Source organism: Streptomyces sp. WAC05374, from assembly GCF_004353505.1.
GTDB lineage: Bacteria > Actinomycetota > Actinomycetes > Streptomycetales > Streptomycetaceae > Streptomyces.
This window is the reverse complement of the sequence record NZ_SMNQ01000001.1, coordinates 114,494-170,183: the sequence shown is the minus strand read 5'-3', so window position 1 is coordinate 170,183 and position 55,690 is coordinate 114,494. Positions and strand designations below refer to the sequence as shown.

At 69.9% G+C, this 55,690-nt stretch carries 55 protein-coding genes and 5 pseudogenes (2 of these 60 cut by a window edge); 27 read left to right on the top strand and 33 right to left on the bottom strand.

Translation table 11 applies throughout. The features are described 5' to 3' along the window. A protein-coding gene (locus tag E2B92_RS00825) for an NAD-dependent protein deacetylase (RefSeq protein WP_126882800.1) crosses the window boundary here: on the top strand, positions 1-488 show its 3' portion. It extends 424 nt beyond the left edge of the window; only the last 488 of its 912 coding nucleotides appear in the window; its start codon lies beyond the left edge, outside the window; it ends in the stop codon at positions 486-488. 200 nt (positions 489-688) lie between these two features. Here the strand turns inward: E2B92_RS00825 and E2B92_RS00820 are convergent, their stop codons facing one another. The 6 genes and pseudogenes from E2B92_RS00820 to E2B92_RS00790 form a co-directional block, all read right to left on the bottom strand. Continuing rightward, positions 689-1,033: a hypothetical protein gene (locus E2B92_RS00820; protein WP_126882801.1), complete on the bottom strand. Its 345-nt coding sequence runs from the start codon at positions 1,031-1,033 to the stop codon at positions 689-691. A gap of 184 nt (positions 1,034-1,217) precedes the next feature. Then, entirely contained in the window at positions 1,218-1,424 is a 207-nt protein-coding gene (locus E2B92_RS00815; RefSeq protein WP_235023622.1) for a hypothetical protein, read from the bottom strand. Between the two features lie 143 nt (positions 1,425-1,567). Then, on the bottom strand, positions 1,568-2,047 hold the full coding sequence (locus tag E2B92_RS00810; protein WP_126882803.1) for a hypothetical protein: 480 nt from the start codon (positions 2,045-2,047) through the stop codon (positions 1,568-1,570). Then, on the bottom strand, positions 2,044-3,903 hold the full coding sequence (locus E2B92_RS00805; RefSeq protein ID WP_126882804.1) for a glycoside hydrolase family 15 protein: 1,860 nt from the start codon (positions 3,901-3,903) through the stop codon (positions 2,044-2,046). The genes E2B92_RS00810 and E2B92_RS00805 overlap by 4 nt, the downstream gene beginning before the upstream one ends. A gap of 140 nt (positions 3,904-4,043) precedes the next feature. Then, positions 4,044-5,276 (bottom strand): NAD(P)/FAD-dependent oxidoreductase, encoded by a 1,233-nt coding sequence (locus tag E2B92_RS00800; protein WP_126882805.1) that lies wholly within the window; start codon positions 5,274-5,276, stop codon positions 4,044-4,046. Between the two features lie 491 nt (positions 5,277-5,767). Further along, positions 5,768-6,206: pseudogene (locus tag E2B92_RS00790) on the bottom strand (hypothetical protein). An 86-nt stretch (positions 6,207-6,292) separates the two neighbouring features. On the opposite strand from E2B92_RS00790, the gene E2B92_RS00785 reads away from it, so the two are divergent. Then, positions 6,293-6,985, top strand: a complete 693-nt coding sequence (locus tag E2B92_RS00785; protein WP_126882806.1) for a helix-turn-helix transcriptional regulator — start codon at positions 6,293-6,295, stop codon at positions 6,983-6,985. A gap of 37 nt (positions 6,986-7,022) precedes the next feature. After that, a complete protein-coding gene (folE, locus tag E2B92_RS00780) occupies positions 7,023-7,703 on the top strand; it encodes a GTP cyclohydrolase I FolE (RefSeq protein WP_185923451.1) in 681 nt (226 codons plus the stop codon). Positions 7,704-8,177: 474 nt separating this feature from the next. Here folE and atpB read toward each other — a convergent pair whose 3' ends face one another. Together atpB and E2B92_RS00770 are read right to left on the bottom strand one after the other, a co-directional pair. Then, a complete protein-coding gene (gene atpB / locus E2B92_RS00775) occupies positions 8,178-8,990 on the bottom strand; it encodes a F0F1 ATP synthase subunit A (RefSeq protein WP_126882807.1) in 813 nt (270 codons plus the stop codon). 707 nt (positions 8,991-9,697) lie between these two features. Further along, the gene (locus E2B92_RS00770; RefSeq protein WP_126882808.1) at positions 9,698-10,327 is read right to left on the bottom strand and encodes a TetR/AcrR family transcriptional regulator; all 630 of its coding nucleotides are present in this window, start codon (positions 10,325-10,327) and stop codon (positions 9,698-9,700) included. Positions 10,328-10,449: 122 nt separating this feature from the next. Here E2B92_RS00770 and E2B92_RS00765 point away from each other — a divergent pair, with 122 nt between their 5' ends. The 3 genes from E2B92_RS00765 to E2B92_RS00755 all read left to right on the top strand — a co-directional run bounded on the left by E2B92_RS00765 (position 10,450) and on the right by E2B92_RS00755 (position 14,331). Next, the gene (locus tag E2B92_RS00765) at positions 10,450-11,043 is read left to right on the top strand and encodes an NADPH-dependent FMN reductase (RefSeq protein WP_126882809.1); all 594 of its coding nucleotides are present in this window, start codon (positions 10,450-10,452) and stop codon (positions 11,041-11,043) included. Positions 11,044-11,869: 826 nt separating this feature from the next. Then, positions 11,870-12,814: a hypothetical protein gene (locus E2B92_RS00760; protein ID WP_126882810.1), complete on the top strand. Its 945-nt coding sequence runs from the start codon at positions 11,870-11,872 to the stop codon at positions 12,812-12,814. Between the two features lie 350 nt (positions 12,815-13,164). Then, a complete protein-coding gene (locus E2B92_RS00755) occupies positions 13,165-14,331 on the top strand; it encodes an esterase-like activity of phytase family protein (RefSeq protein ID WP_235023621.1) in 1,167 nt (388 codons plus the stop codon). Between the two features lie 471 nt (positions 14,332-14,802). On the opposite strand, the gene E2B92_RS33925 is transcribed toward E2B92_RS00755, so the two are convergent. After that, a complete protein-coding gene (locus tag E2B92_RS33925) occupies positions 14,803-15,132 on the bottom strand; it encodes an SbtR family transcriptional regulator (RefSeq protein ID WP_399430658.1) in 330 nt (109 codons plus the stop codon). After that, positions 15,036-15,263, bottom strand: a complete 228-nt coding sequence (locus E2B92_RS34050) for a TetR/AcrR family transcriptional regulator (protein WP_200836899.1) — start codon at positions 15,261-15,263, stop codon at positions 15,036-15,038. Before E2B92_RS34050 ends, E2B92_RS33925 begins: the two co-directional genes overlap by 97 nt. 35 nt (positions 15,264-15,298) lie before the next feature. On the opposite strand from E2B92_RS34050, the gene E2B92_RS00745 reads away from it, so the two are divergent. The 3 genes from E2B92_RS00745 to E2B92_RS34045 all read left to right on the top strand — a co-directional run bounded on the left by E2B92_RS00745 (position 15,299) and on the right by E2B92_RS34045 (position 17,831). Further along, the gene (locus E2B92_RS00745; protein ID WP_160159721.1) at positions 15,299-15,757 is read left to right on the top strand and encodes an NmrA family NAD(P)-binding protein; all 459 of its coding nucleotides are present in this window, start codon (positions 15,299-15,301) and stop codon (positions 15,755-15,757) included. Between the two features lie 312 nt (positions 15,758-16,069). Then, entirely contained in the window at positions 16,070-17,296 is a 1,227-nt protein-coding gene (locus tag E2B92_RS00740) for an alpha/beta hydrolase family protein (RefSeq protein ID WP_126882812.1), read from the top strand. Next, entirely contained in the window at positions 17,286-17,831 is a 546-nt protein-coding gene (locus E2B92_RS34045) for a DUF6207 family protein (protein WP_443070214.1), read from the top strand. The genes E2B92_RS00740 and E2B92_RS34045 overlap by 11 nt, the downstream gene beginning before the upstream one ends. A gap of 273 nt (positions 17,832-18,104) precedes the next feature. On the opposite strand, the gene E2B92_RS00735 is transcribed toward E2B92_RS34045, so the two are convergent. Continuing rightward, on the bottom strand, positions 18,105-18,563 hold the full coding sequence (locus E2B92_RS00735; RefSeq protein ID WP_126882813.1) for a contact-dependent growth inhibition system immunity protein: 459 nt from the start codon (positions 18,561-18,563) through the stop codon (positions 18,105-18,107). 414 nt (positions 18,564-18,977) lie between these two features. Between E2B92_RS00735 and E2B92_RS00730 the strand changes: the two genes are divergently transcribed. Continuing rightward, positions 18,978-20,651 (top strand): hypothetical protein, encoded by a 1,674-nt coding sequence (locus E2B92_RS00730; RefSeq protein WP_126882814.1) that lies wholly within the window; start codon positions 18,978-18,980, stop codon positions 20,649-20,651. A gap of 353 nt (positions 20,652-21,004) precedes the next feature. Here the strand turns inward: E2B92_RS00730 and E2B92_RS33180 are convergent. The 3 genes and pseudogenes from E2B92_RS33180 to E2B92_RS32575 all read right to left on the bottom strand — a co-directional run. Further along, positions 21,005-21,109: pseudogene (locus E2B92_RS33180) on the bottom strand (MerR family transcriptional regulator); the annotation flags it as partial. Positions 21,110-21,197: 88 nt separating this feature from the next. Continuing rightward, positions 21,198-21,743, bottom strand: coding sequence for a hypothetical protein (locus E2B92_RS00720; RefSeq protein ID WP_235023620.1), 546 nt, complete (start codon positions 21,741-21,743; stop codon positions 21,198-21,200). Beyond that, complete coding sequence (locus E2B92_RS32575; protein ID WP_160159720.1) at positions 21,740-21,895, bottom strand: hypothetical protein; 156 nt, start codon at positions 21,893-21,895, stop codon at positions 21,740-21,742. Before E2B92_RS32575 ends, E2B92_RS00720 begins: the two co-directional genes overlap by 4 nt. A gap of 95 nt (positions 21,896-21,990) precedes the next feature. Between E2B92_RS32575 and E2B92_RS00715 the strand changes: the two genes are divergently transcribed. After that, on the top strand, positions 21,991-22,560 hold the full coding sequence (locus tag E2B92_RS00715) for a TetR/AcrR family transcriptional regulator (protein WP_126882815.1): 570 nt from the start codon (positions 21,991-21,993) through the stop codon (positions 22,558-22,560). 743 nt (positions 22,561-23,303) lie between these two features. On the opposite strand, the gene E2B92_RS00710 is transcribed toward E2B92_RS00715, so the two are convergent. After that, a complete protein-coding gene (locus E2B92_RS00710; protein ID WP_126882816.1) occupies positions 23,304-24,809 on the bottom strand; it encodes a hypothetical protein in 1,506 nt (501 codons plus the stop codon). Between the two features lie 262 nt (positions 24,810-25,071). On the opposite strand from E2B92_RS00710, the gene E2B92_RS00705 reads away from it, so the two are divergent. After that, positions 25,072-25,692 (top strand): hypothetical protein, encoded by a 621-nt coding sequence (locus E2B92_RS00705; protein WP_126882923.1) that lies wholly within the window; start codon positions 25,072-25,074, stop codon positions 25,690-25,692. Between the two features lie 272 nt (positions 25,693-25,964). On the opposite strand, the gene E2B92_RS00700 is transcribed toward E2B92_RS00705, so the two are convergent. Further along, positions 25,965-26,363, bottom strand: a complete 399-nt coding sequence (locus tag E2B92_RS00700; RefSeq protein WP_126882817.1) for a nuclear transport factor 2 family protein — start codon at positions 26,361-26,363, stop codon at positions 25,965-25,967. 279 nt (positions 26,364-26,642) lie between these two features. Here E2B92_RS00700 and E2B92_RS00695 point away from each other — a divergent pair. The 6 genes and pseudogenes from E2B92_RS00695 to E2B92_RS00665 form a co-directional block, all read left to right on the top strand. Continuing rightward, positions 26,643-26,981 (top strand): annotated as a pseudogene (locus E2B92_RS00695) (IS5 family transposase); the annotation flags it as partial. A gap of 386 nt (positions 26,982-27,367) precedes the next feature. After that, positions 27,368-28,615, top strand: coding sequence for a TIR-like protein FxsC (locus tag E2B92_RS00685; protein WP_133115758.1), 1,248 nt, complete (start codon positions 27,368-27,370; stop codon positions 28,613-28,615). Positions 28,616-28,619: 4 nt separating this feature from the next. Further along, positions 28,620-31,757, top strand: a complete 3,138-nt coding sequence (locus E2B92_RS00680; protein WP_260604286.1) for a KGGVGR-motif variant AAA ATPase — start codon at positions 28,620-28,622, stop codon at positions 31,755-31,757. A 65-nt stretch (positions 31,758-31,822) separates the two neighbouring features. Continuing rightward, positions 31,823-32,314: a RipA family octameric membrane protein gene (locus tag E2B92_RS00675; RefSeq protein ID WP_200836898.1), complete on the top strand. Its 492-nt coding sequence runs from the start codon at positions 31,823-31,825 to the stop codon at positions 32,312-32,314. Positions 32,315-33,121: 807 nt separating this feature from the next. After that, positions 33,122-33,331, top strand: a complete 210-nt coding sequence (locus E2B92_RS00670; protein WP_126882820.1) for a hypothetical protein — start codon at positions 33,122-33,124, stop codon at positions 33,329-33,331. Continuing rightward, positions 33,328-34,059 (top strand): restriction endonuclease, encoded by a 732-nt coding sequence (locus E2B92_RS00665; RefSeq protein WP_126882821.1) that lies wholly within the window; start codon positions 33,328-33,330, stop codon positions 34,057-34,059. Before E2B92_RS00670 ends, E2B92_RS00665 begins: the two co-directional genes overlap by 4 nt. A 672-nt stretch (positions 34,060-34,731) precedes the next feature. Here the strand turns inward: E2B92_RS00665 and E2B92_RS00660 are convergent. Next, the gene (locus E2B92_RS00660) at positions 34,732-35,100 is read right to left on the bottom strand and encodes a DoxX family protein (protein ID WP_235023619.1); all 369 of its coding nucleotides are present in this window, start codon (positions 35,098-35,100) and stop codon (positions 34,732-34,734) included. A 103-nt stretch (positions 35,101-35,203) separates the two neighbouring features. On the opposite strand from E2B92_RS00660, the gene E2B92_RS00655 reads away from it, so the two are divergent. After that, the gene (locus tag E2B92_RS00655) at positions 35,204-36,115 is read left to right on the top strand and encodes a LysR family transcriptional regulator (protein WP_126882822.1); all 912 of its coding nucleotides are present in this window, start codon (positions 35,204-35,206) and stop codon (positions 36,113-36,115) included. A gap of 71 nt (positions 36,116-36,186) precedes the next feature. Then, positions 36,187-36,723, top strand: coding sequence for a hypothetical protein (locus E2B92_RS00650; RefSeq protein WP_126882926.1), 537 nt, complete (start codon positions 36,187-36,189; stop codon positions 36,721-36,723). Between the two features lie 235 nt (positions 36,724-36,958). On the opposite strand, the gene E2B92_RS34040 is transcribed toward E2B92_RS00650, so the two are convergent. Next, positions 36,959-37,711, bottom strand: coding sequence for a DUF6355 family natural product biosynthesis protein (locus E2B92_RS34040; protein WP_443070213.1), 753 nt, complete (start codon positions 37,709-37,711; stop codon positions 36,959-36,961). 26 nt (positions 37,712-37,737) lie between these two features. Beyond that, positions 37,738-37,947, bottom strand: coding sequence for a hypothetical protein (locus tag E2B92_RS00645; RefSeq protein ID WP_126882823.1), 210 nt, complete (start codon positions 37,945-37,947; stop codon positions 37,738-37,740). 1,106 nt (positions 37,948-39,053) lie between these two features. Here E2B92_RS00645 and E2B92_RS33165 point away from each other — a divergent pair. Then, positions 39,054-39,431, top strand: coding sequence for a hypothetical protein (locus E2B92_RS33165; protein ID WP_235023618.1), 378 nt, complete (start codon positions 39,054-39,056; stop codon positions 39,429-39,431). Positions 39,432-40,364: 933 nt separating this feature from the next. Here E2B92_RS33165 and E2B92_RS00635 read toward each other — a convergent pair. The 6 genes and pseudogenes from E2B92_RS00635 to E2B92_RS00610 form a co-directional block, all read right to left on the bottom strand. Beyond that, positions 40,365-41,134: pseudogene (locus E2B92_RS00635) on the bottom strand (transposase). 162 nt (positions 41,135-41,296) lie between these two features. Beyond that, entirely contained in the window at positions 41,297-41,674 is a 378-nt protein-coding gene (locus tag E2B92_RS00630) for a phage holin family protein (RefSeq protein ID WP_126882824.1), read from the bottom strand. Positions 41,675-42,082: 408 nt separating this feature from the next. Beyond that, on the bottom strand, positions 42,083-42,769 hold the full coding sequence (locus tag E2B92_RS00625) for a hypothetical protein (protein WP_126882825.1): 687 nt from the start codon (positions 42,767-42,769) through the stop codon (positions 42,083-42,085). Positions 42,770-42,863: 94 nt separating this feature from the next. Beyond that, on the bottom strand, positions 42,864-43,343 hold the full coding sequence (locus tag E2B92_RS00620) for a hypothetical protein (protein WP_126882826.1): 480 nt from the start codon (positions 43,341-43,343) through the stop codon (positions 42,864-42,866). Positions 43,344-43,454: 111 nt separating this feature from the next. Then, entirely contained in the window at positions 43,455-44,909 is a 1,455-nt protein-coding gene (locus tag E2B92_RS00615; protein ID WP_200836897.1) for an MFS transporter, read from the bottom strand. Positions 44,910-45,240: 331 nt separating this feature from the next. Then, positions 45,241-46,686 (bottom strand): MFS transporter, encoded by a 1,446-nt coding sequence (locus E2B92_RS00610; protein ID WP_200836896.1) that lies wholly within the window; start codon positions 46,684-46,686, stop codon positions 45,241-45,243. 998 nt (positions 46,687-47,684) lie between these two features. Between E2B92_RS00610 and E2B92_RS32570 the strand changes: the two genes are divergently transcribed. Next, the gene (locus E2B92_RS32570; RefSeq protein WP_160159719.1) at positions 47,685-48,035 is read left to right on the top strand and encodes a hypothetical protein; all 351 of its coding nucleotides are present in this window, start codon (positions 47,685-47,687) and stop codon (positions 48,033-48,035) included. Here E2B92_RS32570 and E2B92_RS33160 read toward each other — a convergent pair. From E2B92_RS33160 to E2B92_RS00585, 6 genes and pseudogenes are all read right to left on the bottom strand, one after another. Beyond that, positions 47,927-48,322 (bottom strand): annotated as a pseudogene (locus tag E2B92_RS33160) (site-specific integrase); the annotation flags it as partial. The gene E2B92_RS32570 and the pseudogene E2B92_RS33160 overlap by 109 nt on opposite strands. A 114-nt stretch (positions 48,323-48,436) precedes the next feature. Continuing rightward, a complete protein-coding gene (locus E2B92_RS00600; RefSeq protein WP_126882827.1) occupies positions 48,437-48,730 on the bottom strand; it encodes a hypothetical protein in 294 nt (97 codons plus the stop codon). Positions 48,731-49,289: 559 nt separating this feature from the next. After that, a complete protein-coding gene (locus E2B92_RS00595; RefSeq protein WP_126882828.1) occupies positions 49,290-50,192 on the bottom strand; it encodes a hypothetical protein in 903 nt (300 codons plus the stop codon). Between the two features lie 139 nt (positions 50,193-50,331). Then, on the bottom strand, positions 50,332-50,454 hold the full coding sequence (locus E2B92_RS33730) for a hypothetical protein (RefSeq protein WP_260604287.1): 123 nt from the start codon (positions 50,452-50,454) through the stop codon (positions 50,332-50,334). 2 nt (positions 50,455-50,456) lie between these two features. Next, complete coding sequence (locus E2B92_RS00590; protein ID WP_235023617.1) at positions 50,457-51,215, bottom strand: recombinase family protein; 759 nt, start codon at positions 51,213-51,215, stop codon at positions 50,457-50,459. Further along, positions 51,119-51,766: a hypothetical protein gene (locus E2B92_RS00585; RefSeq protein WP_126882829.1), complete on the bottom strand. Its 648-nt coding sequence runs from the start codon at positions 51,764-51,766 to the stop codon at positions 51,119-51,121. The genes E2B92_RS00590 and E2B92_RS00585 overlap by 97 nt, the downstream gene beginning before the upstream one ends. Before the next feature lie 345 nt (positions 51,767-52,111). Here E2B92_RS00585 and E2B92_RS00580 point away from each other — a divergent pair, with 345 nt between their 5' ends. From E2B92_RS00580 to E2B92_RS34035, 3 genes are all read left to right on the top strand, one after another. Beyond that, entirely contained in the window at positions 52,112-52,414 is a 303-nt protein-coding gene (locus tag E2B92_RS00580) for a hypothetical protein (protein WP_126882830.1), read from the top strand. 112 nt (positions 52,415-52,526) lie between these two features. Beyond that, the gene (locus E2B92_RS00575; protein ID WP_126882831.1) at positions 52,527-52,919 is read left to right on the top strand and encodes a hypothetical protein; all 393 of its coding nucleotides are present in this window, start codon (positions 52,527-52,529) and stop codon (positions 52,917-52,919) included. Positions 52,920-53,434: 515 nt separating this feature from the next. Continuing rightward, a complete protein-coding gene (locus tag E2B92_RS34035; RefSeq protein ID WP_126882929.1) occupies positions 53,435-53,710 on the top strand; it encodes an AbfB domain-containing protein in 276 nt (91 codons plus the stop codon). A 112-nt stretch (positions 53,711-53,822) separates the two neighbouring features. On the opposite strand, the gene E2B92_RS34030 is transcribed toward E2B92_RS34035, so the two are convergent. After that, positions 53,823-54,086: a hypothetical protein gene (locus E2B92_RS34030; protein ID WP_160159718.1), complete on the bottom strand. Its 264-nt coding sequence runs from the start codon at positions 54,084-54,086 to the stop codon at positions 53,823-53,825. Positions 54,087-54,137: 51 nt separating this feature from the next. After that, positions 54,138-55,088, bottom strand: coding sequence for a helix-turn-helix transcriptional regulator (locus tag E2B92_RS00560; protein ID WP_126882832.1), 951 nt, complete (start codon positions 55,086-55,088; stop codon positions 54,138-54,140). 65 nt (positions 55,089-55,153) lie between these two features. Between E2B92_RS00560 and E2B92_RS00555 the strand changes: the two genes are divergently transcribed. Together E2B92_RS00555 and E2B92_RS00550 are read left to right on the top strand one after the other, a co-directional pair. Continuing rightward, positions 55,154-55,528, top strand: a complete 375-nt coding sequence (locus E2B92_RS00555; protein ID WP_126882833.1) for a VOC family protein — start codon at positions 55,154-55,156, stop codon at positions 55,526-55,528. Positions 55,529-55,606: 78 nt separating this feature from the next. Continuing rightward, positions 55,607-55,690 carry the 5' portion of a hypothetical protein gene (locus E2B92_RS00550; protein ID WP_126882834.1) on the top strand. 102 nt of this gene lie beyond the right edge of the window, so only the first 84 of its 186 coding nucleotides appear in the window; its start codon is at positions 55,607-55,609; its stop codon lies beyond the right edge, outside the window.

Below are 55,690 nucleotides of genomic sequence, written 5' to 3'. Positions count from 1 at the left end.
TCTGCCTCTCCTGCGGCGCCGTGAGCACGCGCGCCGACCTGGCCCGGCGGCTGGAGGAGGCCAACGCGGGCTTCGAACCGGTGGCCGCGGGCGTCAACCCGGACGGGGACGCCGACCTCACGGACGAGCAGGTGGGGGACTTCCGGGTGGTGCCCTGCGCGCTCTGCGGCGGCATCCTCAAGCCGGACGTGGTGTTCTTCGGCGAAGCGGTGCCTCCGCGGCGGATCGAGCACTGCCGCGAGCTGGTCCGCGGGGCGACCTCGCTGCTGGTTCTGGGGTCCTCGCTGACGGTGATGTCCGGCCTCCGGTTCGTACGCCTGGCGGCCGAGGAGGGGAAGCCGGTACTGATCGTCAACCGGGACCCCACCCGGGGCGACCCGCACGCCCTCACCCGCGTCGCGCTCCCGCTGGGCCCGACCCTCTCGGCGGTGGCCGCCCGGCTCGGCATCCCCGCCGACGACAGCACGGCAGCCGGCCAGGAGTCGTGATCACGGTACGTTTCCGGGGCTCGCCTCGAGCCACGCGGGGCGCCCGGGCCGACGCACCGCCGGACGAGTAGGTCGTGTCGGCCAGCACGACCGCAGGCCGGGCCCCTGGACGCCCTGTGCCGATCCACTCGGATCGCTGCCATGGCCCGGGCAGCGGCAGACGGCTCCGTACCGGTGGAAGGGGCGTCGGGCGCGGCCGTTCACCGCGGGGCGGCCGTGTCCCGGTACCGGGGGCCGTGCACGAACAGCTCCTCGACGGGGACGCGCGGCGGCGCCCAGTGCTCCTGGAAGTCCGGGTGCCCGCTCCAGCGCACCGCGGCCTGACGCAGCGCCAGGCCGACGCCGTCGATGAACCCGGCGTCGCGAACGTCGAGCGCTCCGTGGTCGCGGTACCGCAACAGTGCGGCGTAGAGCCCGAGCTGTGCGTTCAGCCCGGTGACGAGCGGCTCGACCGGGGCGGTCGGCACCTCGGCGATCCGGTCGGCGAGAAAGTCGATCAGCGCGCGGCCGTCGGCGGTGGTGAGTCCGTGCGGGCCCAGGGCCATGGAAACAGTCCTTCGTGCAGGGCTCGGGCAGAGGACGCGGGAGGCGCTTCGGGAGCTCCTCCACGGGCCCGCCGCCGAGATTCGCGTCCCGTACGCGGGTGACGCAGCGGTGCGCGCGCCCGCGCCGGTTGCTCGGGGTCGAACAGAGCGTACGGGGCGCCGGGCTGGTGAGTTCACCGGGTGCTCAGTGCTGATGCCCGTTCTCGCGCCGCCGCAGGAGGGCCTGAGCCTCGGCGGCCTGGGCCTCACCGCGGTGCTGCCGGAGCCGCAGGCTCGCATCCCGCTCGATGAGTTGGCCGTCGAGGTTCTCCGTACGCGGCCTGCGGTCCCGCCGGACGAGTATCACGACCAGTACCGCCACGACGACACCGACACCGACCAACAGCTCCACAGCCACCGCCCCCTCGATCGCTCGTGCCCCGCACGTTACACGTGGTGCGCCACGCGGGGTCGAGCAGTACGCGGGGCCATGACCACGCCCGCCCTGTCCGTACCGTCCCGTGCCCGCGGACAAGGCGCGTGACGGGAGCGGGCTCAGGGCGTCACGGTGAAGCCGCCGACGATCGCTCCGTAACCGATGTGGGCGAGGACGGTGACCACGGGGGTGCCGGGCCCGTAGTTGCGCATCAGGAAACCGGGCGGCTCCAGCAGCGCCGTCTGTGGGGCGCTGGTCACCGGGCTGCCCATGCGCGGGTGGACGAGCGGCAGCAGGATGTTGACCAGCGCGGTGCCGGCGAACAGGCCGTGCGCGAGACCGAACAGGGCGCCCAGCCACCAGCCGGCCTGGTCGATGGCGGCGAAGACGGCGAGATAGACGAACGCGAAGATCTGCCCGTTGAGGAAGTGCATCAGGTAGCCGAGGGCCTTGGCGCGGGTGCGGTCGACGGTCACCGCCGTCCCGAGGAGGAACGGCAGGTCCATGCGGGTCAGCCTCAGCTCACTGGCGGCACGCAGTGCGGTGGTCAGGGCGAGCGTGCCGACGAACGCCCCGGCGGCGGTTCCCCACGCGTTCACCGGGCCGTGTCCTTGCCGGCGGCCGTGATGGCGCAGGCGGCGCTGATCAGCGCCAGGTGGCTCAGGCCCTGGGGCAGGTTTCCCAGGAAGTCCCCGGTCGCGGGGTCGGTCTCCTCGCTGTAGAGGCCGACGTCGTTGGCCAGGCCGGTCAGCTCGTCCATCAGCGCGATCGCCCGCGGCAGGTCGCCGGTGCGGGCGAGTGATTCGGCGAGCCAGAAGGAGCAGGCGAGGAAGGCTCCTTCGCCGCCGGCGAGGCCGTCTTCCCCGGAATACCGGTCGACGTGGGGTCCGTGCCGCAGATGGCGGTCCAGGGTGCTGATCGTGGCCCGCATGCGGTGACCGTCACCGCCGTATCCGTAGAGGTGGCCCAGCAGGACGGCGGCGTCCAGGTCGTCACCGTCGGCGGCGCGAACGTAGCTGTCGCGCCTGGGTGAGAAGCAGCGGCCCTCGACGAACCCGGTGATCTCGTCGCGCGCGGCGTGCCAGCGCCCGAGGTGCCGGCTGGGGATCATGCCGCGTTCGGCGAGGTCGGCGGCGCGGTCGAGGGCCACCCAGCACATCATCTTCGACTGGGTGAAGTGCCGGGGCGGGCTGCGGACCTCCCAGATGCCCGCGTCCGGCTCCTTCCAGACCGTGCACACGAGGTCGGCCAGCTCCGCCAGACGGTGGGCGACATCCCCGTCCAGCCCGCCCATGGCATGGGCGTACTGCCAGGCCGTCTGCATCAGCTCGCCGTAGGTGTCGAGCTGCACCTGCCGGGCCGCGGCGTTGCCCGTACGGACCGGCCCCGAACCCCGATAGCCCTCCCACGGCAGGGTCTTCTCCGGGGTGCGATGCCCGCCGTCCAGCCGGTACAGCACGTTCAGACGGGGGTGGGTCTGCTGAGAGGCGTGCATCAGCCACCAGAAGTACGCGTGTGCCTCCGCCGGGCAGCCCAGCCGCAGGAAGGCGGCCAGGGTGAAGGCGGAGTCGCGCACCCAGGAGAAGCGGTAGTCCCAGTTGCGCTCGCCGCCGATCTCTTCGGGCAGTGAGGCCGTCACCGCCGCCGCGACCGCACCGGAGGGGGCGTACACCAGCAGCTTCAGCGCCAGCAGGCTGCGCATCACGGCCTGTTGCCACCGCCCGGTGTACAGCCGGTCGTGCGCCCAGTTCCGCCAGGCCGCGCACGTGGCGTCCAGGCGCGCCTCGCAGTCGGAGCGGGTGGGCAGGACGAGGGGCTCCTGATGGGCGAACGGCATCGCGAGCAGTGCGCACCGGCCCGCGGCGAGTGCGAAGTCCCCGCTGACGGCATCCCCCGTACACGTGGGTTCGCCGGCGTCCCAGGCGCAGACCGCGAGCGCATCGCGTCCGGCTGTCGCCACCGGAACCATGGCACGCCGGGCGATGCGCGTGTGGTGGGTGCCGTAGCCGAACCGGGGCTGCACGCTCCAGTGCAGGGGCACGGACCCGGAGAGTCCTTCCACCCGTCGCAGCAGTTCCCGCATCGGTGCGAGCGTCGTTTCGTCGTGGAGTGTGAGGGCGTCCGTGACCCGCACCGTGCCCGTGCTGGTGCGGAAGGTGGTCTCCAGGACGTTGGTGCCGGGCAGGTAGCGGCGCTCGCTCTGGTACGGGACCGACGGCGCGAGCGTGAACCGGCCACCGCGGGCGGCGTCCAGCACGGCACCGAACACCGCGGGCGAGTCCAGGTCGGGCAGGCCCAGCCAGTCCACCGACCCGTCCCTGGCGACCAGAGCGGCGGTACGACCGTCACCGATCACCGCGTAGTCCCGCAGCGGAGCGTAGCCGCCGAGGCGCGACCCCCCGGTCGCCGGGCCCGGGACGGCTCCTGTGGCATCCCGACCGCTGATGGTTCCCATGACACCACCATCCCCTGCGGGCTGCCCGCCTGCCCGGTCCGCACCCATGGCGCGGGGCCGGAGCCCCGTCACACCGGCAGTCGTACTCATCCGCCCTGAACGGGCCTGCGCGCCGAGCACCGAGCAACGGCAACAGCCCGTTACCCGGCGACCGCGTCCAGGGACACAGGCGGGTCGCTGAGCCTCTGCTCGTCGACCTGGGCCCCGGTGCGGACGAGCCGCTGAATCGCCTGGGTGACGTCCCAGACGTTGACGTTCATGCCGGCCAGTACCCGGCCCTCGGCGAGCCAGAAGGCGATGAACTCGCGGCTGCCGGTCCGGCCTCGGAAGACGACCCGGTCGTAGCCGCCGGGTCCGACGTGGCCGGTGTACTCCATGCCCAGGTCGTATTGGTCGGTGAAGAAGTACGGCAGGCGTTCGTACGGGGCGTCCTGTCCCAGCATGGCCTTGGCCGCGGCTTGGGACTGGTTGACGGCGTTGGCCCAGTGCTCGACGCGGATGTGCGTGCCGAGCAGCGGGTGGAAGGCGCTTGCGACGTCTCCGGAGGCGTAGATGTCCGGGTGGGAGGTGCGCAGGTGTGCGTCGACGCGGATGCCGTCGTCGACGTCGAGGCCGGCGGCTGTGGCGAGCCGGGTGTTGGGGGTGATGCCGACGCCGACGACGACCGCGTCGGCGCCGATGCGGCTTCCGTCCGCCAGCCGTACCCCGTTCGCGCGCCCGCCGGTTCCGGTGATCTCGGCGATCTTCACACCGCAGCGGAGATCGACCCCGTGATCGGTGTGCAGGTCGGCGAAGATCTGGGACACCTCGCGGCCCAGCACGCGCAGCAAGGGCAGTTCCGCGCTCTCCAGTACGGTGACCTCGACGCCGGCCGTGCGGGCGGCGGCCGCGGTCTCCAGACCGATCCAGCCGGCGCCGATCACGGCGATGCGGGAGGCGGAGGTGAGGAGCCGCTTGATGCGGTCGCTGTCCGAGAGCCGGCGCAGGTAGTGGACGCCGTCGAGGTCGGTGCCGGGAACCGGCAGGCGGCGCGGCGAGGAGCCGGTGGTGAGCAGCAGCTTCGCGTAGCCGAGTCGGCTGCCGTCCGCGAGCGTCACCTCGTGTCCGGCCGGGTCGATCGCGGTGACGTCGGTGCCCAGGCGCAGGTCGACGTCGTGGTCGGTGTACCAGTGGGAGGGGTGGACGTAGACCGTCTCTCGCTCGTCCTTGCCCTGTAGGTAGCCCTTGGACAGCGGTGGCCGTTCGTAGGGGCGTTCGCTCTCCTCCCCGACCAGCACGAGGGGCCCGTGGAAGCCCTCTTCCCGAAGGGTCTGGGCTGCCTTCGCTCCAGCCAGTCCGGCTCCGACGATCACGAAGGCCGGGTTCGCGGTCATGTCCTCTCCTCTGCCTCGTGTGCGGTTTCTCCTGTGGTCCGCGGATCCCCCGGTCGTGGAAGGCCGCTCCGCGGAAATCGGCAGTTCGGCGGCGGGCTGCGTCAAGCCGTCGCCCGTCTGGTGTTCGGTTCGACATCCCGTTGCCGGAACAGCTCCGTGCCGGAGGCCGTGAACGGGGCTGTGCCCTCGTCCTCCAGCACGCGCACCACGTCGCAGTAGGACGCTCCGACGGCTTCCAGATCACCGAGTCGGCGGATTTCCGCACCAACAGGTGAGGCCGGTCCACCAGCCACCACAGGGCGCGGACCTCGGCGACGGTGGCCGCCTTGTCATGGGCGACGCGCGGCTCCGGCTCGAGCGACACGCCCGTCCACCCCCTCACCGGCCTCGTACGCCAGACGTCAGTAGACGGCCTGCGGCCGCCCGGCAGGCGGGTGGGCCGATGGAGGGGTCCGCCCGCCTTGTCGGCTTCTGCGGCCGCTGCCCGCCCGTCAGTGGGACGGCCGCTTGCCGTGATAGCGCCGGGCGAGCCTGGCGAGTGCGACCGCGCCGAGCAGGAGCCCGAAGTCACGCAGGGCGACGTCGTAGTGCCCGGGGATGGTCAGCAGGTTGACGATGATGCCGGCGAGCCATCCGGCGACCAGCCAGCCCCCGAAGCGGGGGGGCGAGGGCGACGGCGATGCCCGCGACGATCTCGATGACGCCGACGGCGTACATGGCTGCCTGCGCGCTTCCCGGAGCGATGTTGTCGATCCACGGCGCGAGGTAGGTGGGCCAGTCCACGAGGAGGTTGGTGAACTTGTCCAGCCCGAACAGGATCGGCGCCACGGTGAACCCCGTGCGCAGGATGACGAATGCCTGGTGGCCGGGGTCGGCGAGCGCGGCCCGCCGGGAGGTGGCGGACGTACTGGTGGTGGTTGCGGACGACATGACACCCTCCTTCTATCGACAACTCTCACTGGCTATAGAAGCGCGCGCATCTTCTAAAGTCAATGGATTTGGGTTTTACTGGGGTCATGAACCACCGGAAGGAAGCACCCCGCCCGGACGTCTCCGCCGTCGCCGCCCTGGACGAACCGACGCGCAGGAGGCTGTACGACCACGTCGTGCGCCAGCCGGGGCCGGTCAGTCGCGATGAGGCCGCCGAGACCCTCGGCCTGGCCCGGAAGACCGCGGCCTTCCACCTGGACCGCTTGGCGGACGAATCACTGCTCGATGTCGTCTACGAGCGCCGCAGCGGCCGCACGGGTCCCGGAGCGGGCCGGCCCGCCAAGCTGTACAAGCGCTCCCGCACCGAGGTGGCCGTCAGCCTGCCCGAGCGGCACTACGAACTGGCCGGACGGCTTCTCGCGCAGGCCCTGGAGGAATCCGAGGCCACCGGTGAACCGGTGCGGGCGGTCCTGCACCGCAAGGCCCACGAGCTGGGCGCACAGCTCGCCGCCCAGAAGGGGACGGACGTCTTCGCCCTGCTGGAGGGCAACGGGTTCGAACCCCGCTACGACGGGGACGCCATCGTCCTGGGCAACTGCCCCTTCCACGCCCTCGCACGCGACCACACCCAGACCGTGTGCGGCATGAATCTCCACCTGCTCCAAGGCGTGCTGGAAGGGCTCGACGAGCGCTGCTTCCAGGCGTGCCTGGAGCCCAGCCCCGGCCACTGCTGCGTCCGCCTCCGGCCGGCTTCCCCGCCACCCGCGGGCACCCGCTGAGAACCGCAGGAACGTCCCCACCCACGAGGAGACCGTCATGGACATCGCCACACCGGCCACGGCCGCGGACGCGGCCGGCCTCTCCGCCGGCCTCGCGGCCCTGCCCGCCCCGCAGAACATGCGGCCGTCCCTCACCCCGCTGCGCGTCGTCCACGACACCGGCGGCGTCGACCTGGCCGAGGCCGAACGCGCCGCCGCCCACTTCCTCAAAGCGCTCGGCATCGACACCGGCACCGAGAGCCTGAGCGACACCCCCGGCCGCATGGCCCGCGCCTACGCCGAGCTGTTCAGCCCCCGCCCCTTCGACCTGACGACCTTCCCCAACGACGAGGGCTACGACGAACTGGTGCTGGCCCGCGGCATCCCGCTCCGATCGGTCTGCGAGCACCACATGCTGCCCGTCGTCGGCACCGCCCACGTCGGCTACCTGCCCGGCCACCGCATCCTCGGCCTGTCCAAACTGGCCCGCGTCGTCGAACACTTCGCCTACCGGCCCCAGGTCCAGGAACGCCTGACCAAGCAGGTCGCCGACTGGCTCAACACCCACCTCGAACCCAAGGGCGTCGGCGTCGTCATCGAAGCCGAGCACACCTGCATGACCCTCCGCGGCGTCCAGGCCACCGGCTCCAGCACCCTCACCTCCACCCTCCTCGGCACACTCCGCCACGACGCCCGCTCACGCGCCGAATTCCTCTCCCTGACCGGCCTGCCCTCCTGACCGGGGGAGGCGCCCAACCCGCAGACGGGGGCTGGACATAATTCCGGCCAGGTCTCGCCAGTGTCAGCGATCGCGGCCGTGTTCCACGTTGTGGTGCAGGCGCAGACGTGAACGCGGCTGACTTTGGTCCTGGACCCGCAACGTTGGATGGAGCGTCGACGTTTCCCCGGGCTGTTCGAGTCCGGGGCGATGAGCCTGTCGGAGATCGCGAAGGAGACCGGACTCAACCGCCGAACGGTCCGGAAGTACCTGTCCTCCGAAGGCCCGGTTGCCCACCTCGTCGGGCTGCGCCGGGGCATGGCCGTCGGCGGAAGGTGGATGAGGTCGCGCCGCCTGATCGATGCGATGCTGCGGCCCGCGGCGACGCGTCACCCGGTATGGCCAGGGGCTGCACAGGCGACCGAAAATCGTTGCTCCGCAACGCTCCGCTGAACACCCAATTCGCCTTCGGCAGCGGAAGCCGTTGTCGTGAGCTCAGTGGGACTCGGCGAGCGCGCCCTGAACGTAGCTGGAGGCAAGCAGCACGAAGACGTACGCCTGAATGGCCTGGATGAACAATTCGAAGGCGGTCATCGCGATGACCATCGCGAATGAGGCGCCGGCGTAGGCGAAACCGACCCCGTTCATCAGGTACCAGCTAGCCACCGTGAACATCACGATCAGCAGATGCCCGGCGAACATGTTCGCGAAGAGTCGGACCGCGTGCGTAAAGGGGCGGATCAGTAGGTTGGAGAAGAACTCGATGACGACCACGAGCGGAAGGACCCAGCCGAGCGTCCTGTCGTAGCCGGTGATGTTCTTCCATCCACCCACGAAACCGTGCCGCTGGAAGGTCAGGCCGACCCACAGGACGTAGACGACCAGCGCCAGACCGGCAGGGTAGGCGATCAGCGAGGTGACTGGGAACTGGGCGAGTGGGATGATGGACCAGAGGTTCATCAGCCACACGAAGAAGAACAGCGAGACCATGAACGGCACGTACTTCTCGCCGTCCTTCTTGCCGATGATCTCGTGGACGATGCCGCGGCGGACGAAGTCGTACCCGGCCTCACCGATCATCTGGAGTTTACCCGGTACCACTTTGGGCTTGGCGAAGGCGGCCCAGAAGAAACCGACGACCACGACCGAGCTGAGCAGCGCCAGCAGCATGGGCTTGGTGAACTCGAACCCGCCCACGGTAAGCATGGGTTCGTAAACGAATGTGTGCAGCCCCGGCGTCCTGAAGCCACAGCCGGGGACAAACAGGTGGCAACTCGCGTCGAAGGCGAGCGTCTGGTCAGCACCCACCGAAGTCTCCTTCCATGCGGTACCCGGGCACGGCGCCCTTGTTGCCCAACGTCAGCGAACGCAGCGTCACGACACCAACCCACCCACCTCACCAGACACCGTCATCACGCGACCAGACAGTTGGTGGTCAACTCCCGCGGCCCATTCCCGCCACCCGTCCTGCTCCGGGGGTGGGGAGCCGGATGGCGTTCGAGGCACTCCAGCGGGGAACTGCCTCCGGCGGGCCGGACCGCCGCCCACCTCGCCGGAAGTCGTCGGCCCCCAAACTCCGGGGCGGCGTCGCCGGCGTCGACGTCGGCCAGCGAGAAGCACCTTGTCCGTCACAGGCGCACCGACCCGTTCTGCGTCCCCGAAAACCGCCGCGGCGACCAGCTCCGCCCGCCAGTCGACCCGGGGCCCCGGCCGGCCAGGACCGCCTAGGCTGTAGGGACACCGCAGAGAACGCGACCTCCGGGCAGTCCACACACCGCTTGTGTGGGTCTCCGCCCGTCAGTGTGCTGGTCCGCAGTCGCCTGTTGCACCGATCCCAGGCCATGGCTGCACGCGTTGCGGGATTGGGCCGTCTGCTGCTCGACCAGCAGCCAGGAGCACCAAGCCCGTTCTCCGCGCCACGTCGCACCGAGTGAGGCGAGCCCCTTGAGGCGAACCCATGGAAGGCCAGGCCACGGGCTCGGGGGAGGCGCAACAGACGGTGGTGGGGACGACGGTCAGGCTGCCCCGTAGTGGCCCAGGAACATGTCGACGCCCCCGGCGATCAGCCGCTCCGAGAACTCCTCGTCCAACATGTCGCCGTAGGCGCTGTGCACGATGTGCGGGTAGAGGACCAGGGCGTAGAACTGGGTGATCGCCAGTTCCATGTCGGGGATCACCAGATCGGGCTGAGCACGAAGGGCCTGCGCGAGCGGCTCGGCGAAGCGGTTCGGGCCCTGCTCCCGCCAGGAGCGGCCGAGTTCCGGGAAGCGGCGCGCCTCGGCCGCGATGAGCGCGCGCAGGCCCAGGACCTCCGGCTGGGCGATGCCCTTGACCCAGCCGCGGGCGATCTCGGTGAGGATCTCCCGGATGCCGTCGGTGCCCTGCAGCCGCTCGGTCATCAGCCGCATGGTCTCGCCGAGCGCCTGCTCCAGCGCGTCGCTCACCACCTCGGTGAACAGTTCTTCCTTACTGCTGAAGTGGTTGTAGACGGTCACCTTCGAGACACCGGCCTCGACGGCGATGTGGTCCATGCCTGCGCCGAAGCCCTGGTGGAGGAACTCCTTGCGGGCTGCGCGGATGATCGCGGCCCGCTTCTGCGCCGCGCGTTCTCCCGAGGGGATGCGTTTGCTGCTCACGGAACTCATCGTACCCGTCAACTGAACCATACAGTTGAGTTCAGTTGTACTGTCCCGTACAGTTCAGTTCATTGACCCGGCGGCGCGGCCCTCTGCCCGGCGTCGACCCATGCCTATCGAGGAGACTCCTGATGACCGAGCTCAAGATCCTTGCCATCTCCGGCAGCCTCCGCGCCGACTCCCACAACACTGCGCTCCTGCACGCCGCCCGGGCCCTTGCCCCGGCCGGAGTCACGGTGGAGATCTACGAAGGTCTCGGCGAGGTCCCGCCGTACCGCCAGGACCTCGACACCCCGGCGGTCCGCCCCGCTGTTGTCCAGGATCTGCGCGACCGGATCACCGCCGCCGACGGGCTGCTGATCGCCACACCGGAGTACAACTACTCCATCCCCGGAGTCCTCAAGAACGCCCTCGACTGGGTGAGCACGGACTGGACCCGAACGGAGGGCGTGCCCCTGCTCCGCAAGCCGGTGGCCATCACCGGCGCCGCGCCGAGCAACTTCGGCTCGGCCCGGGCCCAGCTCGCACTCCGTCAAGTCTTCGTCTGCACCGACTCCGACGTGGTGGTCAAGCCCGAGGTCATCGTCTTCCGCTCGCACGAGCGCCTCGACGCGAGCGGGCAGTTGGTGGACGAAACCACCCGTGAACTGCTCCAGGGCCTGCTCGGCGCCCTCCTCGTGAAGGCCGAGGCACACGCGGAGGCGCGCCTTCTCACGGCAGCGTGACCTCGCCCCGCACCCGCGCGGAGCCTGCCTGAGACCCCTGAACTCGGGCGGGCTTCAGCACCCCTCGGTGTTGGTCCGGCGCGAACGGGGGTCGCCGCCGGACCCCAACCCGAGGCCGCCACGTCACCGGCAGCGCCGCGATGGTGCTCGGCCTGATGGTGCTCCTGCTGATGCGGCGCTCGTGGCCTGTCGATGACCGGGGAGGGGGCGGTGATGGCGTCGTGCCGGCTGGCGACGATGTCGTGTCCGTCGGCCGTGGACCGCACGAACTCCTTCTTCCAGGCGCCGGCATCCTCTTGCGAGCCGCTCTGAAGGAGCGCTGGGCGGGTCACTGCTCGAGAAGCGCGGTTGCCGCTCTGTCGGCGAACGTACCGAGGGAGCACGGCCGCTTCCGCCGGTTCGGCCCGGAGTCGATCAGGCGAAGGCGGCGCCATTCGTAACCGCTGTGCCCCCTGTGGCTGCGGCCATTGGGCGCTAGTCCAACCGCCGACGGGCGCAGCCGGGACGTCCTTACGCACCACACGGTGGGGGAGCTGCTGATCACCCCACGAGGTTCCTCCGTTGGGCCATGTCGTCCGCCATGCACGGCATGTTCATCGCAGCCGCGAGCGTACGGCAGCGGTTCGGGCCCGTCGACAGGCGCCAAGAGGCCGCAGCACGGCCCGTCCGGGTCGACCACGCAAGGGGGTCGGGACGCGAGGTACAGCAAGTCGGAGCCGCTCATGAACGAACGGGACGTGGCACCAAGGGGATGGGTGCGCCGTGGACGCAGCACGCCGCTGCCCATATCGCCGTACTGTAGGCGCAGCTCGACCGCATTGAGCAGATGGAACGCCTGTCGGCCCATGACAGGCGGATGGTCGTGAAGGCGCACCGTCTGCTGGACGCGGCCCGGGACGCGGCCGACGAGCCACGACGGGATTGGAGACGTCCGTCCTGCCTGAGCTCGGCACAGGACCGCTGCCTGACCAGCATTCACGAGACCGAGCTGCTCATGGCCGTTCTGCACGCGGCGAACCACGCGGAGGAGTGGGAGATCGCGCGGGTCAGAGGATTCCGCAACGCGCTCTTCGCCTCGTTCCTCATCATGTCGGCCATCGTGATGCTGTTCATTCTCTCCGGTTACCTGGACCCGCAGGCACTCGCGGACAAGCTCTGCTTCGATCCGCCTCCGGGAATGGACGGCACTTCTGCGAAGGTCTGTCCCATGGGCGGAGGCGATGGAGCGGCCGCCGTCCCGCAGGGCGGGGACGTTCTGCTTGTCGCGTCCCTCCGTGCGGGAGCCGCCGCCCTGACGGGTGCGGTGGCGCTGCACGGGATGCGCGGCACGGCCCTGCCCTTCCTGGTGCCCATGGGCCTGCTGCTCCTGCGCGTACCCATCGGTGCCCTGTCCGCCCTCCTGGGGGTGGTTCTGATCCACGGCGACTTCATTCCAGGACTCACGGCACTCGACCGTCGGGGGCAGATCGCCGCCTGGGCCATTGCCTTCGGGATCGGGCAGGAGACGCTGACGCGCATGCTGGACAAAAGGGGGAACGCGCTGATCGAGAACGTGCGGGGGCCCTGGCAGGACGTGGGCCCCCGCCCCCTCCCCGGCCGGCCTCTCCCCAGATCCGGACCGGCTCGGCGCCCCGTGGGAAGACCGGACCAAGAACCTGGCGGTCCCGCCTCGGACTCGGGCAGGGGCGCCGCAGACCGTAACGGCGGCGGTGACCCCCGGCGCGGGATCCGGCCCAGGGAAAACGTCGGCGGCGAGTCGGACACGGCGTGACCAGGCGAGCCCTGAGCTGCAGCGACCTGCCCTGGGGGGCGATGAGCATGGCCGATGCCGACCAGTGGTGTGTGGCCTTCTTCCGGGGGAGTCGTCGGACCCCGGGCGGAGCGGCCCGCCCGCATGGTGCTCGCCCGTCCGAGGCGGCGTGCGAAGGGGTCCTGGTTCCACTTCGTGGGCATTCGTTCGGCGCCTCGGCCAGTGGCACACAGATGTCGGCCCAGGAGTCACCGCGGCCTCGTCCCTGGGCAACGCCGGCCGCTCCATTCCCCACGACCTAGAGGGAGTGCCCAACAGCCGTACCCGATCGGGTGACTGCGCGTCAGCCCGCCAGGAGCCAAGATCATCTGGTGAGCTCTTCTCTGACGCGCCGCGCGTGCGCCGTAGCCCTGCTTCTGACCTCGACCCTGGCCCCCGCCGTGGCCGCCGCCGCCCAGCCGGGCGACCCCGGACAGGGGACGGGGCGCGTCGTGCAGGCACGCCTGCTCGGCGAAAAGACCGTTCCGCACACGCTCGCCTTCCAGGACACGACGGTCGGCGGACTCTCCGGTATCGACCGCAACCCGTGCACCGGCGAATACGTCTTCATCAGCGACGACCGCTCGTACCTCCAGCCCGCCCGCTTCTACACCGCCAGGCTGGACGTGGACGCCAAGGGCGTGCACTCCGTCGATTTCACCGGCACCCACCCCTTCCGCCAGCCCGACGGCTCGGTCTACCCGGCCCCGACTGCGGGCGACGGCAAGGCCGTCGACCCGGAGGAGATCCGGGTCGACCCGCGAAGCTGCACCTACTGGTGGGCACAGGAGGGCGACCGGCCCAAGGTGGTCGGCCCGCCGGTCGTCCAGCCGTCCATCCAGTACGCCTCCACCACCGGCGACCACCTCGGACAGCTTCGGCTGCCGCCGAACTACGAGATCACGATGGAAGAGCGCGGCCCGCGCCGGAACCAGGCGATCGAGGCGATCACCTTCGGTTCCAAGGGGAAGGTGGTGACCAGCGCGGTCGAGGGCCCGCTCCTCCAGGACGGCCCGGAGCCGGACGTGAACAACGGCGCGCTGGTCCGCGTCACGCAGCAGAACCGCGACGGCCGGGTGCTCGGGCAGTTCGCCTACCCGCTGGAGAAGATCTTCGCCGAGAACGACCCCGACAGCCCCTGGGGTCCGGACACCGGAGTCCCGTCCATCCTCGCCTTCCCCGACCAGCCCAACCGCTACCTCGTGCTCGAACGCACCTGGGTCGCCGGCGCGGGCTACAAGATCCGCCTCTTCGACGCCACCACGCGCGGGGCGACCGACGTGCGGGAGATGGATTCGCTGGCCGGGCAGCCCGTCACGCCGATGCGTAAGAAGCTCGTCGCGGACTTCGACGACCTGGGCCTCTCCGCCATCGACAACACCGAAGGCATGACGTGGGGGCCGGACCTGCCCTCCGGCGAGCGGCTGCTGCTCCTCGTCAGTGACGACAACTTCGCCAAGGAGGCGATCACCCAGATCGTCGCCCTCGGCATCCGCTGACGCCGTCCCGGTCGTCACTCGTCACACGCGGTGAAGGGCGCCTGCCGGGCGAAAGCCCGGGCCAGGCGCCCTTCACCGCGCCTCGGAACCCGCCCGGCCCGGCGCCCCGGTGCCAGAGGCGGCCCCGCAGCCCCCGACAGGCCCATGCTTCAAAAACGTATGCCGTGCATGTGAGACCAGGCGGCGAAGCAACAGCCGGCCCAGGCCCGCCTAGAGGCCGCCGTCGTCCCGCCCGACACCCCGGACGAGGCCATGGAGGAGCTGCGCGCCAACGACGTGGCACCACACCGGACAGGGGCAGCGGCCCGTGAGTTGAGCCGCGTCCCGATACCCGGGCGGAGGCCGGCCGAGCCCTGTCGGAGCGCTGCGTCTGAGCGAGAACTGGTCCTAAGAGTCGATCGAGAACCCGCGAGGACACGGCGGTCTGCTGTCGATCTTGATCTGGCGGAGCAATGCTGAGGAGAGTCCGGGTCAGCGCGCGTGTACGCCGTCCATGACGATCCCCAGCAGGACGTCGGCCTCGGACGAGCCGTTGCTGTCCTGCTCGGGGGCCAGTGCGATGGCACCGACGAGTTTCAGTAGGTGGGTGATGGTCGGTTTGGGGCGCACGGCGTCTGCCGCCCGAGCGCCCGCGAGGAGGGCGTCTCCCGCATTGCTGATCATGCCGTGGCAGGTCTCGCCGAGCGACGGGTCTGCTTCGCGCATCAGGGAAGCCCCCAGTCCCCGGATGGCCACCGCGTGCGTGACGACGGCACGAAGCCAGGCGGACAGGGCCTGGTCCGGGTCGGGTGCGGCGAGCAGATCGTCGGCCTCCGCGCACAGAGCCTCCCCCCCCCGTCCTTGAAGACCGCCTCCAGGAGGGCCTGGCGGGAGGGGAAATGGCGGTGCAGGGTGGCCGAGCCGACTCCGGCGCGACGGGCGACCTTCTCCATGGCCCCTCTTCCGCATGGACGCGATGGAGAAGAACATGAAGCTGACGCACAAGATCATCGTGGTGGCGGGAGCGACCGGCCTCCAGGGAAGAGCCGTGACGCATCACCTGCTCCGGGACGGCTGGCAGGTTCGCGCACTGACACGTAACCCGCACGGAGCGCGGGCCACAGCGCTCGCGCAGGCCGGAGCGCAGGTCGTGCGGGCGCGGATGGAGGACGTCGACTCCCTGACCGTCGCGGCCGAAGGTGCCTGGGGTCTGTTCAGCGTCCAGCCCACCGTCGGCTCGCCCGGCACCGCGCCGGACTTCACCGCCGAGGACGAGGTGCGCTGGGGTATGAACGTCGCCGAGGCCGCGCACGCCGCAGGCATCGGGCACTTCGTCTTCACGTCGGTCGCCGCGGCGGACCGGCCCATGGCACGGCCGAGGACATCGCCCACCGCTTCCAAGAGCACGTCGGCGCCGGACCCGACCACGTCAGCCTCCGCCTCATGACCACGACACCCGATTCCCCACCCATAAGCCAGTGGGAGCAACTCGCCTGTCCACCGGCGCGTTGGCATGGGCGTCAGTGAGCGGCGAGAATCGCGGACGAACCGGTGCCTTGACACGAGGCGCAGAGTCGACGGCCGGGGTACGGGGGGCGCGGCCCTCGGCCTTGATCTGGTCGACCAGGTCGTTGCCAAGGCGTTGGCTGTCGGCGTCGTATGCCCTACCCGACGGGCACGGAAGATCCACCTCTGGTCGTACGGGCGGGAGACCTGCGGTCGATGACGGCCGGCCCGCGCGTTCCTACCGTCGGTGTCCATGAAGACATTACGCACACTGCGCCCGGCGACCGCCACGGTCGTCGCTCTCATCTCCCTGGGCATGGCCGTACCCGCGGCGCACGCACAGGCTCCGGCCCGCCCGGAACGTGCCGCAGTCGCCACGACCGCTCCCACGTCCGGCCCTGCCCGTCCAGCGGCCACCGGTGTGGTGCTGCCCGAGCCCACGGGCCGGGCGGAGGTGGGCCGGTCGACCCTCCACCTCGTGGACCCCTCGCGGCAGGACCTCTGGGTGCCCGAGCGGCGCCGCGAGCTGATGGTGGACCTGTACTACCCCGCGCGCTCCACGGCAGGCGCTCCCTCCCGGTACTCGGACCGGCGCGAGGCGGAGCTGCTCCTCGCGGAGGTCGGGGTGCGTGACGAGTCCGTCGTGGAGACGCTGAGTGCCACGCGTACCCACAGCGCCGTCCATGCGCGCCCGCGGCCCGGGAAGCATCCGCTGGTGCTCCTCTCTCCCGGCTTCGGGGCGCCCCGGTTCACCCTGACCACGCTCGCCGAGGACCTCGCGAGCCGCGGGTACGTGGTCGCCGCGGTGGACCACGCCTACGAGTCGTCGGGGACGGTGTTTCCCGGCGGCCGCGTGCTCACCTGTGTGGCGTGCCGCAAGGCCGAGACAGAGGAGGACATACGGAGGGCGACCGTCAACCGGGGACAGGACCTGTCGTTCGTCCTCGACCGGCTGACCGGCCCGCGCCCGGCATGGCGGTACGCCGGCCTCGTCGACCGGCAGCGCATGGGGGCGGCCGGCCACTCGCTGGGCGGTGCCGCGGCGGCTTCCGTCATGGCGAACGACGACCGCGTACGGGCGGGTGTCAACATGGACGGCGCCTTCGGGGACCCCGTACCGGAGCAGGGGCTCGGTGGGCGGCCGTTCCTGATGCTCGGCACGGGTGACGCCGTCCACCAGCCGGGTGGCGAGGACGCGACCTGGGACGCCGCTTGGCGAAACCTGGACGGGTGGAAGCGGTGGCTCGCCGTGACGGGAGCGCACCACTTCACCTTCTCGGACGTACCTGTCCTCTTCGACCAACTGCGCGTGCCGTATCCCGACGCACAGCCGACGATTCCGGCGACGCGCGCGATCAGCGTGGTGCGCACCTACACGGGCGCCTTCTTCGACCTCCACCTCCGAGGCCGGCCCCAGCCGCTTCTCGACGGTCCCACGGTGGAGAACCCGGAGGTGCGGTTCAACCACCATGGGGGTTGAGGCTGCGCGGTGCTCCGGCGGCCCGCAGGGCCGCCGGTTCTGCCGGTTCTGCCGGTCCGCGTGCACCGGCCATATGAACGCTGCGCGGGACGCTCCGCGACGGGACGGCCGGCAGACGGCAGAGTCACACCTTCGTTCCACGGCGCGAGCGCTGGCCGTCGATCAAGACATGGACATTGACCATGAGCACAGCGGCGCACCGGGGCTCGCGCACCTGGACGTCACCGCCGCCGACGAGGGCACCGCCGTGGCTGCGATTGACCATCCTCCGCGAACATGGGGGGCCTCCGGCGTCACCTCGGTCTGGCGGGTCCGGGGCAAGCTCCGAGGCACTGGCGGCCATGTCTTTTCCAGGAGTTCTTTCAGATGCTGCGGGCATTGGTACGCGCACGGCGCGAGGCCCGCGTGCCGCCGATCCGGCAGGCGAGTCCCGGCCGTGTGCGGCCGGAGCGCCTCGAGGACGCAGAGGACCCCAAGAGGTGCAGACTGTCCCGATCACCCGGTCTCCGACGCGTCAGGTCCCCGGTGGACGTAGTCACACCCCAGGTGCTTCCGAAGGCCGACCACCGCGGCGACGCGGGCGCCCTGGGGCCGGCCGGTGCCGCTCTCCCGGGACAAGTTCCGCAGCTTTGCAGCTTCGGCGAGGATTTCTTAGCCTCACTGCCGGGGCAGCCGGGAGGCTGCTCTGCCTCCTGTAAGTGGGGGAGTGGCACCGAGAGGTAGCGGCTTTCCAGGGTGTACCTGGGCAACCGTCCGCCCGTCTGTCGCGGCGGCGCGCCCTCTGTCTCGTTGGTGCTGTCCCGTCTTCTTACAAGCCGGTCCGAGCTGTGGCTGCTGAGGGAGCGGTTCCTCCGTCCGGTTGGGTGGTGAAGCGGCTGAGTTTCTCGGCGCTGCCGCATGGCAGGTCGGAGAGCGCTGTCTGGGGGAGGGAGGCGATCAGGGCACGGACTTGGTGGGCGATGTCCGGCATCGTGGTCCAGGCGGTGGCCGGCGTTTCGACGACCGCGAGGAGCAGGTCGCCGTCGTAGAAGTAGGCATCCAGCAATGGCTCGTCGAGCAAGAGGCGTACCGCCAGCGGCAGGACGTAGGGCAGAGCCACCTGTTGTGAGATCAGGTTGTGCAGGTCTGCCGGGTGGAGCTCCCCCAGCGGTTTCGCCCTCAACTTGTGCACTTTGCGAACCAAGTGGGTGGCCTCGGGAGCCGGAGCGTTCCAGCGGGGCGGGTCGAGCTCATCGAGGCTGCGATCAAGGTGAAGCAGGCGGTCCATGGGACTCATTCTGCGCCTCGGGCGCTCCCGGCGCGGCAGCGCCTCGGGCGCTCCTGCCGCGGCCGCCGCGGGTGCGTCCCTGGCCCACTCCCTGATCGTCGTCACATGGAGGACTCCGGCCTCGTCCAGACCAAGGAGTCGGCGCAGGGACAGGTCGGACCACGCGGTCACGGGAAAGTGATCAGTTCTGCGATGCCCGGCAGCACGACCGCCTGGTCCGAGAGATCGCCCCGAACCCGACGCGTACGTCCCCCAGCCGGGCGAGATCGGTTCTACGCTCGAAGCAGGTGTCCCCGGAGGCCTTCACGACGTTGGGTCAGTGAGTGACGGTCGCAGCCCGTCCACATGTCCGGCCGGGCCGAACGGCTCGTACGCGTCGCCGGACCGACCGGGCCGTACCTTAAGGAGAGACGGATGGATTATTACGACCTCGGCACCCACACCCGCCCCGTGACGACGTCCTCCCCGTCCGCCCAGATGTGGTTCGACCGCGGGCTGATCTGGTCGTACGGCTTCCACCACGAGGAGGCCGTCGCTTGTTTCGAAGCCGCCGCCGCGGCGGACCCGGACTGCGCGATGGCCTACTGGGGCATCGCCTACGCACTCGGGCCGAACTACAACAAGCCCTGGGAGTTCTTCGACGGTGAGGACCTGGCCCGAACCGTCGAACGTACCCACGCAGCCGTCGAACGCGCGCACGAGAAGGCGGCCGGTGCCACGCCCGTCGAGCGTGCCCTGATCCAAGCGCTGCGGTACCGGTATCCGCAGGCGGAAGCGGTCGAGGACTGTTCGGTGTGGAACGAGCCCTACGCCGACAGCATGCGCGCCGTGTACGAACTCGCTCCCGACGACCTGGATGTCGCCACACTCCATGCCGACGCACAGATGAACCTCACGCCCTGGCGGCTGTGGGACCTGCGGACCGGGGAACCGGCGCAAGGCTCCCGCACGCTGGAGGCCAAGGCGGTCCTCGAGCGGGCCATCGATACCGGGCCCGGGAAGGCGCACCCCGGCCTTCTGCACATGTACGTCCACCTCATGGAGATGTCTCCGACCCCCGAGGCCGCCCTGCCCGTCGCGGACCGGCTCCGTGGCCTCGTACCCGACGCCGGGCATCTGCAGCACATGCCCACACACCTGGACGTGCTCTGCGGGGACTACCGGCGTGTGGTGTCGGACAACACCGCCGCGATCGCCGCCGACGAGAAGTACCACGCGCGGGCCGGCGCGATGAACTTCTACACGCTGTACCGCTCGCACAACTACCACTTCAAGATCTACGGTGCGATGTTTCTCGGCCAGTCGGCGACCGCCCTGGAGACCGCCGCGCAGCTCGAAGCCTCCATTCCCGAGGCCCTCCTGCGGGTGCAGAGCCCGCCCATGGCCGACTGGCTGGAGGGCTTCCTCGCCATGCGGGTGCACGTCCTCATCCGCTTCGGCCGCTGGGCCGACATCCTGGACCTACCGTTGCCCGCCGACCCGGAGCTGTACTGCACGACGACGGCGATGCTCCACTACGCCCGCGGCGTCGCCCTCTCGGCGACCGGCCGGATTCCTGAGGCGGAGACCGAACGCGCACTGTTCCGAGACGCAGTCTCCCGCGTACCCGAGTCACGCATGCTGTTCAACAACACCTGCGTCGACATCCTCGCGATCGCGTCGGAAATGCTCGACGGGGAACTGGAGTACCGCAAGGGCGACCACGACGCCGCTTTCGCCGCTCTGGAGCGGTCCATCGCACTCGACGACAACCTTCCCTACGACGAGCCGTGGGGATGGATGCAGCCCACCCGCCACGCGTACGGCGCCCTGCTTCTCGAACAGGGACGCGTGGAAGAGGCGGAGGCCGTCTACCGGGCCGACCTCGGCCTCGACGACACGCTGCCGCGTCCTTCACAGCACCCCGGCAACGTATGGGCGCTGCACGGATTCCACGAGTGTCTCGTGCGCCTGGGCAAGACAGCGGAAGCGCAGATCGTGGCCCAGCAACTGAAGATGGCATCCGCCATGGCGGACGTACCGGTCAACGCGTCCTGCTTCTGCCGTCTCGAAGCCGTCGCGAGCACGACGGAAGGCAACTGCTGCTGACAACCGCGAACGCGGCCGTACACAGAGACCGATTGCGGCCTGCGGTCCGATGACGGGACCAAACTTGGACGTCCCTTACGCCGGGTGCGCGCTGCCCAGAGCACGCACGCACCGGCGTAGTGCGGTAGGGGCCTGCCCGAGTCCCGCCGGACGCAGCGCCGTCGCAGACAAACGCCATGAGCGAGGCGAAGGCACCCTGGCGTCCCGGTGAATGGACGACCGCCCGCGGGATTCACGAATTCAACTGCGGAGGCGAACACCGTCGGAGGGCGGAACCACCTCTCGCCCCTGCCGTCGGGCTGCTCGTGCGAGGCCCGGACGCCGCAGAAGCTGGCGCACCCCCGAACACCACCCAGGGTGGCGGCGAAGTCCTCGGCGCGGGCCAGTTGCACGCGCAGCTTCTCCACCTGCTCGGTGGCCGTTTGCTGGTAGGTCCGTACGCGTTCCAGAAGGGCTTCGGCACGTAGTATCGCGCCGGAAGCTGACCCGCACGTACAGCGAGAGGCCACCGGACGGACCTCCGGTGACCCCTCCCGCCACGCGGTATCAGACCGAGGCCGCCCGCGGCGCGCTCGGGCCCTGCTCGCGGCGGCGGCGCCGGACCCCGTACCGGGTCATCCCGCGTGGCTTGAACACCGAGAGCCCGGCCGCCGTCAGCAGGACCACGAGGGCGGCGCCGGCATCCGCCACCAGTTGGATCCGCATGCCGTCAAGGTCCCCACCCGCCGGGACGGCCCGGGACGCGGCGTCGGCCAAGTGCCCGACGGGCTGCATGTGCACCAGCAGCAGGACGGTGGCGACGACGGTGATCAGCAGCTTCGCGATCACCCAGTAGTGCCGTACCAGCCCCCACGCCGTGCCCAAGGACTGCACCACCCCCGTCACAAGCGTCGCGATGCTCAGCGGCACGATCACGAACCACCCGACCACCTCCATCGCCACGTACGCCCCCCGCACGGTCTGCGGCTCGCCGCTGAACAGCCCGGCCAGGGCCAGGGCGAGAAACGCCGCCACGGAGCCGAACCAGCCCAACGAGGCCGTCACATGCGCGGTCAGCGCCGCCTTGCGCAGCCGCGGCCCGAACACCGTCACGGCGTGTGCCCCACCATGCCCCCGCCGGCCAGGTGCACAACCACGAACACCACCAGCAGGACCGCGGCGATGCTCGCGGAGATCTTCACCCAGCGCGGCGCCCGGTGGTCCTCCTCGCCGTGAGCGCCGGAAGGACTCGACGATCCGGACATGACGCCTCCACGAAATCGATCACAAATTTTACGAGACAACCTGTCTCTACGCCATACGGAGTGTATCCCTCCGTGGGCGTCCGTATCCTGGGCGGGTGCCGAAGCTGTGGAACGAGACCATCGATGCGCACCGCCACGCCGTACGGGAGGCCATCCTCGACGCGGCAGCCGCACTGATCGAGGACGGCGGCCTGCGGGCGGTGACCATGTCCCAGCTCGCCGAGCGGGCCGGTATCGGGCGGGCCACCCTCTACAAGTACTTCCCCGACGCCGAAGCGGTCCTCGGCGCCTGGCACGAGCGGCAGGTCACCGCCCACCTCCACCAGCTCGCCGAAGCCGCACACCGTCCCGGCAGCACCACCCAGCGCCTGAGGGCCGTCGCGACCGCCTACGCCGACATCGCCCGACAGCGCCACGGCGGAGAACTGGCCACCCTCCTCCACCGAAGCGAGCACGTCAGCCACGCCGAACAGCACCTGACCGGCCTGCTGGAAGCCCTCATCACCGAAGGCGCCCAGGCCGCAGAACTGCGCGACGACGTACCGCCCGCCGAACTCGCCGCCTACTGCCTGCACGCCCTGACCGCCGCCTCCACCCTCACCTCCCAAGCCGCAGTCGACCGACTGGTCACCGTCACCCTCGGAGCCCTCCGCCCCCTGCCCTGACAGAGACTCCCGGCGGCACATCGTCATCAACGCCCGCCAGTGGAGAAATCTGACAAGCGCTGCTGTACCTGGCCGCTGCCCTGTGCACGCTCGCCCTCCAGGCGCCGAGACAACAACGGCGTCCTGTGCCCATGGGGAGCGCGCACGGCCTCTGCCACCTCCTTCGCTGATGGGGGAGCCATCCGGCTCGGCGCAGAGCGCCGGCTCCAAGCCCAGCGGCGGTACCGGCTCGTCGCGTGCCCAAGAGGGGGCGCCGGGGCCGACCGGTTCCGCGGGCAAGCGGTCAGGGACGCCCCCAGCCCGCGATGTCCGGTGCCGCACCAGCCGCACCCTCCGGGAATTGTCGAGGAGGACCCGGCCGGGCGTACGGTTGGGCGCAGAGCCCGCCTTGCCGCTCCACGGCTTCCTCCCGCGAGCAGAAAAGCGTCGGACGGGAACGACAGGCGCTGCGCCTTCGTCAGGCCCGACAACCGCTGCACATCAGTTCGTCCACGAGCGGAACCGAGCACCTCGGCAGGAACTGAACCTCCCCGACCACTGCGAACCTCGACGTCAGCCGTCGCAGCACGGTCGGGCTCTCACTCGTCAGCCCCATCCCGATCCGCACCAGCCGCCAGTCATCGCTCATGGCACCGCTCCGCGATTCCACAGTTCACAGACCCAGCATGCGGGGTGGGAAGCGACCCGGGCCGTTGAGGGCTCTGACCGGACTTCCGTAAATGACCTCGGAGAGGGCCGCAGGCTCAGCCTGGCGCCACCGGGGGAAGCCCGCTGAGGTCGAGCAGTTCGTGAAGGCGCTCGGGCGGCAGGCTGGGGTTGGCCGCGGCTCCTTCGGCATGCTCGGGCGCGTTCAGGAGCGATGAGATCAGATCGACGGGAAGGAGGGGGTTGGCGGCTGCGGCTCGGCGAACACGCGAGTCGGAGTCGGCCAGCAGGCGGACGGGCGGCTGGTCCAGGCTGGTGTCCGTGGCGGCGAGAGCACGGACGTCCGGGTCGTGGTGGTCGAGGAGGTGGTGCAGGCCGCTGCGGGGCAGGCGGGGAAGCGTGAGCAGGTAGGGGCGTTGGCGTGGTGTGGCTATGAAGGCGTCGAGGATGACGTCGGGCGGCGCGAGTGGATGGTTGTACGCCAGCAGGTGGCGCACGTCGGGGTCGGGGTCTTCAGCCAGGTGGTGCACCAGTTCCTCGGGAAGCCGGGGGCAGGTGGCGGCAACTCGACGGAGCAGCGGATGCGTGGATGCGGCACATGATGCGTACCAGCCTGTCTCCGGCTCGATGAGCATCTCGCCGACAGGGCCAATACGCTCCGCCGCGCAGCCGATGACGCGATCGATGGCGTTACGTTCCGACCAGGCACGCGGAAGTGGTTGCAGCAGGGCGCGAGTGCGTACGGAGTCGTCCGGGTCCTGGGCCAGTTCGGCCAGCAGCCCGGGGTCCAGATCGGCCCGGGCGGCGATTCGTTCACGTACGTGGGGATCCGAATCGCGCGCCAGGCGGGCGACGACATCGCTGGGCGTGTGGGGGTTGTGGGCGAGCGCCCACAGGTCACGCCGGTCCGCGAGGCACTGCTCGGCCACGGTGCGCGAAACCGCGTAGTTGACGAGCAGCAGCGACCGGTGGTGGCAGTCACGCTGCGGCAAGTCCGCTTCCATCGCCGCCGGGTCCAGGATCCGGCTGTGATCGCGCGCGGATTCGCGCACCGAGGGAACAGGGTCGGCCAGGAGCGCCTGGCGCTGCGCGGGCGTGAGCCAGAGCCAGAGGCCGGCAGCCTGGGACCGCAGCTCAGGGTTCTCGTGATCGTGCATCCTGCGGCGGAACGATGGTGAGATCTGTCCGGAGAACTCCAGCTCCTGCCTGATCTCGCTCGCGGTGAGCAACTGGTCCCGAGTGTTGTCGTCCTGCACGGTCAGGATGGTCTCCAGGACATCGTCGGGCAGCGCCTCGACCCTGCCCACGCCAGGGCGGGGGCCCAAGGCGACCGCCGCCCGGACGAGCGCGTCGGAATCGTTGACCAGTCGGCCGCGCTGCTCGGGAGTCGCGCAGCAGTTGCGGGCGAAGGATCGGCGGACAGCCGGGTCCGGGTGCGCGACCACTGCTTCGATGACGTCTTCGGGAAGGCGACGCTCCTGGCAGAGGACCGTCCAGGCGCCGCGTGCCTGCACGGCCAGCAGACGCAGCAGAACCTCGGAGGACGCGGCTGGATTGGCCGCGACACCACGCAACCACAGTTCGGGAAGAACGGACGAAACCATCGGGACATCGTCGCAGTGATCAAGTGACCACGTCGACAGGCATCGTCGATCTGGGCGGCTCCCGCCTCTCCAGTGAATTTTGACGGAACCGCGGTCAGCGCCCTTTTCCGCATCACCGAACAGACAGCCATGCGCTGCGGCACCGCCTACCCGAGGCGAACCGCGAATCGCCCCAGGCAGCGGGCGCCCGCCGCGCCGGACGCCGCAGCCGAAGCCCGTGGCGGTGTGCCAGTGGGTCCGGCATCATCCCTGTGTGCTTGTGATGCAACCCGTTCTGGAGATCTTCGCTGCCGACGACTTCGCGCTCTGGCCGGTTGGCGGGAACGAGTCGTACGGCTACCTCGTGCTGGACGGGGAGCTGACTCCGGCGGAGGTCGGCACGGCGGTCATGCGGATCGCCGACTGCAACGACTTCGAGCCGGAGGAGGAGCACGGGCCGTGCCCCACCGACCCGCTCGGCGCATTCCTGCACGGGCTGCTCACCATGCCCGACCTGTTCGCCGCCGGCGGGTTCCGGGTGACCGACACAGCCACCGGCACCGTCTTCGTCGAGCCGGGCTGCTGCAACGGCCTGGAGACCTGGCGGGACTGGTGGGAGGTGCTGGACGGCACCGGCTGTTCCAACTTCGGCCACGACCCGTCCTCGGTGGCCGAACGTGTCGGCGACACCGTCCGGCTGACTCTCGACGCCGACGCTGAGGACGGCAGCCCGGTGATCGAGCTCCCGGTGGACGAGGTCCGCGCGCTCGTCACCGGTGCCCAGGCGGATCTGCGGGACTTTCTCCGCCTCGCCGGAACCTGGGCCGACCACCACCTGCCGACACACGCCGCCGCCGTCACGGCCGCCTTGGCCCGGGCACTGGACCTATCGCCCACAGAGTGACCAATTTCCTGCCCCCCGGGCGTGCGTGCGCGATGCCCGGGTGCCAATCCACCGGCGGCACAGCGCGCTGCGGGGATGTCGCCATACCGGGGGCGGCTACCGGTTACGTAGGCCCGTCCTCCTGCCGAGGCGGTCGCCGGATGTGGCGGGCGCCTCGCCTACCGGGGCGGCATCGGTACCGCACGCGTCAGACGGGTATTGGGGTGATCGGTTCGTGGAGAAGACCGGCGCCGGCGCGGCTGGTGATGCCGGTCGAGGCACTTTGGGGACGGTCAGGCGGTCACGGTGTCGGCATGCCGGTGGGCGACGTGCCAGGTGCCGTTCTCCCTGCGGTACACCTGGGTGGCGCGGAGCGTGTACGTACGGGGTTCTCCGTCCACGGAGGCGGAGGTGTGCTCCAGGCCGACGGTGTACGCCATGTCGCCGCGGACGTCGTAGGCCTGGAGCTCGTACACGTACGACGTGCAGTCGGAGAACGAGTTCGCGAGGCCGGTGAAGAGGGCGTCGAGTTCGTCGCGGCCGACGGCGTTGCGCCACGCCCCCAGCACGCTCACCGGCTCGGTGTGGGACCACAGCGCACGCCGGGGAGCGGCGTCGCCGTTGTGCAGCGCGACCTCCGCCTCGTACAGCGCGCTCCTGACCCACGCCAGAAAATCGTCACGTTCGGACACACCTCCAGCATGACCCGGCCCGGCGTCCTCGGCCTGCGCCGGCGACGGCCAGACCCCCCGGATGGCCCTGCCGCCGGGGCGTACTCCTGCTCGGGGCTTCTCCCGAGGCGCTCCTCATCCTTCCCGCGCCTTGTGCGTGGGGGCCGGGCCCGGCGGGGCTCTGGGTCAGGCCGGTGAGCGGCACCTCGCCCGGGCGCCGGGAGGAGACGGCACAGGACTGCGGCCGGCGCCAACAGGCCCAGGTCGTGTCCGGAAAGTCGGTCGGTCGTTGCTCCGTCCGTGGTGCGTCGACACGAACTGACCAATGGGTCATGGGCGTTGATCGCTCCGTTGCCGGCGTCGGGCCGGATGGGCCGGCCTGTTCGGGACCGGCGCCAGCTCGTCAACGGGATCTTGTGGAAGCTGTCCACCGGGGCTGCCTGGCGTGACCTGCCGGAGCGGTACGGGCCGTGGAAGACGGTCTGCGACCGCTTCCGGCACTGGTCCGCCGACGGCACCTGGGACCGCCTCCTGGCCCATGTCCAGCAGCACTCGGAAGCTGTCGGGCAGGTCGACTGGACGATCGTCTGCGTCGACTCGACCGCGGTCCGGGCCCACCAGCACGCTGCCGGGGCCCGAGCTGCACCATGCCGCTAGGGGGTGTCGGCGCCGGGCCGCCGCGGCCGGGGCCGGGCGGTCCGATCTCGAGGCTCCCGTCGTCCTCCCGGTCGACTTCGACGTACCTGATGACCTGGCTTCAGAACGCCGCGAGCCGGTCGCGATCGGCGCAGCCGCCGACGAGCTCACAGATGAGGCATGCCATGTCCGTCAGTGTACGGAGACCGGCCGCATGCAGACGGCGGTTCGTATGCTTTCGTGTCGCACGTGCGAACGGCGAACCGGCCGCGATCACGGGGCTGCCTCCGCACGGACATACACCGCAGTTCCCGCTTCGCCCACTCGCGGCCGCCTGCGTCCAGTATGGTCACCGCAGCATCGCGGATGTCGACTGCAAGTGAGGTCCTGTGCCGCCGCTGTTCTTCTTAAGTTACTCGCGGGACGATGCCGTGGACCCCTATCTGGATCGCTTCTATCACGACCTGTGCGCCGAAGTGTCGGTCCGCGGCGGCTTGGACCTCGAATTGGTCGGATTCCTCGACCGGGAGCAGCCCACCGGCGCCATATGGCCCCGTACGACCGGCGCGGCACTGGGCACGTGCTCGGTGTTCATCCCCGTCTACTCGCCGCACCTCTTCTCCAGCCACACCTGCGGCCAGGAATGGCACACCTTCGCCGCCCGCTCAGCAGCCCATCAGGCGCTGCAGGAGACGACGGTGGAGAAGCCCGGCGGGATCTTGCCGGTGTGGTGGGTACCCCCCGTGCAAGAGCCGCCGGCGGTGGCGAGGTACCTCCAGGACACACGGGACAAGTTCGGCCCCGAGTACCGGGAGTTCGGCCTCCGCTACCTCCTCCAGCTCCGTGCGAATGACAGCCTGTACCGCAACTTCCTCGTCCGCTTCAGCAACGAGATCCTCAAGGCCGCCGCCGCCCCGCCCACCCCCTGCGAGGTGCCCGACCTGCTCGCCGCGCCGAACGCCTTCGCTCCCGCGCCGGACGCCACCCCCGTACCCCGGCAGGCGGGGAGCACCGAAAGCGGCGGCCCCCGGCAGGTCACCTTCGTCGTCGCAGTTGGCGACCAGGAGACGATGAGGGTCGTCCGCACCGTCCTGGGCACCTATGGCCACGACTGGGCGGACTGGCGCCCGTACCACCCGGGCTGCCCCGACCGCGTCGTGGTCCGGGCCCAGGGGGTGGCGACCACCCAGGAGATGATCTCCTACCTGAAGCCCGCCGACGAGTCGCTGTTCGTGCTCCTGGACCGGGCGGAAAAGCACGGGGAAATGGTCGTCCTCATCGTCGACCCGTGGTCGGTGGAGCTGCCCGTGTACGAGACGCTGCTGGCCCGCCTGGACCGCCTGAACTCGCATCACTCGACTGTGCTGGTGCCCTGGGAGAGCGTTGACAGCCCCAACAGTCCAGAAGGCAGCCGCGCTCACGACAAGCTGTACGCCTGTCTGGGCAACTGGATGGATGCCGGCGACCGGTTGTTCCGCGAGGACATCTGGTCGATGGACGAGTTCGAGAAGGTGCTCGGCCAGACACTGATCGAGATCCGGGCACGCATCCTCGGCCGTGCCGCAGCCAGGCGCCGTGTGACCGAGGCCGGTCCGCGGACCCGGCCGGTTCTCACGCTCCCCCAGGAGCTGAGGTGACGGGATGAGCTGTCGGATCATCACCTTCTACTCGTACAAGGGCGGGACCGGCCGCTCCATGGCAGTGGCCAACACTGCCTGGGTCCTCGCGTCCAACGGCCTGCGGGTGCTCGTGGTGGACTGGGATCTGGAAGCACCCGGCCTGCACCAGTACTTCCACCCGTTCCTGCCCGACCACGAACTCCGTTCCTCGCCCGGCGTCATCGATCTGGTCTGGGAGTTCGCGACGGCCGCCGTGGACCCTGGCACCCCGGACGAGCCGGGATGGCACGAGCGGCTGGCTGCGATCCGGCCCTACGCCATGTCCGTCGAACACCCATTCCCGGGGCGAGGCACGATCGATCTGGTTCCGGCCGGCCGGCAGGACCACCTGTACTCAACCCGGGTCGCCACGTTCGACTGGAACAACTTTTACGAACGTCTCGGTGGAGGCGGTTTCCTCGAAGCACTCAAGCGCAGCATGCGGGCTGACTACGACTACGTCCTGATCGACAGCCGTACCGGCTTCAGCGACACCGCCGGGATTTGCACCGTCCAGTTTCCGGACATCCTGGTCAACTGCTTCGCCCTCAGCACGCAGGCCATCGATGGTGCGGTTGCCGTCGCCGCCTCCGTACACCGGCAGCGAGGGCGCGACCAGTTGCGCATGTTTCCCGTCCCCATGCGCGTCGAGGACGGCGAGCTCGACAAACTGGAGGCCAGCCGCGACTACGCCCGCGCCCGGCTCGGACGGTACCTCTCGCATCTGCCGGACCCCGACCGCTACTGGGGCGAGGTGGAAGTTCCCTACAAAAGCTTCTACGCCTACGAGGAGATCCTCGCCCCGATCGGAGACCGTCCCCAGCAGGAGAACACGATCCTGGCCGCCACCGAGCGTATCGTCGGCTACCTCACCGACCAGGGGGTCCAGGCGCTCGGGGCGACGCTCGACGAGCGGGAGCGGCGGTCGGCGCTGGTCCGCTTCCAGCGGGTCAGGACACGCACCGGCGACGGCGTCCCCGGTCCCCGCCCCGGCCCGCGCGGCGCAGCCCCGGCGCGAGTGTTCCTCACCTGCCCCTACGACTCGGCCGAACACTGGGACGCCGTTCGTGATCTGTGGTTCCTGCTGCGCGGCGGGGAAGTCGACGCCCGCCTTGACCGCCCGCCTGGCCAGCGCCCGGAGGACTGGCCGCTCTGGCAGGCGGAGGAGATGCGCGAGGCCGACCTGGTGGTCGCCGTCTCCTCGCCCGCCTACCGGAGGCGTCCGACCGACCCCGACGTTGAGCGGGTCCGCGCCTCGTACGACGTCGACCCCGGACGTTTCCTCACGGTGCTGCTCCCCGGTGCCTCCGACGACGACATCCCGGCCTTCCTGCTGCCCGGGCCCGCTGGCCCGGGCCGGGCGGCCGTGGAGCTCGCCTCGCTCACCCCGGACGGCGTCCGGCCCTTGCTGCATCAGGTGACCGCCCGCCTGCGGCCTCCCGCGCGGCCACGAGAGCGGATCCTGGCCGCACAGACGCCCGAGCCGGTGTTCGACAGCGTCGAACCGGAACTGGCCGAGGCGGCCGACGAGCTCGCTCTGAGGCTGCGCGAGCAGATGATGACGTATCTGAGGCAGCGGCGCATCATGGAGCCGTATCAGTTGCCGGTCCGGTGGACCGCGAGCCGGGCGGTGCCCTGGAAGGACAGTACGTCCACGAGGCTTTCTCTGGCGGGGGAGTCGGAGGACCTCGTCGAGATCTTCCTGTCGCTCCCCCACGGACGGCTCGTTCTTCTGGGCGGGCCGGGGGCGGGGAAGACCGACGCCGCGATCCTGCTGGCCACACGACTCCTCGCCCGGCGGGAGGCCTCGACGACGCCGGTCCCGGTGCTGCTGCACTGGACCTCATGGAACCCGGAGACCGAAAGTCTCCACGACTGGATCACCGGACAACTGCAGAAGCAGTTCCCCCTCCTCTTCGCAAGCTTCGGCATGCGGTACGCACGCCTGGTGCGTACGGGGGGAATCCTGCCCATCTTGGACGGCTTGGACGAACTGCCTCTCAATGTGAGGGCCTTGGCGCTTCGTACCCTTGCGGAGGAGGTGCCGCGACACGGCAGGTACATCGTGACGTCACGCGTCGCCGAGTACATGGAGGTCGCCGGAACGAGTCGCTCCTCCATGACCGGCGCCACGGTCCTCGAAGCCCGGTCCTTGTCGCCCGGCGACGTGATCGAGTACCTCGACAGCAGGGGTGCCCCGGGCCGGTGGGAGTGGCTGCGGCGTGAACTCCAGGAGCGTCCTCACGGTCCGGTCGGGCAGGCCCTTGTCTCTCCCGTGATGGTGCGGTTGGCTGCGGAGATCTATCAGGACCGATCGAGTGCGTCCGCCGAGTTGCTGTCGCTCGACAACCCGGACGCGGTACGGGGGCATCTTCTCGCCAATCTGATCCCGGTCACTTACGGCCGAGCCGGTGACCGATACGACCGCCCGTTGTTCCCCCCGGTGCAGGCGGGACGGTGGCTGAGTTTCCTGGCGCGGCACATGACGCTCCAGGCGACCCGGGACCTCGCATGGTGGGAACTGCACCGGGCGCTGGGTGCCGGCCGGCTGGCCGTGCTGCTCGGGACAGTGAGCGCAGTGATCACAGCCAGCGTGTTCCTGCTGCTCGGCCGGCTCCCCGGTGCCGCCGACGAACCGCTTGCCAACGGCTGGCTGATTGGTGGGGCGACAACCGCGGTGGCGCTCACCACGGCTCTCAGCTCCCGGCGCTCGCCCCTGCCCAGCCGCTTCGCGCGTGCGGGGCCGATCCGACCCGAAGCCTCGCTCAGGGTGAACCGGCTGCTGACCCTGGGGTCCGCCTTGGCGGCCGGCCTCGTCTCCGGGCTTGCGGCAGGCGTGTGGTACGGGTGGGACACGGGCCTGTCCGCGGCGCTCACCGGAGGGCTGGTCACCTGCGGGGCGGTCATCATGACGTCGCTGCTGCTGGCACTGCGCGGCAGCGCCTGGCTCCGCTACCTCCTGGCCCGTATCGCACTGGCGTCGGTCGGACGACTGCCATGGAGGCTGCTGCGCTTCCTGGACGAAGCGCATCGACGCGGTGTGCTCAGGGAATCCGGGCCGGTCTACCAGTTCCGCTACGCCGCGTTGCAGGATCTGCTGGCCCACCGAGAGAGGACATGAGTATGAGGGGCATACCCCCAGGCATCAGGAGGTACCTCGGTACGGAGGCGACGCCGATCGACGACGTGCGTCCGACCCTGTGGAACACGTCCGCGCCTGCATCCCCGGACCAGGTCGTCCTGCTCGAACAGTACAAGATCTATGTGGAGATGGCCGATCGGGTCAGCGCCCGCCGGAGCCTGACGAACACCTTCTTTCTGACCCTGAACACGGCGGTCTTCGCCGTTATCGGAACGTTCTGGAGAGGCGTGCCCGCCCATGCGTCCTGGCTGCTGGTGTTTCCCCTGCTCGCGGTACTCATCCAGTGCGGGGCCTGGTTCTTCCTCATCCGTACGTACCGACAGCTCAATGGCGCGAAGTACACGGTGATCGGAGCCATGGAGGAGCGGCTGCCCGCCTCACCGTACTGGAGTGCCGAGTGGAAGGCCCTTGGCGAAGGGAAGGACAACGCGAAGTACTGGCCGCTCACCCACCTCGAGCAGTGGATCCCGTCACTCTTCGCCGCTGCCTACGTCGGCAGTTTCGTCGCCGCGATGGTGGTGGGCCGAGGGACATGAGGGCGATTCAGGTGCCAGAGCAGTTCCGGGCCGCTGTCCGAGGCAGCCGCGGGTGACACCTCCTCACGCCGGACTTCGGTGAAAATGCAGCCGGCGTGGAACGGTAGGTCATGTCGGGGCGCCCGCCCCCAGGCGGGAACGAGATCATGAGGTATATCGCCTGGCACCGATACTGTCAGACCCTGGTGTCGCGGGCTCATCCGAGCCGCCACCCCTGCCCCGAATTCTCACCACGGCGGGTTGTGCACCACCAGCCGCTGAACCGGTGTGTCCGCACGCACTGAGTCGTTGCCGAGCCCACTATCGGACACGGTAGGCGGAGTGTGGGCCTGCTGCGCCAGAAGCAAAATGCGCCACTTCCTCAATTTCCCATCGTCAAGAGTTCCGATACCAATCGGCATTCTCGCTGTAAGGAAGTTCGACAGCGATCCGCATGTGTCGTCCCTCTTCCGTCGGATCTGAGGCCGACGAAGGCATCCTGAAAACCGCACCCCGGGCGGCTTGACCACATCTTCACCCGCACCGTGGCCACGATGCCTGGGCGCTTCGTTCAAGGGTCGATCGATGGCTGGATACCGGTCCTCAGGGCCCGCCAAAGCTTGGTGGTGCGCGCCGAGACTGCATGTCGCTGTGCACGTCGCTGGCTTATAGGACGGCTGCGCGGTATTCAGCCAGGTCCGATGACTTTTTTGTCATTCGCCGGCAACTCGCCTCCCGCATCACCGATGTCCGGCTACACAAGGAGGCTTAGGTGGAGCTTTTCCGCCCCGCATGGTGATGGCCGGTGGTTGGGGGAGGTCTGGACGGTTGCTGACCATCAACGTGGCGGTGCTGCTCGCAGTCATCGTCGTCCTGCGGCTGCGGCGACGCACCCAGGCACGCAGCCGATCTGACGAGAAGATGACCGTCGTGATCGTCCTGGCGCTCGGTGTCCTGCTCGCCCCTACCCCGGTCGGCCAGGGGATCCTGGATATCGTGGGGCAGCTCGCGAGCGGCGTCACGCAGGCCAGCCGATGAGCTCCCGCCCGCGCAAGGCACGGACGGCGACGACCAGGCGTCCGTCGGCACGGCGGCGTACGCGAAGGCCGAGCAAGCGGCGGCAGCGGCCGGAGGACCGGCTGATCGAGTTCCTTGTAACCGCGGCCTTGGCCCTCGGCCTGGTGGTGGCCGTCGTCAACTGGCTGCTCACCCACTGGTGGATCCTCTTCATCGTTGGCGTGCTCGCGGTGTTGGCCGGCGGGGGCCGGCTCTACCGGAAGAAGCAGAAGGCCGAGTGGGAAGCGGTACGCACGCAGGGCCTTCGGTATGGGGTGTCCCAATTGGACGCCCTGCACCATGCCCGGTTCGAGGGCGCGGTGCGGGACCTGATGCGTCGTGACGGCTGCCGGGACGCGGTCCGCGTTGGTGGCGGTGGGGACCTGGGTGCCGATGTGAAGGCCACCGATCCCTACGGACGGCGCTGGGTAATCCAGTGCAAGCACCGCCGCGACGGCCTCGCCGGCTCCGCGGTCGGCACGCCGGACTTACAGGTTCTCAACGGCACCGCCCGCCAGATCCACGGCGCCGACGTCGCGGTGATCGTGACAAACGGGCGGGTTACCGCACCAGCCGTGGCCTTCGCCAAGCAGCAGCGACTGCACGTGGTCGATCGCCACACCCTCGCTGCGTGGGCGTCCGGCTCTCGGCCGCTGTGGGAGCTGCTCCGAGCCGTCCCGCCGCCGCGTCGACCGACCGCCCAGTCGTGAGCCACCAGAGAGTGCGATCGACACGGCGGTGAGGCAGACGGCACGGCGCAGGGCGAGAAGGCCGTCGGTGTAGATGCCGATGGCGCAGCGCGGCCAAGCCGTGGACTGACTCCAGCGCGGCGGTGTCGAGGTCGGGTCGTGCCGGGTCACCGCATCGCCGGCGGCCTCCGGCCCTGCCTGGACGCCGCCGGCATACCAATAACTCAGGCCTGATTTGTACGGCGTCAGCGTCCCAGTCGCCGCCGGCGGGACCGCTGGAATAGGCGTCCACCCCCCAGTAGACGCCGACCAGTTTCCGGCTACTGCCGCCAAGTACCGCATCGCGGGCACCGCTGGGACGGTCTACGTGAGACCCCAACGCGACGACCACCCGGCCGGGTGCCCGGGAGGCAGGCCCTGGCTGTGCTTTTCAGCCCCGACGAGCGCAGCAAGGCAAAGATGACGGTGGTGCCGGGCCACCGGCGGCTGCGGCCGCGGCGCTCGCCGGATGTCCGGCGCTCGCACGGCACTGGTGTATCAGCCCACCTGGCCTGAACGCCGGGCTCACCCCCGGGCCGCCCGAGCAGTGGTCACGCCCCTCACCGCTTCGCGCGGCGCTGCAACCCCGTCGGGCAGGCGGCCCGCGTATAGCGGCGGGACGGGAGGGGACCGGATCGGCGGTGTGACGCCCTCTCATGCCACGCCGTGGGCTGCCACCCCGAGGAGAAGCACCGCCACCGACAGCGCCAGGCCGCCGACCGCCCCGCCCACCCTGCGGTCACCGACACGCAGGTGCGCGCCGACGGCCGCCATGAAGTACAGGATCAGCCCCGCCCCTGCGGTCGTCCCCACCACCGGTACCGCGAGCCCAACCAGCAGGCCCAGCGCGCCGGCCCCCAGGCACACCCCCAGCGGCGCCATCCACGAACGCGGGACGCTGATCCGGTCGGCCAGCACGCCGATCGACTCGTGTCCCACCAGGTCCAGATACGCGCCGTACGCGAGAGCGGCGGCGGTCAGAACGGTCACGACGGCGTACAGGGCGAACACGGGAACCTCCACGAACGGATGGGAAACGAGGGCGGCAACCACGTGCCCGGCCCTCTCCGCCACCCTCGCCGCACCCACCGATTGAGGCCAATGCCCCTCTCCATAACCTGACGGCATGGATGTGGACACCCGGCTGCTCCGCTACTTCGCCGCCGTCGCCCAGGAGGGCAACCTCACCAGCGCCGCGCAGCGCCTGTACGTCACCCAGCCGGCGCTGACGAGACAGATCCGGCAGCTCGAAGCGCTCCTCGACGTGCGCCTCTTCACCCGCTCCAGGACCGGCATGACCCTCACCGAACCCGGCCGCGCCCTGGCCGCCGGCGTGCCCGCTCTGCTCGACGACTGGGAACGGCTGCGGCGCGAGACCCGGAGTGCGGCCTTCCGCGCCGCCCGCGTCCTGCGGATCGGCTTCCTCGCCAGCGCGGCCAACGAACTCACCCCGCGCATCACCGCGGCCTTCCGTGAGCGCCGGCCCGACTGGCGGGTCGAGATGCGCCAGGCGCCCTGGTCCGACCCGACTGCCGGGCTCGCGGCCGGCGACGTCGACGCCGCCCTGCTCCGGCTGCCCTTCCCCGGGCAGGACCGGATGCGCACCGACGTCCTGCTCACCGAGTCCCGCTGGGTCGTGCTGCCCAGCGGCCACCGGCTCGCCGACCGCGAGGAGATCGCCTTCCGCGAGCTGTGGGACGAAGCGTTCGTCGCCGCGCCCGGCGAGACGGGCGCCTGGCAGGACTATTGGCTCGCCGTCGATGCCCGCGAGGGACACCCGGTCCGCATCGGCGCGGTCACCGAGCATCCCGACGAATGGCTCACCGCCATCGCCAACGGCGACGGTATCGCCCTCGCCCCCGCGTCGGCGGCCCGCTACTACCCGCGCCCCGGCCTCGTCCACCGCCCCGTCACCGGCGTGGCCGCCACCAGCGTCGGCGTCGCCTGGCCGCCGGCCGCGGACGCCGACCCCGTCGTGCAGGACTTCGTCGCCTGCTGCCGGGAACAGAGTGCGGCGGAAGCGACGGAGCGCGGCTGAGGCACGATGGGCGCGTGACGTCCTCGAACAGCCCCGCACTGACCCCTTACCAGACCGCCCTGCGGAACCGGATGCTCGACACCCCGGTCCTGCCGGCACCCCTTCCCTGGCGCCGAGTCGTCGACGCGCCCGTCGGTGGACTGCTCGGCATCGGCTTCGCGACGCATCCCGACACCGGCCACGACCTCGTGATGGCCGTCTCGACCGGCGGCCACGGCCTGTTCGACGCCGTCACCGGCGACCGGCTCGCCCGCGAACGAGACCCGGAGCCCGAGGACGGCACGCCGGACGAGTCCCCGGACCTCACCTGCCCCGGACTCGGGCCGGTCACAGACGCCCGGGTGCACATCGCGGGCCTCTACGGCGGCGGCCTGCACAGCACCACCGAAGGCTGGTACCTCCAAGTCGTGAGCCCCGACTGGCCGCACCACCGTGTCGTGCTCGCGGCCGCGGGCGGGCGGCCCCACAAGGACCCGTACGGCGAGACATGGTGGCACGTCCTCCACGCCCGTCACTCGGAGTTCCGCGCCGCCGGCTTCTCTCCGTCCGGCCGCACCCTCGCCGTCGCGACGAGCAGCGACCTCACCATGTGGACCCGGCAGAACTGAGTTGGTGAGTTGGACGGGCAGCACATCGGCCAGTGGAACAAGCAGACCTATGGATTCCTGGCGTCGGCGCCGGCCTGAGTGCAGCGCCCGACATGTAAGCGCCTTTCGAAGGCGTAGCCTTCCCTCAGGGCGAGTGTCAATACCTCATCCACCTTGAGGACGACGACGCTGAGCGCGCCTGGGTCTGGGAGCTGATCCGCCGACGGCTTTCCATAGAGATCGCGTTTGAGACTTTCTACGGCGGAGAGAACCTCACGGCCATCCCACCCCTGATGTGAGCACTGCTGGCTCGGTCTGCACGGACGGATCCAAGAGGCAGGTCTGGTCGACGTGGCCTGACGGGACCGGAAAGTCCGGGGCCAGGGCAGCGGAGGTGTCGTAGAGCTGGTCCGTCGACGGGCATGCTGCCGGGGTGGTCGAAGACCATGGGCGGGATATGTGAAAGTGCGCCAAGGTCGGGCTGATTGTGGATGACCACTGCTGCTGGGGGCACCGCCCCGCCGCAGCGTCCGATCAGGAACAACGGCTCTATCCGCGCCCACTGCGCATAGGTCAACGGCACGATCAGACCAAGGATCCGATGATCAGTGGGAAACAGTTGGTGGACGCGGACGCGGCTGCCCGGCCAGTACCAGTTCCCTGGTGTCTGCGGTAGGAGTCCGCGCCACCGGGAAGGGGCCGTCAGCAAGCCGACGGCCCTACCAGCTACTGAGAGCCAACAGGTACTGCCCTTATACCAGGGGTACTTGACGGTCGATGTTGAGCCGACCAGGGTGCGGCCCGGGGCGACGCATTGGGGAGAGCCGGTGTCGTTGTGCCCTTCGACACGAATCCAGATTTCCGTCTCTTTCGACGACGCCGGAGTTTCAGGGCAGCGTAAGGCCGGCGATGACCGCGTCGCGGTCTCGGTCGATACCGGCCGCGAGAGCCCCTGGCGGACGGTGTCGAGCCACTGCGGGAATCGTTCGCTCTGGCGTTCGGTGAGCATGTGGGTGAAGGGCTGGACGTGACCGATCAGGCGTCGAGTTCGGGGCATGGCGAGGGACGGTGGTCGTGCTTCGTGCCGTAGCTGTACGGCTCAGGGCGGCCCGACGGCAGGCCGCCCGCGCCGGGGAGGCTCGCCCAGCTCCACCCGATACGCCGGGCGCCCCGCTGCCGGGTGATGGCACCGCGGCCTCGGACGGACGCGTACGACTCGTGCTCGTCGCCGCGTACCTGGACCACCCGCTCGTCATCTCCGCCCTGCAAGGAGTGGGCAGGCGGGAAGAAGCCCTTCAGGCGGAGTCGTGTGCGCGGGGCACTGTAGGGTCCCTGCTGAGCCGCCGAGGACCGCGGCGTCACCAACAGCGCTGAAATCACAGCCGGATGTGGCTGGGGTCGGGGGGCTCACGTGAGGCGAGCAATCATCATGGGCGGCAGCTACGCCGGGCTCTTCGCCGCCCGCGTACTGAGTGACTACGCCGAGGACGTCGTGGTGGTGGAGCTCGACCAGATTGGCGAGGACGGCCTCGGCAGTCGGACCCCCCAGCGGCAGCAGCTTCACGCCATGCTGTCCATGGGCCACACGCAGATGGAGCGGTGGTTTCCCGGAATCACCGACGACCTGGTCAAGGGCGGCGCACTCCTCGGCGAAGGCGACGACGTCCGGTTCTACCTGGACGGACGGCTGAAGGCCCCCGCAGCTCGCGCCAGAATGCTCGGCGCCACCCGCCCCTTCCTGGAGAGTCACCTGCGCCGCCGGGTCGAGGGCCTGAAGCCGGTCCGCTTCGTGCACGCGGAGGTCACCGACCTCGTGTTCCGGGACGGCCGCGCGGTCGGCGTCATGACGGCAGCCCCCGGAGACGACGGCCGGACTGGTGAGACGCTCGAAGCCGACCTCGTCGTCGACGCGATGGGCCGATCGAGTCGGCTGGGCCAGTGGCTGACCCGGCACGGATGGCCCCAGGCACCCGTCGACCGCATGCGAGTCGACCTTGGCTATGCCACCGCCATGTTCCACCGTGGAGATGAGCTGGGGACCACCGTCATCGCGCACTCCAGCCCCGGCCCCGCGAGCGACTACCAGCCCACGGTGACGGAGCCCGGCGCCCTCGCCGCCGTGGAAGGCGACCGGTGGTCGGTGGTCCTCGCCGGCTACGCCGACCACCGCCCGGGGCCCGACCGGGAGGAGTTCCTCCGGCGGATGCGCCGGTGCGTCGCTCCGATCCGGACGGTCGCGGACACCTGCTCAATGGTCAGCGACGTCAAGACGTACCGCTTCGTCGAGAGCCGGCGACGGGCCCACTCCCGGCTGAGCCACTTCCCTGGCGGCCTCGTGGTCGTAGGGGACCTTGGCCAGCGTCAACCCCGTCTACGGCCAAGGCCTGACGCTGTCGGCGCTGACGGCCAACGCGCTGGCCGTCTACCTACGTTCCGCACCGGCGTGGGAAGACCCGGCGTGGAGGTACTTCCGCCTCGCCGAAGCCGTCGTCGACGGGGCCTGGCAGCTCTCGACGGCCGCGGACCTCGCGCAGCCCCATGTCACCGGTCCGTATCCCCGCGGCTACCGCGTACAGAAGTGGGTCGCGGACAAGCTCACGGAGGCATCCGTGATCGATTCTGTCGTGAACACCGCCTACATGAGCGTGGTCAACATGGAGCAGCCGCCGAAAGCCCTGACCGACCCCCGGCTGCTCCTCCGGGCCGCCCGCGTGCTGATCAGCGGCTAACGCCGGCTCAGAACAGGGATTCTTGAGCCCGCCGCTCGCCGCGGCAACACGACGCCGACGAGCTGCGGCCCGCCGGTTCGCGCCGGGGAGTACGTGGCGGCCCGGTTGTTCTTGCCCGCGCCGCTTCAGCCCGACATTGTCGTGCTGGTCGCGTTCAAGCACGAGGCGGCCGACCGGATCGACCGAGCTACTTCCACGCCACGAACACCACGACGGCAGGCCACCCCCGGACCACTGGCTACGGAGTGCCAGCCGTGCACGCCGACGTCCTGCACGCCCCGGACGTCCGCCAGCCACTGCTCGCGATGGAACGGGCTGTCCAAGTCGGCTCCGACGCCGTGGTCACACCACACAAGCGAAGATCATCCAAGGACGGGTACGGTGCCCCCGTCGGCCGACGAAGTGGAGACGGATGCTGGAGCGAGACCAAGCCCTGCAGCGCGCGGTGGGTTTCTCGCGCGCAGCCGGCGTGAAGACGAGCCGCCCCTTGCCATCGACGTAGAGCAGGTGCTCAAGCGGTGCCGAGATCGTCCCCTGCCGAGCAGGTAGTCCACCCCGCATAGGGAATCGCCGCACCGTATGATCAGTGGCATGATCCGTCCCGTCTCCGACCGCCCGACACGGAGACACCTGTTCTTCGCGTTGGCGCTCGTACTGCTTGTGACCACCTGCTGGTACGCCGTGCAGCCGGTTTACCCTGATTGCGTGTTCTTTGGTACGTCATTCGAGCAAGCGGTTGAGTCGGGTCAGTGTCCTCCATCCCAAATGCGATGGAGGACATGGGGCAGATAGGACGGGCTCTGCTCCTGCTGATGGCACATCAGGACAGGTGGTCAATGGTCACTGAAACTGAGCAGTCGTCACGCTGCTGGCCAAAGGGTGTTGCAGAAGGTCGGGCTTGGGCGGGCACGGAGTGATGCCTGGCCTGCTGGTTCATCCTGTCAGGGCGAGGTTGTGGATGGTGGCGACGGCCTGGACTGCGTAGTGGAGGCCGTCGCCCTTCTGGCGGCAGTCGCGGAGGACTTCCAGTTCTGCATGCGGGCGAAGGTGTGCTCGACGCGGGCCCTGACCCGGCGGTGCTCGGCATTGTCCTCTTCCTGGCCGCGCAGGAGGGGCCGCCCGGCCCTTCTGCGGTGCGGGACGATCAGGCCGGTGCCGAGGTAGGCGCCGTCCGCAATCACCGTCGTCCCGGCCGCCACGGCCGGCAGGTCGGAGTCGTGCCAGACGTGGGCGTCGGCCTTGTTCCCGGGCGCCGGACGGGCCGAGGCGACAACCAGGCGGGTGTCGGCGTCGATGATGACCTGCACGTTCGCCGAGAACCGGTAGGTGCGGCTCGAGGCGCCGACCTGCCGGTCGCGTACCGGGATCAGGGTGCCGTCCACGATCCACAACCGCTCGACATCGGCGACCGGCCGCAAAGCCGGCTCCAGAGCGAGCAACGGCCGCAGCCGCTGGATGACCCTGCCGACGGTCGCCGGCGAAATCCCGAACAGCGGGGCGAGCTGCCGCGTCGTGAGGTTCGTGCGGTAGTACACCGCCACCAACAGCACCCGCTCCGCCAGCGGCAGGCACCACGGCCGGCCGCCGCCGGGACCGTTCCCGCCCCGTTCACGGACCACCTTCACCAGCTTCGCGAACCGGTCCACTTTCAAACCCGTGAACGTCTCCACCCACACCGGCTCAGCCCTCAACACCCCCGCCATACAGGCAAAATGCCCAAGACTGAGCCTTCTGCAACACCCTTTGGACCAGCTCTCGGCGACAAGTCCGGCAGGGCGGCGTCCGACCGGCGGTCCCAGGCCATGGGCCCGCGACGGGGTCCGGCGGCCGGGAGGCTGCGGGACCTGCGGGGCGAGGTCTGGTGGTCAGGCGTCCTTGAGCTCGTCGACCACGTGGCGGACCACGTCCACCGAGGAGTGCAGTGCCTCACGGGAGGCGGCGCGGGCCACGCGCATGCGCTTGGACCCGTAGTGGACCAGGACGGAGGCGCCCGACGCGTAGACGACGGTGAGCGCGCCCGTGACCTTCTCGGGCGCCCAGACCCGTTCCAGTCCGCGCACCAGCGTCGAGTGGGCCGACAGCAGGGCCAGCAGCCCGCACACCCCGCCGGCCGCCAGCGCCACGACGGCGTGGCGCGCCTCCGACAGGCCGAGTGCCGCCTCGTCCCGCGCGGTGTCGATGTCCTCGCGGACCGTGCTGTCCTCCCGGGCCATGGTGTGAACGTCCTCGGTCGGCTGCCTCATGACGCGCTGGTACCCGGTGCGGGCCCGGGCACACCGCCGTTCGCGCCCGCCGCGGCGGCGCCCGACCGTACCGGGGCGGCGCCGGGGCCGCGCTCGGGGCGTACGCACGGCCTCACGGGTGGCGCCCCGTGCGGCCGTACGAACGGGTCCCCGGCCATCGGCTGGTCAGACGAAGGCGAGCGCCGCACTCGGCCGGGAAGGCCCGGGCGCGGTGCTCGTGGTGGTGGGTGCCACTGGGGGCGGGTGTCGTTATCCATGAGGCACTGGTCGCTGGCGAGATCCATCACGACGCGGGCAGCAATGCCCTGGGCGCGCTGGAACAGCGGCGCACTCGTCGGCGGCCGCGAGCCGCAAGGGTGGCCAACGGGGAACCGCTGAAGGGGGGTGCGCCGTGCGGAACGGCGGGCGTCATCGGGCGCCGCCGTTCTCGAAGGCGTCGATCAGCGGGCCGACGAGGTCGGCGCTCGTCGCCCCGCCAACCCACTCACCGGACGCGAGAAAGACGGGCACGGCGTCGCGGTCGGCGTTGAAGATGACGGCGTACTGCCCGTACCGGTCGAAGACCAGTTCGCGAGGCACCGGGATCGGTGCGGCGGCCAGGACCTCCGGCGCGTCGACCGTGAGTCTGCCGGGCACGGCGGGGTCGTCGGGCTGGACCAGGGTGCCGATGACGCGCAGCAGGTCACCGAGCCCGATTCCGGTCAGGAGCAGCTCGGTGATGCGGGGGTCGCCGACCGAGCAGACGACGACGGTGTCCGGGGTGTCAGGGGCGGCGGTGTCCGCGTCGGCGGTCGGACGATCAGCTCGAAGGCGCCGGTGCCGCGTGGGCCGGAGGTGGGGAGGACGTCGACGTAGCCGTCGACGGCGAGATGCTTGGTGTCCATCAGATGGCCTCCGCCAGGATCTCGGTGTGGCGGGGGGAGCGGGGTCGGGTGGTGCGCTGCGCTGCTGCGCGATGTCCAGCAGCTCGCGGTTGCGCCGCTGCTGGGCGGGCGTGAGCGGGCGGGCCTTCTCTCCGTGCCGGCGCCAGAGCGGAGAGGCCGGCGGCTCGGGGTGGGCGAGGGCGTGGTCGACGTCGTGGATGGTGCTGCTCATGGGGGCCTCCGTCTGGAGGTGAGGAGTTCAGGCGTGGTCGGTCGTCCCGCCGCCCTTGGGCGGGTCGGAGGCGAACCGGGTCTTCGCTGGTGTGCTACGAATTCCAGAGCTCCGCGCAGGCCTTGTGGACGGGCTCTTTGGCGTGGGACCTCAGCGGTGTGGTGGTGCCGCACAGCACGCACGGGGCGGCCGGCCAGAAGTGCGGGCCGTGACGCCAGTCCAGGAGCTGGACCAGCGCCTCGGGCTGCTCCGGCAGCGTGGGTACAGCACGCGGAGGGCGGCCCGGGCGGACAACAACAACCACGTCCTCGTCGGGTGTCGAGCTCATGCCCAGCCAGTCCTGGAGCGCCTCCGCGAGGCTGGCCGGGACGCCCTGGGGTTCCACTTCGGAGATGTCGCCCCCGGGGACGTTGTCGATGTCGAGCCACGTGTCTTTGGGGTCCAAGCGCCGGGCGGCGGCGTCGCAGGCCTCGTAGCCGCCGGTGCCGCTCTCGATGAGTTCACCGGTACGCCAGTCCGCGATCTCCCACGATGTTTCGCCGGTCTGGCCTCCGGTCGGCTGTCGGTCCTCCATCCGTCGGACGCGGAGTGCATGTCCGCTCCCGTACAGGCATTCGTCGGTCTTCTCGTCGGCCGCGGGCGGGGCGACGGTACGGATGCACCGTCGCCCGTCGCCCGTCGCCCGTCAGTTGGCGTGGGTCTGCTTGGGTAGCAGAAGCATCAGTGCCCACATCGTGAGAAGTGTGCCGATGACGTACCAGAGGCTGTCGGTGAACGCGGTGTTCACGGCGGGGCCGCGGGTATCGGCGCTGATGTAGGTGAAGAAGACGACGGTGGTCAGGGCCGTGCCCAGCGCGATGCCCAGTTGCGTGGCGGTGTTGAAGAGACCGGAGGCCGATCCCGCGTGATGGTGGGCGATCTTGCCCAGGGTGAGGTCGGCGAGAGGCGCACCGATCATGCCGAGGCCGAAGCCGACGGCGAGCATCGGTGTCGCGGCCGGCACAGTTCCCATGTCGGCGCCTTGGGTGGTGATGAGGTGGTGGTAGCCGGCCAGGGTGGCGGCGGCGAGCAGGGCGCCGGCCTGTGGCACGGCTCGTCCGTAGCGGGTGACGAGGCTCATGGCGAGCCAGGCGCCGCCCATCTCGCCGAGTGAGGCGGCAACGAAGCCGACGGCGGCCTGGCCCGGGGTGAGGCCGAGGCCGTTCTGCATGAAGAGGACCCAGGACAGGAAGAAGACGCCGGACAGAAGGCCGAAGGCCAGTTGTGCGGTGAGCCCGGCACTGAAGGTCCGGTCGGTGAAGAGGGAGAGAACGACCAGAGGGGAGCCGTCTTTGCGCATCTTGGCCTTTTGCTGGACCAGGAACACCGTCAGGACGAGCAGGCCGGCGACCATCATCGCGGACGTCCAGATGGTCCAGTCGTGTTCGCCGCCCATGGTGAGCGGGAGCGTGATCAGCAGCAGGCCCAGCGCGGAAAGCGACATGCCGAGCGGGTCCAGGCGCTGGGCGGTGCGGTCGTGGGATTCGGGAAGGCAGCGCAGGCCGAGGATGACGGCGGCGATGCCGATGGGCAGGTTGATCAGGAAGATGGGTCGCCAGCCCAGGCTGAACAGGTCGGCCTGGGTCAGGACGCCGCCCAGGACAGGGCCGATGACGCTGCCCAGCGACATGACCGTCCCGTACAGGCCGAACGCCTTCGCCCGGGAGCCCTCGTCGAAGGTGACGTGCAGGGTGGCCAGGACCTGCGGGACCATCGCCGCGGCCGCGGCGCCTTGCAGCACACGGGCGGCGATCAGGAGCTCCGGGCTGGCTGCGATCCCGCACAACAGGGAGGCGAGGGTGAACACGGTGGTCCCGGTCAGGAAGATCCGCCTGCGGCCGTAGAGGTCGCCGAGCCGGCCGCCGGTGATCAAACCGAGAGCGAAGGTCAGGACGTAGGCGGCGTCGATCCACTGGAGGGCGGCGGTGGTGGCACCGGTGTCGGCGGCGATGGCGGGCAAAGCGGTGTAGACGACGGACCCGTCGAGCGCGTTCATCAGCTCGGCGGTGAGGACGACGGCGAGGGTGACGGCACGGGCGCGGCCGGGGGCTTCGGCGTACGGCGGGCTGCTGGTGGGGGTCTGGTCGGTGTCGTGTGACACGGGAGGAGAGCTCCTGCTTCCGGTGAGGGTCGGGGATACGGGCAGGCCGGGGCCGCGTACGCCGACTGCGCACAGGGAGAGGGGGCGGGCCCAGGCCGGGAGCGTCGTCGGTTTCGGGCACGTGGGTATGGCACCGCGCGGGTGTTGTCCGTGCCGGAACGGGGACGGCTAGCGGGCCTGGGCGATACGTCATCACCTCACATCGAGGCTCGGGCGGAACACGTCCGCCCGAGGGAAAGAGGAACAGAGGAAGATCCGGGTCGCAGAACGCAATCGGGCCCTGCGGGGGTCGGCGGCCCCGCCCCCACGGGGTGGGGCCGCCGACGGTGGTTCAGTCGGCCTTGACCGGCTTGGGCAGCCGGAACATCAGCGCCCACATCACCGCGAGTGCGGCGACGACGTACCAGACGCTGTCCGCGAACGCCTCGGTCACGGCATGGCCGTGGCTGCCCGCGGGGGCGTGGCTGAAGAACACCACGGAGGCCATCGCGATACCGAGCGCGGTACCGAGCTGCATGGCGGTGTTGAACAGTCCCGCCGCGGAGCCCGCGTCCTCGTGGCCGACCTGGCTGAGGGTGAGACCGGCCAGACCCGCGCCGACCATGCCGAACCCGGCCCCGACCAGGATCATCGGCGCTACGGCGGCCACGAACTGCATCGAGGTCTGCTGGGCGGAGACCAGCAGTTGGTAGCCGACCAGGGTCACGGCGATCAGGACCGCACCGGCCTGCGGCACACGCCGCCTGTGGACGCCCGCCCATGTGGACGCGAGCATCGCGCCGGCCATCCCGCCGATGGAGATCGCGACCGAGGCCGGAGCGAACTGCCCGGGCGACAGCCCGAGACCGAACTGCATGAAGAGCACCCACGTCAGCAGGAACACCCCGGAGACGAGGCCGAAGACCATCTGGGCGGCGAGTCCGCCGGCGAACGCCTTGCTGCGAAACAGCGTAAGTGCCACCAGGGCGGAGCCGTCCTTGCGGCTCTTCGCCCGCTGCTGGGCCATGAACGCCGCCAGTACCAGGGCGCCCGCGACGAGCATGAAGAAGCTCCACATCGGCCAGTGCTTCTCGCCGCCCACGGTGAGCGGGTGGGCGATCAGCAGCAGGCCCCCGCTGGAGAGCAGCATTCCCAGCGGGTCCAGACGCCTGGCCTGCTGCTCGCGGGACTCCGGGAGGAACTTCAGGGCGAGGAGCACGGTGGCCAGGCCAATGGGCAGGTTGATCAGGAAGATCGCCCGCCAGCCGAGACCGGCGATGTCGGCGGAGGTCAGGACGGCGCCCAGGACGGGCCCGAGGACGCCACCGAGCGACATGATCATGCCGTACATGCCGAACGCCTTGGCTTGCGACTCGCCCTGGAAGGTGACCGCGATGACGGCCATGACCTGCGGCACCATCGCCGCCGCACCGGCCCCCTGCAGGGCCCGCGCGGCGACCAGGAAGCCCGGGCCGGTGGCGATCCCGCACAGCAGCGAAGCGAGTGTGAACAGGGCGGTGCCGGCGATGAAGACCCGCTTGCGCCCGAAGAGGTCACCCAGGCGCCCGCCCGTGATCAGGGCGAGGGCGAAGGTGAGGGTGTAGGCGGCGGGGATCCACTGCACCGCGGCGCTGGACGCGCCGGTGTCCGCCTGGATGGAGGGCAGCGCGGTGTGGACGATCGAACCGTCGAGCGCGTTCATCAACTCGGCGATCAGCACCACGACCAGGATGATCGTGGCGGCACGGCCGGCCCCGGTGGGGCGTTGAGTGCCGTGGGTATGGGTGTCGGTTGACACGAGGAAGATTCCTGTTCGCGTACATAAGGAATAGGGGCAGGGGCAGGCCTGGGCATGCCCCTCACGCCTACCGCGAGACAGGGGAAAGCAGGGTGCAACGAGCCCAGGCCATAAGGGAGCACCGCCGTCGAGGCATGCGTCGGAAGCCCGCCATCGCGGACGACCGGAAAAGAGCCTCGGAACGAGCGGCTACTTACTTGGCCTGGGAGATACGTCATCACCTCGAAACACAGCGTCGGACCCTGGAACGGGCACCGACGGAACCACACGAGGCTAAGACGTCCCGGGACATCCCCGCAACGCAATAAGTCACACGCTGCCGACGGGCTGGGCGGCAGCGGCGTCGATGTACTTCGCCGTCCAGAGCACCATGGCCTTCAGGACCAGGCAGAGCGCCCCGAGCTGGTCTGGTCCTCCTTCCCGTCGCGGTACACCTCGTGGGTGGTGCCGCGACCGTGACACGCGCAGTCGGCAGGGCTGCTTCGCGGATGCAGGGCGGTGCACCCACCTGGGGAGTCGGCTGGTGCGTTCGGGGTGGGCGGCGGGCGGTATCCCAGCGGGTTTCGTCGTCCATCGCCTGGGAGGGGCCGTTCCATCGCTCGGCAGGAAAGCTGAGATCGCGGGCGATCCTCCGGGAAAGGGCCCAGCGCAGAGTGCCTCCCGGCGATGGCGGACATCGTCACTGGTCATCCAGCGTTCAAGGTCGGTCTGACGACAGGTGGAAAGGGTCAGATTCGGTTCCTCGAACCAGTCCAGGAGGTGGACAGCCGCTCGGAGATGTGGCCGTGCGCCCGCGAGCTGGTAGTGAGTGATCTCCTTGCCGCGGCTGCGTCGGCGAAGCCGACGCGGGAGGTGCCATGTGGCGTACCAGTGCAGGATATTCCGTCCCTCGGTCGTCGCGGGGGAGGTGACGAGGTCCTTCACGTGCCGTTCGAGACGGACCATCTGCTCGTGCCGTCGGGGGGCAGGACTCCGGTGGCGACGAGAGCGCTGCGGATGTGCTCGACGACCTTGCCTTCAGGAAGCTCGTCCAGGGCCTCGTGAGTGAGAGCCCGGCGGCCGAAACCAAGATCGGACAGGACGGTGGAGACGATGCCCTGGGAGAGCCGGCGCATCGCGGTGCCAGCCCGTTCGTTACCGGCCAGGGCGTCGTGAAGGGGCTGGAGCTTCGGGTTGCTGGAGCCTGTGTCATCGGGGAGGAGTTTGTGGAGCCGCTGCTCGAGGGTGCAGCGGGGACACGGTCCCGGCGGGCGATCAGCCGGTCGATCGCCGTCTTCGAGCGCACCGGGGTGCCGGAGTCCGGCGGAGACAGCCGCTTCGCCCATGCCGGGACCGCCGGCCCGTCGTAGCTGCGCTCCGCACACCAGCTCGTCCAGGAGAGCACCGCGCCGCGGCGGGCGTTCCAGGTCAGGTCGTCACCGCCGAGCTGCCCCACAGCCAGCTCCAGCGCCTCGCCGATCTCGTCTTCCGCAACAGCGGTCAGCGGCCGGCCCTCGCCGATCCGCTCGGCGGTCTTAGCGACCGCGATGCAATAGTCCCGGACGGCGTTCGGGTTGATGAGGGAGCCGAGGAAGGCGTCGGCCACCGTCCGGACCGTCAGCGCCTTCCCGGTCGGCAGCAGCAGGACCGCGGGCACCGTCTCTCCCTTGCCGCAGATGCCAGGGTCGCTTCACGCAGGCTACGGAAGACGTCCCTGCAGGTCGCGCTCAGTGATACAGCGGTGCCCCTGACGCCCTCGCCATCGGCGGCCTTACCCTGTCACCTGAATCAACGGGGCGTAGCCGGTGAAGTCTGCTCCTCCGCAGTGGTTGGAGGCGAGGCCTGCGGGCGCCGCCAGGGCGTTTCCTCCGATGAGGCCGGTGCCGGCCACGGTATTGCCAACGGCCTGTGCGGTGTTGTTGAGGTTGCCGCAGGTATTGCCGAACGCTGGGCTGCCGACGGGGATGAGTCCGCCCGCAGCGGCCGGTGCAGCCGTCGCCAGACCAATTCCGAAGGTCACCGCTGCGAGCCCGCATGCTGTACCTGCATTACTGATGAGCTTCATGTTCCGGCAACGACGTCTCCCTGTATGAGTAACGCCGCCCTGGTACCCGGCTGACGCGACGACGCCCGGGCAGCGGCCACAGCGCGGCCAGGGCAATGACGTCCATGACCGGCATTCAGCCCGTTCCGACGTCACCGTCGAGCTGGTCAAGCACAGCGCCGCTGACTCCGGCGTCCTGATGATCTTGCCCCGCACCTTAAGTGCGCCCACGACAAGGCGACCCGGCGCTTGCTCTGGTGCCGCGGAATCACCGACCACAGATGGCACGGCGTGCTGCGCGGCGAGGCCGGTCTGCTTAAGAGGGGCCTTGATGTATGGCACGCCAGTTCTTCACGCTGCTGTCCGCGGCTCCCTCGAACCTCACCTCTGCAGATCGCCGTCACGATTCGAACAGCTTCCGCGCGTGCGCCGACCACTCGGACCGTACGCCGCTGGTGACGCGGTCCAGGGAGGTGCGGGCCGAGCGTGCGTCGGCAGCCGGGACTGTCGGCACGGCGGCCGTCGCCGGGAGGTACGAGCGTCATGGAATCTTCGTGGCCCTTCCGTTGGTTGCGTCGCTTCAGTCGCTCGTGGCCGTGCAGAGGAAGCAGAAGGACACGAGGCGCCCGTCGGCGAGGATGACCCCGTCTGTGAACGTCGGGCTCTGACACCGGGGGCAGTTGTGGACCATCTGCGCAGCGTCGGGGTGCCCGTAGACATAGGCATTGGCGAGGAAGCGGGGACCAAGTTCGGACAGTCCACAGAAGTGGCATTGCGCGATCCATGCCGCGTCGTCTTCCTCGGGCGAGACGACCATGGCCATCTGCCGGCAGTCCACGCAGTTCACGGTCCGGCTCTCGTGCCCCCGTAGCGTCCCGCGAAGCCGCTTCATGCGCTGGGTGACATAGGCCTGGATGGAGTCCAGCCCGTCGAGCACCTGTTCCATGTCGGGCGCGATCCGGGTGCTCTCCTCCGGGCTCAGCTCCGGAAGGAGCGTTTCGTCGAGGAAGCGAACGAGGAAGTCGAGCACCTGGCCGGCGCGGGCCTCGATGGCGTAGGCGTTGTGGGTCAGGCCGTAGTGCTGGAGGGCGTTGCGGTCCTTGGCGAGAGAGCGCAGAGTGTGATGGTCGTTGTCGCTGATGGAGACGCTGGCGAGGTTGGCGAGCCGTTCGATGGTCTCGTCGATGCCGCAGCTCTCGAAGTCACCGGCGTGGTACCGGTCTGCCGTGGCCTGAAGGGGGTCCTTGAAGACCAGGCTCCAGTGTTCGCTAAGAAGCCGGGCCTTCAGCAGTACCTCCGTCGCGGCGTGGAGGTGGATGACGGCGAACTTGAGGTTTCGCGGCACGACCGGCGGGGCGTCCGCCGCCAGGTGGTCGACCACGCTGACGAGGTAGTCGACGCCGTTGGCGACCGGCGGGAAGTCGAGCTCGCGCGTTTCTGGCGCCGGGGGCGCTGCCGGATCCGGCGTAACGGGCTGTTCCACGTGCAATCTCCCTTTTAGTGCATTTGAGGTGTCCGCGCTATGGCGAGGACGTTCCTTCCCCGGGAGCGGCCACATACGACGTCTTTGGGCCGGCGCGAAGAAGCCGACGCCGTAGCCGGAGCAGCGAAAGTGAGACCTGTCATCCGAAGAACGCGGCGAGTGCTGAGATCGCCCGGTCCATCACATCGCAGCAGGCGAGGAGCTGGTGGTGGACGGCGGGGGCGGCGGTGACGCGCAGGGTGTAGACCTGCCCGCGCCGCACGGTCACCCCTTGGTCGAGCGCGGCCTGCTCGGGGAGCTCCAGCTCGGTGGCGCGCAGGAAGCCGGTGACTTTGGTCGGATGTTGAGGGTGGCCGGCAGCTTGGGCGCCGGAGCGTCCTCCTCGGCGGTGGTGTGGTCGGGTAGGAGGTCGGCGACGGCCGTGCGGATCGCGCCGCGGCTGACGCCCTGGTCCCGGGCGAGGGCGGCGATGGAGCGACCTTCCAGGTCCGCGATGCGCACCTCTGCGGTCTTCGTGGCCGTCACCGTGGGGCGGCGCCCGCCCTTGCTTCCCTTGGCCTCGGCGGCGCGCAGCCCGTCGTAGGTCAGCGCGCGCTGAAGTTCGCCGGCAGCGGCGAGGGTCTGCACCGTGAACTTCACGGTGGACAGCAGCTCACCGGTGCGCGGGGTGGCGGGCGGTGAGTCCATGGCGGAGAACGCGCCGTCGTGGATGCGCAGCGCGAGGCGGTCACGGTGGAGGACGTCGAACACGTCGAGGCTGTGCTGGTTGACGCGCACGAGGCGGAACATCTCGGAGACGTGCACGGTGTCGCCCGGCCGCGCGTAGTCGAGGAGCGCGCGGAACTTGGGGCGCTGGAGGGGGTGAACGCGGCTGGAGGTGCCCGGGCTCTCTTCGAAGACGACTGGGTCCTCGATCCCGGCACTTCTCAGCAGAAGGCGATGGCTGCGCCGGTCGAGATCGAGTGTTTCGCAGCGTGGAGGAGTTGAAGGCACATGTAGGACTCGACGCGGTAGCGCTGCCATCCCTCGGCCGCCGGATTCTCGGTATCGGCGGCGTCGAAGACCTCTTCCGAGTCCGGGTCGAGGTCTTCTGGAAGACCGAGGGCCTCAGCGAGTCGCCGGGTTTCCTCCAGCAGACGCACCGAAGACCCCAGGTAGCCGCCCGGTGCCTTCTTGTCGACGATGACGTGGGCGAAGTCGACGGGGACGTAGTAGCCCTCGCAGTCCGAATGATGGACCAGATGGTCGAACGGTCCAGGAGGATCACTCGGGAGAGCCTCGTACACCTTGCCCAGGAGCGGGTCGTCGGTCGCCCACTGGCTGCCGTCCAACGGCTCGGGCAGGTGCCCGTCCGCCGCGAGGTGGACAGCGAGACGGCGAAGGGTGTGCAGGCCCGTGTAGCCCCACGCCTCGAACTCCGCGCCGTCCTCCTCGTCGAGGATGGGCTCAGTCCACTGTCGCGCTCCCGCACGCTCCAGTAGCTCGCCGATTGCGACGAAGTCAGCGCGGACCATCTCGGTGTAGTCGTCGTCCTCGGCATCGACGAGGGCACCAACAACTATGTTCAATCCCATGACCCGATCCTGCCATCGGTGATCGGATGACTAAACCGCGCCCTGCCCCGTTGCCCGCGGCGCCTCGGTGACGAGCCTCACCGACCAGTAGAGGTACCGGCCGGCCGGCTTCGTGCGCATCAGACCTCCGTAAAGGGCGGGCTCGCTACGGTAGCGACAGCCCCTTCACCGTGATCGTGCCCTGAGCTCCGTCGGCCGGCCCCTCACCGACACGGTCGTGCCGCCTCACCAGGACCGCGACCCCCGGCCGGCGGGCCCGTCAACCTGCCCGTGCTCCGCCCTCACCCGGCGATCACCGTACGTGGAAAACGGCCCCCGCCAGGACAACAGCCCAGAGGACATGTCATGGCCGATCCCGTCCCGCTGAACGCCCCCTACGCCCGCGCCGCCGCCATGGTGACCCGCGACGGGATCGTGGAGAAGACGAAGAACATCCTCCGGGTGGAGAATTCCGGCACCGGCACCTACAAGGTGATCATCGCCGAGACCGTCGACGTAACCCACGCCGCACTGCGGGTCACCACCGACAGCGGGGCCAACTGGGGGACCGAGGTCTACGCCCACAGCCTGGGACCGCACGTCGTGCAGGTCTTGACCGGCAAGAACGGTACGGAGGCGGCGCAGCCGTTCCACATCGCCGTCCTGTAACACCACACAGGAGTCATGCCCCTCGCATGCCGATGGCGGAGAACTCCTCCATCCGCTCCGGGTCCAGCGTCGCGGCCCCGCTGCGCCGGCTGCTGACCCGTGCCCCCAGCTTGTGCTCCCGCTGCACCTGGTTCCCGCCCACCACGACGAGAGCCAGCAGCCCGGCGAGTTCGTGGCAGAAGCCCTCTACCCGGTCGAGCAGGCCAGGGAGGTCCTACAGCGCGCGGTGATCTACGAACGCCAGCGCCACAGATGGGAGACCATCGGCGAGTCCCTCGGGGTCACCCGGCAGACCGCCCACGAGCGCTTCAAGGACGCCGAGACCGGCCGGCAGCGCGACCTGATCCAGCCCCACGAGCAGGTACGCGGCCGCGCCTGCCCCGTCCTGCACGAAGCGGCCCTCCACCCCACCGCCACCGGCCGACGGCTCGACGCATGGGCCACCGCCCACAGCCGCAACCACGCCGGCGACGAACACCCCGTCACGGCCACCGGCCACCCCTGACCGCCATCGAGGAGACGAACCAGGTCCTCGCCGCCATCCAGCACCTGACGGACACCATCGTTATCGACGCCGAACGAGCCGCAGTCATCGAACGCAAGGCCAACCTCCTGGAACGGATCACCCTTGAGGACGGCACCCCCGGGGCAGCCGAGCAAGCGGCGGAAGCCCGCGTACACGCCGCGCGACTGCGAGGCGAGCAGTAGGCGGCACCAGATGTAGAGGACGAGAGCACGGCGTACGCAGTCCCCGACCGGCCTGATGCGGTCGCCCGCTGGCCGCAGGCCCACCGCACCCTGGCCCGCACCCGAAGTCCGGACCCCGCCACCGATCCGCCCCATCGAGCGGATGGCCGCCCTGCAAGGGCAGCACCCGCACACCGATTCGCAGACCACGCAGGCGGCGGACCCGGGGCGACCCCGGGTGGCCGGAGCTCTCACCGGGACCGCGCTCGCGGCCGCCGACGCCGAACATCCCGCACCCCCTTCGGGCGGGTGCTCGAGGAAAACTCCGGGTGAATCCTGCGTTCGCTTGCGGTCTTCAATGCGCTCAACCTTGGGGTAGCTAGAGGGATTCCCGTCATTCAATTTTGGTCGGTCAACTTCCCGGACCTGTTCATCCGGCATCGCAACTTCCAGGGCGTGACCGCGCAGGGAGATGGTCCCGCCACTGACTTCGCGTTCCATCTGGTGCCGGGGCTTTCGGGGCCCAATGGGGTTTTCTTCCGCTCGGTCAACTTTCCCGATCACTTCCTACGGCATCGAGACGCCGCTCGAGGTAGGGCCGGGGCCTGACGTCCCCCAGCTCCGGATCGAGGTGCCCAAGACGTCGGAGGCGGCGCGGGACTGCGCGGCGGCGAACCGAGTTCGCCGACCGGGGCGTCGAGCCCCTGTGGGGCGGACCGCTTCAGCGGGGTGTGGCTCGATGGCCGTCTCGTTCGGGAGACCGGCGTGGCGGACGGGCCGACGGCCTATCTCGACGTAGCGCCACCAGGTTGAACTCCTCGACCTCATGGGCGACCTGGCGGGCGAGCGCGGCATCGCCGTCGGTGCCGTCCTCCACGATCTCGACCAGGTGGCCGCCGTGGGCGACCGGATTGTGCTGCTCCGGCAGGGTCGCGAAGGCCTTCCCGAGGCACCGCCTGCCGCCCCGCGTCGAGCACGGGATCACGTCTCCTGCCCGGTGGAGTGGGGTGCTGCTGCCTCCTGAAGCTCGTCGTTGTCAGCGGTTGGCTGTCAGGAGGGCTTGAGCGTGGCGGAGGATTGCCTGGCGTACCTCGTCGGGTGACAGCACGGTGAGGGGTGTCGCCAGGCTGAGGAGGTAGGCAGCGAGGCAGTCGGTGCTGTTGCCTCCGATCCGGACCACGGTGGCTTCTGGTCCGTCGGGGCTGTGTGCGCCGATGGTGGGCGGGATTGTTTCCAGGGCGCGGTCCAAGGGCAGGGGGAGGCGGATTTTCGTGTAGACCGGATAAACGACGTTGGCGATCCCGTGGGAGACCAGTGCCGCGGCATCGGGAGGATCGGTCAAGTCGGCCGGTTCGGTGGTGGAGCGCACGCTCACCACCCGGTCGGCGCGGAATGTGCGCCATTGCTGTTTGGCGACGTCCCGGGCGACCAGGTACCAGCGCGTGCCGGTGTGGACCAGGCGGTACGGATCGATGGCACGCACAGAGGCCCGGCCCGCGTGGTCGCGGTAGGAGAGGGTGGTGCGCAGCTCGCCGTGGCACGCCTGCGCGAGTTCCAGCAGCAGAAGTGTGTTGATCTGCGGTTCGCCGGGGCGGCGGGTGTGTTCGAGGGCCCCGTCCAGTGCGCTCAGATGGCTCGAGATGTGCGGGGGCAGGCTCTGACGGAGTTTGAGCAGAGCGGCGAGGGCGGCTTCCCCGGTGCCGAGGACTCCGCTGAGCGCGGCTTCGCGCAGGGCGACGGCGACAGCGAGAGCCTCTTCGTCGTCCAGGACCAGTGGTGGCATCCGGGTGCTGTGACTGAGCCGATAGCCGCCCCAGGGACCGGGCGCGGACTCGACTCCGTAGCCGAGATCCCGCAGTCGGGTGATGTCCCGGCGGACTGTGCGGTCGGTGACCGCCATTCGTTCGGCCAGTTCACGGCAGGTCCATTCGGGGCGCGCGGACAACAGCGACACCAGGCGCAGCAGGCGGGAGGAGGTCCTGATCACAATTGATCAGTCTTGCGTACGACTAGGACAAGGGCTGTCCGGGTCATGCCCTACGGTCCCGTCCCATGAACACCCCGCAGATCCGTATGCTTTCGGTCGACTTCGACTGCGCCGACCCGGCTGAACTGGCCCGCTTTTACGGCGAAGCCCTGGGACTGCCTGTGCTGTACCGCAGCGACGACTATGTCCTGCTGGGACGGGCAGGTGCCCCCGGGCTCGGCTTCATCCGCCAGGAGGGCTTCCAGCCCCCAGCCTGGCCCGACCCCACCCACAGCAAGCAGGCCCACCTCGAACTGGGCGTCGACGACCTGGACGCCGCCCAGGAGAGGATGCTTGCCCTGGGCGCCGCCCTGCCCTCCTTCCAACCACAGCCCGACGTGTGGCGAGTGCTCCTTGATCCGGCGGGTCATCCTTTCTGCCTCGCGACACACGGAATGTGAACCGATTCCGTCGGGGCCTGCCCTTGAGCTCACCCCTCGGACGTCGGTGCCGAGCTGGACGGGAAGGGGCCGGGCAGGGTGGTGGGGGCGCACGCCGACCTGCGGAGCGACCCCAGCACGACTCCGGTCGTCCGCGTGATGAGCGGGCGCGCCGCGGAGACG

What these genes read in the sequence shown, in the direction of transcription:
- E2B92_RS00765 (WP_126882809.1), top strand. Translation starts at nt 10,450, where the DNA reads ATGACCGAGCTCAAGATCCTTGCCATCTCCGGCAGCCTCCGCGCCGAC.
- E2B92_RS00580 (WP_126882830.1), top strand. Translation starts at nt 52,112, where the DNA reads ATGGCCGATCCCGTCCCGCTGAACGCCCCCTACGCCCGCGCCGCCGCC.
- E2B92_RS00585 (WP_126882829.1), bottom strand. Translation starts at nt 51,766, where the DNA reads ATGGGATTGAACATAGTTGTTGGTGCCCTCGTCGATGCCGAGGACGAC.
- E2B92_RS34050 (WP_200836899.1), bottom strand. Translation starts at nt 15,263, where the DNA reads ATGGAGAAGGTCGCCCGTCGCGCCGGAGTCGGCTCGGCCACCCTGCAC.
- E2B92_RS00625 (WP_126882825.1), bottom strand. Translation starts at nt 42,769, where the DNA reads ATGAGCAGCACCATCCACGACGTCGACCACGCCCTCGCCCACCCCGAG.
- E2B92_RS00785 (WP_126882806.1), top strand. Translation starts at nt 6,293, where the DNA reads ATGAACCACCGGAAGGAAGCACCCCGCCCGGACGTCTCCGCCGTCGCC.
- E2B92_RS00805 (WP_126882804.1), bottom strand. Translation starts at nt 3,903, where the DNA reads ATGGGAACCATCAGCGGTCGGGATGCCACAGGAGCCGTCCCGGGCCCG.
- E2B92_RS34040 (WP_443070213.1), bottom strand. Translation starts at nt 37,711, where the DNA reads ATGCTCACCGAACGCCAGAGCGAACGATTCCCGCAGTGGCTCGACACC.
- E2B92_RS00760 (WP_126882810.1), top strand. Translation starts at nt 11,870, where the DNA reads ATGGAACGCCTGTCGGCCCATGACAGGCGGATGGTCGTGAAGGCGCAC.
- E2B92_RS00710 (WP_126882816.1), bottom strand. Translation starts at nt 24,809, where the DNA reads ATGGTTTCGTCCGTTCTTCCCGAACTGTGGTTGCGTGGTGTCGCGGCC.
- E2B92_RS34045 (WP_443070214.1), top strand. Translation starts at nt 17,286, where the DNA reads ATGGGGGTTGAGGCTGCGCGGTGCTCCGGCGGCCCGCAGGGCCGCCGG.
- E2B92_RS00655 (WP_126882822.1), top strand. Translation starts at nt 35,204, where the DNA reads ATGGATGTGGACACCCGGCTGCTCCGCTACTTCGCCGCCGTCGCCCAG.
- E2B92_RS00740 (WP_126882812.1), top strand. Translation starts at nt 16,070, where the DNA reads ATGAAGACATTACGCACACTGCGCCCGGCGACCGCCACGGTCGTCGCT.
- E2B92_RS00665 (WP_126882821.1), top strand. Translation starts at nt 33,328, where the DNA reads ATGAGCTCCCGCCCGCGCAAGGCACGGACGGCGACGACCAGGCGTCCG.
- folE (WP_185923451.1), top strand. Translation starts at nt 7,023, where the DNA reads ATGGACATCGCCACACCGGCCACGGCCGCGGACGCGGCCGGCCTCTCC.
- E2B92_RS00770 (WP_126882808.1), bottom strand. Translation starts at nt 10,327, where the DNA reads ATGAGTTCCGTGAGCAGCAAACGCATCCCCTCGGGAGAACGCGCGGCG.
- E2B92_RS00730 (WP_126882814.1), top strand. Translation starts at nt 18,978, where the DNA reads ATGGATTATTACGACCTCGGCACCCACACCCGCCCCGTGACGACGTCC.
- E2B92_RS00800 (WP_126882805.1), bottom strand. Translation starts at nt 5,276, where the DNA reads ATGACCGCGAACCCGGCCTTCGTGATCGTCGGAGCCGGACTGGCTGGA.
- E2B92_RS00705 (WP_126882923.1), top strand. Translation starts at nt 25,072, where the DNA reads ATGCAACCCGTTCTGGAGATCTTCGCTGCCGACGACTTCGCGCTCTGG.
- E2B92_RS00820 (WP_126882801.1), bottom strand. Translation starts at nt 1,033, where the DNA reads ATGGCCCTGGGCCCGCACGGACTCACCACCGCCGACGGCCGCGCGCTG.
- E2B92_RS00745 (WP_160159721.1), top strand. Translation starts at nt 15,299, where the DNA reads ATGAAGCTGACGCACAAGATCATCGTGGTGGCGGGAGCGACCGGCCTC.
- E2B92_RS00555 (WP_126882833.1), top strand. Translation starts at nt 55,154, where the DNA reads ATGAACACCCCGCAGATCCGTATGCTTTCGGTCGACTTCGACTGCGCC.
- E2B92_RS00680 (WP_260604286.1), top strand. Translation starts at nt 28,620, where the DNA reads ATGAGCTGTCGGATCATCACCTTCTACTCGTACAAGGGCGGGACCGGC.
- E2B92_RS00630 (WP_126882824.1), bottom strand. Translation starts at nt 41,674, where the DNA reads ATGAGGCAGCCGACCGAGGACGTTCACACCATGGCCCGGGAGGACAGC.
- E2B92_RS32575 (WP_160159720.1), bottom strand. Translation starts at nt 21,895, where the DNA reads ATGTCCGGATCGTCGAGTCCTTCCGGCGCTCACGGCGAGGAGGACCAC.
- E2B92_RS00650 (WP_126882926.1), top strand. Translation starts at nt 36,187, where the DNA reads ATGCTCGACACCCCGGTCCTGCCGGCACCCCTTCCCTGGCGCCGAGTC.
- E2B92_RS00620 (WP_126882826.1), bottom strand. Translation starts at nt 43,343, where the DNA reads ATGGAGGACCGACAGCCGACCGGAGGCCAGACCGGCGAAACATCGTGG.
- E2B92_RS00735 (WP_126882813.1), bottom strand. Translation starts at nt 18,563, where the DNA reads ATGGACCGCCTGCTTCACCTTGATCGCAGCCTCGATGAGCTCGACCCG.
- E2B92_RS00600 (WP_126882827.1), bottom strand. Translation starts at nt 48,730, where the DNA reads ATGAAGCTCATCAGTAATGCAGGTACAGCATGCGGGCTCGCAGCGGTG.
- E2B92_RS00590 (WP_235023617.1), bottom strand. Translation starts at nt 51,215, where the DNA reads ATGGCAGCGCTACCGCGTCGAGTCCTACATGTGCCTTCAACTCCTCCA.